Annotated in this window: 42 protein-coding genes and 1 tRNA gene (1 of these 43 running past the window's edge); 18 read left to right on the forward strand and 25 right to left on the reverse strand. The window is 53.5% G+C overall.

Going from position 1 to position 57,671, the window contains the following annotated elements:
• The 8 genes from PKY88_07780 to PKY88_07815 all read right to left on the reverse strand — a co-directional run.
• The coding region (locus PKY88_07780; GenBank protein ID HOQ05095.1) for an alpha-L-rhamnosidase N-terminal domain-containing protein at positions 1–1,094 on the reverse strand (1,094 nt) is incomplete at its 3' end.
• The gene (locus tag PKY88_07785) at positions 1,091–2,005 is read right to left on the reverse strand and encodes an alpha/beta hydrolase (GenBank protein ID HOQ05096.1); all 915 of its coding nucleotides are present in this window, start codon (positions 2,003–2,005) and stop codon (positions 1,091–1,093) included. The genes PKY88_07780 and PKY88_07785, both read right to left, overlap by 4 nt.
• Positions 2,006–2,192: 187 nt before the next feature.
• Positions 2,193–2,280, reverse strand: a tRNA-Ser gene (locus PKY88_07790).
• Between the two features lie 56 nt (positions 2,281–2,336).
• Entirely contained in the window at positions 2,337–2,816 is a 480-nt protein-coding gene (gene tadA, locus PKY88_07795) for a tRNA adenosine(34) deaminase TadA (GenBank protein ID HOQ05097.1), read from the reverse strand.
• Between the two features lie 13 nt (positions 2,817–2,829).
• The gene (locus PKY88_07800) at positions 2,830–6,141 is read right to left on the reverse strand and encodes a hypothetical protein (GenBank protein HOQ05098.1); all 3,312 of its coding nucleotides are present in this window, start codon (positions 6,139–6,141) and stop codon (positions 2,830–2,832) included.
• Between the two features lie 37 nt (positions 6,142–6,178).
• On the reverse strand, positions 6,179–7,753 hold the full coding sequence (locus PKY88_07805; protein ID HOQ05099.1) for a DUF5060 domain-containing protein: 1,575 nt from the start codon (positions 7,751–7,753) through the stop codon (positions 6,179–6,181).
• Positions 7,754–7,762: 9 nt separating this feature from the next.
• Positions 7,763–10,894, reverse strand: coding sequence for a DUF6298 domain-containing protein (locus PKY88_07810; GenBank protein ID HOQ05100.1), 3,132 nt, complete (start codon positions 10,892–10,894; stop codon positions 7,763–7,765).
• A gap of 192 nt (positions 10,895–11,086) precedes the next feature.
• Positions 11,087–11,506: a hypothetical protein gene (locus tag PKY88_07815; protein ID HOQ05101.1), complete on the reverse strand. Its 420-nt coding sequence runs from the start codon at positions 11,504–11,506 to the stop codon at positions 11,087–11,089.
• Between the two features lie 108 nt (positions 11,507–11,614).
• On the opposite strand from PKY88_07815, the gene PKY88_07820 reads away from it, so the two are divergent.
• Entirely contained in the window at positions 11,615–11,893 is a 279-nt protein-coding gene (locus PKY88_07820) for a hypothetical protein (GenBank protein ID HOQ05102.1), read from the forward strand.
• A 275-nt stretch (positions 11,894–12,168) separates the two neighbouring features.
• A complete protein-coding gene (locus PKY88_07825; protein HOQ05103.1) occupies positions 12,169–12,495 on the forward strand; it encodes a hypothetical protein in 327 nt (108 codons plus the stop codon).
• A 450-nt stretch (positions 12,496–12,945) separates the two neighbouring features.
• Here the strand turns inward: PKY88_07825 and PKY88_07830 are convergent, their stop codons facing one another.
• The 6 genes from PKY88_07830 to PKY88_07855 form a co-directional block, all read right to left on the reverse strand.
• On the reverse strand, positions 12,946–13,572 hold the full coding sequence (locus PKY88_07830; GenBank protein HOQ05104.1) for an IS5 family transposase: 627 nt from the start codon (positions 13,570–13,572) through the stop codon (positions 12,946–12,948).
• Positions 13,573–14,022: 450 nt separating this feature from the next.
• Positions 14,023–16,215: a putative Ig domain-containing protein gene (locus PKY88_07835; GenBank protein ID HOQ05105.1), complete on the reverse strand. Its 2,193-nt coding sequence runs from the start codon at positions 16,213–16,215 to the stop codon at positions 14,023–14,025.
• A 17-nt stretch (positions 16,216–16,232) separates the two neighbouring features.
• The gene (locus PKY88_07840; protein HOQ05106.1) at positions 16,233–17,393 is read right to left on the reverse strand and encodes a MotA/TolQ/ExbB proton channel family protein; all 1,161 of its coding nucleotides are present in this window, start codon (positions 17,391–17,393) and stop codon (positions 16,233–16,235) included.
• A gap of 15 nt (positions 17,394–17,408) precedes the next feature.
• On the reverse strand, positions 17,409–19,937 hold the full coding sequence (locus tag PKY88_07845) for a bifunctional serine/threonine-protein kinase/formylglycine-generating enzyme family protein (GenBank protein HOQ05107.1): 2,529 nt from the start codon (positions 19,935–19,937) through the stop codon (positions 17,409–17,411).
• A 98-nt stretch (positions 19,938–20,035) separates the two neighbouring features.
• A complete protein-coding gene (locus PKY88_07850) occupies positions 20,036–20,221 on the reverse strand; it encodes a hypothetical protein (GenBank protein ID HOQ05108.1) in 186 nt (61 codons plus the stop codon).
• Positions 20,222–20,255: 34 nt separating this feature from the next.
• The gene (locus PKY88_07855) at positions 20,256–20,993 is read right to left on the reverse strand and encodes a sigma factor (protein HOQ05109.1); all 738 of its coding nucleotides are present in this window, start codon (positions 20,991–20,993) and stop codon (positions 20,256–20,258) included.
• Positions 20,994–21,398: 405 nt separating this feature from the next.
• Here PKY88_07855 and PKY88_07860 point away from each other — a divergent pair, with 405 nt between their 5' ends.
• The 10 genes from PKY88_07860 to PKY88_07905 all read left to right on the forward strand — a co-directional run bounded on the left by PKY88_07860 (position 21,399) and on the right by PKY88_07905 (position 34,593).
• Complete coding sequence (locus tag PKY88_07860; GenBank protein HOQ05110.1) at positions 21,399–21,758, forward strand: hypothetical protein; 360 nt, start codon at positions 21,399–21,401, stop codon at positions 21,756–21,758.
• Positions 21,751–23,487 (forward strand): hypothetical protein, encoded by a 1,737-nt coding sequence (locus PKY88_07865; GenBank protein HOQ05111.1) that lies wholly within the window; start codon positions 21,751–21,753, stop codon positions 23,485–23,487. Before PKY88_07860 ends, PKY88_07865 begins: the two co-directional genes overlap by 8 nt.
• A 147-nt stretch (positions 23,488–23,634) precedes the next feature.
• Positions 23,635–24,432, forward strand: coding sequence for a hypothetical protein (locus PKY88_07870; protein HOQ05112.1), 798 nt, complete (start codon positions 23,635–23,637; stop codon positions 24,430–24,432).
• A 27-nt stretch (positions 24,433–24,459) separates the two neighbouring features.
• The gene (locus PKY88_07875; GenBank protein ID HOQ05113.1) at positions 24,460–24,957 is read left to right on the forward strand and encodes a hypothetical protein; all 498 of its coding nucleotides are present in this window, start codon (positions 24,460–24,462) and stop codon (positions 24,955–24,957) included.
• Between the two features lie 34 nt (positions 24,958–24,991).
• Entirely contained in the window at positions 24,992–27,610 is a 2,619-nt protein-coding gene (locus tag PKY88_07880) for an Hsp70 family protein (GenBank protein HOQ05114.1), read from the forward strand.
• Between the two features lie 9 nt (positions 27,611–27,619).
• Entirely contained in the window at positions 27,620–28,498 is an 879-nt protein-coding gene (locus PKY88_07885) for a tetratricopeptide repeat protein (GenBank protein ID HOQ05115.1), read from the forward strand.
• A complete protein-coding gene (locus PKY88_07890) occupies positions 28,495–29,529 on the forward strand; it encodes a hypothetical protein (protein HOQ05116.1) in 1,035 nt (344 codons plus the stop codon). Before PKY88_07885 ends, PKY88_07890 begins: the two co-directional genes overlap by 4 nt.
• Positions 29,530–29,544: 15 nt before the next feature.
• Complete coding sequence (locus PKY88_07895) at positions 29,545–33,045, forward strand: AAA family ATPase (GenBank protein ID HOQ05117.1); 3,501 nt, start codon at positions 29,545–29,547, stop codon at positions 33,043–33,045.
• A gap of 12 nt (positions 33,046–33,057) precedes the next feature.
• Positions 33,058–34,113, forward strand: a complete 1,056-nt coding sequence (locus tag PKY88_07900) for a hypothetical protein (protein HOQ05118.1) — start codon at positions 33,058–33,060, stop codon at positions 34,111–34,113.
• A 60-nt stretch (positions 34,114–34,173) separates the two neighbouring features.
• The gene (locus PKY88_07905) at positions 34,174–34,593 is read left to right on the forward strand and encodes a hypothetical protein (protein HOQ05119.1); all 420 of its coding nucleotides are present in this window, start codon (positions 34,174–34,176) and stop codon (positions 34,591–34,593) included.
• On the opposite strand, the gene gatB is transcribed toward PKY88_07905, so the two are convergent.
• The 8 genes from gatB to dprA form a co-directional block, all read right to left on the reverse strand.
• Positions 34,590–36,071 carry an Asp-tRNA(Asn)/Glu-tRNA(Gln) amidotransferase subunit GatB gene (gene gatB / locus PKY88_07910; protein ID HOQ05120.1) on the reverse strand — a complete coding sequence of 494 codons (1,482 nt, stop codon included), beginning with the start codon at positions 36,069–36,071 and terminating at the stop codon, positions 34,590–34,592. The genes PKY88_07905 and gatB overlap by 4 nt on opposite strands.
• A gap of 16 nt (positions 36,072–36,087) precedes the next feature.
• Positions 36,088–36,468: a GxxExxY protein gene (locus PKY88_07915; GenBank protein HOQ05121.1), complete on the reverse strand. Its 381-nt coding sequence runs from the start codon at positions 36,466–36,468 to the stop codon at positions 36,088–36,090.
• A 17-nt stretch (positions 36,469–36,485) separates the two neighbouring features.
• Complete coding sequence (gatA, locus tag PKY88_07920) at positions 36,486–37,952, reverse strand: Asp-tRNA(Asn)/Glu-tRNA(Gln) amidotransferase subunit GatA (protein HOQ05122.1); 1,467 nt, start codon at positions 37,950–37,952, stop codon at positions 36,486–36,488.
• A gap of 2 nt (positions 37,953–37,954) precedes the next feature.
• The gene (locus PKY88_07925; GenBank protein HOQ05123.1) at positions 37,955–38,698 is read right to left on the reverse strand and encodes a prolyl oligopeptidase family serine peptidase; all 744 of its coding nucleotides are present in this window, start codon (positions 38,696–38,698) and stop codon (positions 37,955–37,957) included.
• Between the two features lie 20 nt (positions 38,699–38,718).
• Positions 38,719–39,027, reverse strand: a complete 309-nt coding sequence (gene gatC / locus PKY88_07930; protein HOQ05124.1) for an Asp-tRNA(Asn)/Glu-tRNA(Gln) amidotransferase subunit GatC — start codon at positions 39,025–39,027, stop codon at positions 38,719–38,721.
• A gap of 97 nt (positions 39,028–39,124) precedes the next feature.
• On the reverse strand, positions 39,125–41,368 hold the full coding sequence (locus PKY88_07935) for a xyloglucanase (GenBank protein ID HOQ05125.1): 2,244 nt from the start codon (positions 41,366–41,368) through the stop codon (positions 39,125–39,127).
• Positions 41,369–41,388: 20 nt separating this feature from the next.
• Positions 41,389–43,821 carry a glycoside hydrolase family 31 protein gene (locus PKY88_07940; GenBank protein HOQ05126.1) on the reverse strand — a complete coding sequence of 811 codons (2,433 nt, stop codon included), beginning with the start codon at positions 43,819–43,821 and terminating at the stop codon, positions 41,389–41,391.
• A 102-nt stretch (positions 43,822–43,923) separates the two neighbouring features.
• Positions 43,924–45,090, reverse strand: a complete 1,167-nt coding sequence (gene dprA / locus PKY88_07945) for a DNA-processing protein DprA (GenBank protein ID HOQ05127.1) — start codon at positions 45,088–45,090, stop codon at positions 43,924–43,926.
• A gap of 231 nt (positions 45,091–45,321) precedes the next feature.
• Between dprA and PKY88_07950 the strand changes: the two genes are divergently transcribed.
• The 5 genes from PKY88_07950 to PKY88_07970 all read left to right on the forward strand — a co-directional run bounded on the left by PKY88_07950 (position 45,322) and on the right by PKY88_07970 (position 52,574).
• On the forward strand, positions 45,322–46,692 hold the full coding sequence (locus tag PKY88_07950; GenBank protein ID HOQ05128.1) for an efflux RND transporter periplasmic adaptor subunit: 1,371 nt from the start codon (positions 45,322–45,324) through the stop codon (positions 46,690–46,692).
• Positions 46,682–47,437 (forward strand): ABC transporter ATP-binding protein, encoded by a 756-nt coding sequence (locus tag PKY88_07955; GenBank protein ID HOQ05129.1) that lies wholly within the window; start codon positions 46,682–46,684, stop codon positions 47,435–47,437. The genes PKY88_07950 and PKY88_07955 overlap by 11 nt, the downstream gene beginning before the upstream one ends.
• The gene (locus PKY88_07960; GenBank protein HOQ05130.1) at positions 47,434–48,693 is read left to right on the forward strand and encodes an ABC transporter permease; all 1,260 of its coding nucleotides are present in this window, start codon (positions 47,434–47,436) and stop codon (positions 48,691–48,693) included. Before PKY88_07955 ends, PKY88_07960 begins: the two co-directional genes overlap by 4 nt.
• Positions 48,686–50,302 carry a TolC family protein gene (locus PKY88_07965; GenBank protein HOQ05131.1) on the forward strand — a complete coding sequence of 539 codons (1,617 nt, stop codon included), beginning with the start codon at positions 48,686–48,688 and terminating at the stop codon, positions 50,300–50,302. The genes PKY88_07960 and PKY88_07965 overlap by 8 nt, the downstream gene beginning before the upstream one ends.
• 262 nt (positions 50,303–50,564) lie before the next feature.
• On the forward strand, positions 50,565–52,574 hold the full coding sequence (locus PKY88_07970; GenBank protein HOQ05132.1) for a TonB-dependent receptor: 2,010 nt from the start codon (positions 50,565–50,567) through the stop codon (positions 52,572–52,574).
• A gap of 16 nt (positions 52,575–52,590) precedes the next feature.
• Here PKY88_07970 and PKY88_07975 read toward each other — a convergent pair whose 3' ends face one another.
• The 3 genes from PKY88_07975 to PKY88_07985 are packed head-to-tail and all read right to left on the reverse strand — an operon-like array spanning position 52,591 to position 56,068.
• Positions 52,591–53,571 carry an ABC transporter permease gene (locus tag PKY88_07975; protein HOQ05133.1) on the reverse strand — a complete coding sequence of 327 codons (981 nt, stop codon included), beginning with the start codon at positions 53,569–53,571 and terminating at the stop codon, positions 52,591–52,593.
• Positions 53,568–55,067, reverse strand: coding sequence for a sugar ABC transporter ATP-binding protein (locus PKY88_07980; GenBank protein HOQ05134.1), 1,500 nt, complete (start codon positions 55,065–55,067; stop codon positions 53,568–53,570). The genes PKY88_07975 and PKY88_07980 overlap by 4 nt, the downstream gene beginning before the upstream one ends.
• Positions 55,068–55,078: 11 nt before the next feature.
• Positions 55,079–56,068, reverse strand: coding sequence for a substrate-binding domain-containing protein (locus PKY88_07985; protein ID HOQ05135.1), 990 nt, complete (start codon positions 56,066–56,068; stop codon positions 55,079–55,081).
• 176 nt (positions 56,069–56,244) lie between these two features.
• Here PKY88_07985 and PKY88_07990 point away from each other — a divergent pair, with 176 nt between their 5' ends.
• A protein-coding gene (locus PKY88_07990; GenBank protein HOQ05136.1) for a sialate O-acetylesterase crosses the window boundary here: on the forward strand, positions 56,245–57,671 show its 5' portion. It continues 529 nt past the right edge of the window; 1,427 of the gene's 1,956 nt are visible here — the first part of the coding sequence; it begins with the start codon at positions 56,245–56,247; its stop codon lies off the right edge, out of view.

The following is a 57,671-nucleotide window of genomic DNA, read 5'->3' on the forward strand; positions in this document are numbered from 1 at the left end:
CCCGGCTCCGGCTCCTCAATCCTGACTGATTTGAAGACCCGTACGGTCTTCATCGGTGAAAACATGGAAGCGGATAATCGTCCGCCCGGACCTGCAGTCCGTACAGCCAAAGACCACCGGGAATCATCAAATCCCGGTTCCGCCCAGCCGGCCGGAAGCCGTCGGGCATCATAGCTGCTGCCGCCGAGAATCGCATTATGAAGATAAGGGCCGTATGTCCATTTCCAGGAATCATCCGTACAGACAATCTGTTCCGAACCGTCTTTGTAAACAATCCGAGCCTGCAGAATCAGCTTCAGGGGGCGGTCGGCCTTGACAAAATGAATGCGCCGGTCTCCCTTTGTATTGTAAAACCCCTTTCCCAGCATCACGCCGAAGGTATTCGGCCCCTCCCGAAGGGCATCCGTAATATCAAAGGTATCGTAATAAACTGTCTTTTCATAGACGGACCAGGCGGGGGCCAGAAAATGGTCGCCGACCTTGCCGCCGTTCAGATACAGCTCATAATGTCCCAGTCCGCTCACAAAGACAAAGGCCTTTTGAACGCCGGCTTTTACGGCAAAGGTTTTTCGGAAAATCGGCAACGGATAAAGAGAGGATTGAGGCTGTGAGGCCTGAATCCATTCGGCCTTCCAATCCTGGTCATTCAAAAGTCCCGTCGTCCAGCGAGCCGGACGGCTCCAGGCCCAGCGGCGGCCCTGCCGGTCCCAGACCTTCACCTTCCAAAAATAAAAAGATGCCGACTTGAGCAGCGGGCCTGCATACTCCACATTCACAGACTGGCCGGAAAGAACTTTTCCGCTGTCCCAGATATCTGCTTGACCCTCCGCCAGCTTTTGTTCGGACGAAGCAACCAGAATCTGATAAGCGGACTGGAACACCCCCTGCCGCGCCGAGTGAATCACCCAGCTTAGACGAGGTCTGGGGGTGTCGATTCCCAGCGGGTCGGTCAGATACTCGCATCGCAGAGAATCAACCGCAAAACCGGTCTGACCAGAAGGGCCCAAAAACAATTGACAGCCCCCGAAAAAGAGACCTTCAAAACCGGCAAGCCAGATGCAAAAAAACTTCCATTTTGTGAATGTGGCTGTCATTTCGGCTTCTCAGAGGCGGCGGATTTTCCCTTCAGGTGCTTTTCGAGGAATTCCCGGGTCAGCCGCGGGACATTCGGGTCGCGAAACATACCATGTCCGCCCCCTTTGACGGTATAGAAAATCACCGGCACCCCCGCCTGACGAAGGGCCTCATCCAGCAAAATGCTCTGATGATAAGGCACAACCGGGTCCTGATCGCCGTGAACAACCAGGAACGGAGGATCCTTCGAGGACACGTAGGTAATTGGATTGGCTTTTTGAACTTTGTCCTTATTTTCCTGAATCGGCCCTCCGATGAGCAGCGAGGCCGGCGAATCGGGGGAATTGTGAACCATCCCGCCCGGCAGACGGTGATCATCCATCTGCAGGAAATCCGTCGGCCCGAAATAATCGACAACGGCCTGCACCGCACTGGAAAACTCAAGATGCTCCCCCTTGTCGAACTCTTTCGTATCGCCGGTTACCCCCAGCATAGCCGCCAGATACCCTCCAGCCGAAGGCCCCCAGGCGGCGATATGATTGGGGTCAATCCGGTAGTCCCCTGCATGGCATCGAAGCCAGCGGACCGCCGCCTTGCAGTCTTCAACCTGAGCCGGAAATTTGGCGTGCTGGCTGAGTCGATAATTGATAGACGCAACGGCATAGCCGTCCCTGACATACTCCAGCGGAACCCCCTGTTCCTTGCTGCCCGCCAGAAAGGCCCCGCCGTGAATATAGACAATCAGGGGAAAATTCTCTCCTTCGGCGGGCAGATACAAATCCAGCTTGTGCCGTTCGTGCCCGCCGGCCGCGTAAGCCAAATCCCGATAAACCGGCCCGGCCTTTTTCTCAGAAAGGTCAGAAGCAGAGCCGGCCATTCCGAGGGAAAAAATCAGCCATGGAGTGAGAAGGACAAAATAACGGAAAGACATAATCAGACCCCTTTCTAAAAAACAAAACCGGAGAGGGCGGGATTCGCTTCGCGGCTCCTTCGGTGTCGAACCCGCTTGATGACGCATCTGCGTCCTGCGGGTTCTCATCCCGCCCGGGGAAAAACTAAGGACAATTCCGCTGTCGAGAACACAGCCCCTTTTCCCCTATGTTAACCACCCGGCAAACCGGAGAGGGCGGGATTCGAACCCGCGGTAGAGACAAGCCCTACACAGCCTTTCCAAGGCTGCTCGATCAGCCACTCCGACACCTCTCCATACAGTCGGCTATCTTACCGGCAAAAAGGACAGGATGCAACCGGAAAAATCAGGTTTATCGTTCGATGTTTTCGCTTCGCCGACGATGAAAGAAGGCCTGCAGCTGCGCCCGGCAGTCGTCGGCCAAAATTCCGGCGGTCACTTCGAGGCGGTGATTCAGACGCGGGTCCTGAACAATATTGTACAGACTGCGGACGGCACCGGTCTTCGGGTCATCCGTTCCGTAAACCAGCCGGTCCAGACGGGCCAGCACCAAAGCGCCGGCACACATCGGACAGGGCTCGAGCGTGACGTAAATGGTACAGCCGTTCAGCCGCCAGTTGCCGATATATTCGGCAGCCTGGGTCAATACAATGATTTCCGCATGAGCCGTCGGGTCGTTGAGCTGCTCCCGCTGATTATACGCCCGCGCAATCACACGGTCCTCATACACAATCACACAGCCGATCGGCACATCGCCGTTTTCCTCGGCGATATAGGCCTGGTCAATGGCCATGCGCATATATTGTTCATCTTTGGACAAGGGACCTTCCATTCTCCGCCTTTCGTCAGTTCAGCCGAATTGTCAGGGGTTCCAGATTTTCCGAGGCGGCGATTTTACAGCCGTCCGCATAGACTGACAAGCCCTTTCCCCGTCCATACCGCAGGCCCGTTCGGTCCCACAGAATCGTCAGGTTCCGCCCGCGGTACGGCACATTGTCCAGGCAGAACCAATCCCAGCGTTCCTTCGGAACCAGCGGGTCAATCAAAATATCCTCTCCTTCCGAAGGCACCAGCCCCGCCAGACCGGTAATCACCAGGTCGCAGAAGGTCGAATGGTTGTAAAAACGGCTTCGATTGGAATCCGGCGTCAGCCATGCACCTGTCTTTTCGTCGAGATATTCCCCGATATAGGGCTTGGCGTCCCGGCGGTGGCTGCGCGCGTAGGTGAGCATGGCATCAAAAAAGTCCTCGCGGCTCACATACGGCTGCGAATACTGTCGAAGCAGATGGGCCAGAGCCGTTAAGGTCTGGCTGGTCGCAAAGGGCCAGACGGCCCCGTCCCATTCGCAGGTGCCGACGCCGTGACTGCGAAAAGCCGGATGCCGCCGCTCCGCCGTGGTAAGCCCCATCGGAGCCCAGAAGCCCTCCGGGTCCGTCAGCTGCCGCCAGGCCTCTTCATACCCTGCATCCGGCAAATTAAAATACCACGGAATAAAGCCGATGGCCTCGCGGACATCCACGGGCGTCATATCGGGACGCAGAACCTTAAAAAATTTCGCCTGCGGGTCCCACAGGTGCTCCTGAATCAGATGTTTGAGCTTTGCGGCCTGCTCGGCATACTGACGGGCCAGCGAATCACGCCCGGCCATTTGAGCAATCTTCGAAACCGCCAGCATATTCGCATACAAATAGCAGTTCAGCGGCGGACGAATGTTTTTCTCTTTTCGCGAACCGCTGATGGATTCCTCCATCCCGTCACGCACATCAAACTGCCAGAACAGACCGTTTTCCAGCCCCTTTTCCGCCCGCCAGCGCTCCAGGTCCTCGACAAATGCATCCAGCAGGCCAATCAGAAAATCCTTGTCCCGATGAACCCAATACCGCCGATACAGCGCCCACGTCGCCCAGTTGCTGTATTTGTGAAAATGGGGCTGAAGGGAGCCGTTGTGTCCGGTGTACCAAAAGCGGGCGTAATCATCGATGAGCTGCTGGTCCCGCAGCCAGGTGCCTTCATAGATGTGATGGCCGACGGCACAGCTGATGGTGTTGTAAGGGCCGCTGTGGCTGACCTTGTCGAGAAACTCTGTGAGCACAAAACCGCTCGGCGTCTGTTTGATATGCTTGCGAAAGGTCCACCAGCGGAAATAATAAATCTCCTCCAGTTCCCTGTCGGGACATTCGAAAAAAGGGATGTTCCGCTTTATCCAGTCCCATGCCTGAGCATTCGGAACCGCATTGACAATCGGTTCCTCATCCATTTGATTGAAGGCATCGACATAGCGGCGAAAGGAGTCCGGATTCAGGACGGACTCGGTGATGTCTTCAGCCCGGAAATCCTGGAGATAAAAGACCGCCGGTGCAACCGGCTCATCCGCCCCCGGTTCATCCCAGCCGGGAATGAATTCGCTGCCGCTCTTGTACTTCTGGACATCGTCCGTCAGCCGATACCGTCCGGTGCGGAACTCGATGCGATGAGGAGTCCCTTCCGGCATTCCGAACGCGGCTTTTTGCAGAAGAGGTTTCTCATCCAAAAACAAATCGAAAGAGCGGTTTTTCGAATCGATTTGAAACCGGAATGTGTGCCATTGCCCTTGAACCAATTTGGCAAAAGAACGGTATTCTCCGGATTGCGGATTGAAAAGAAGGCCGTTCCGCTGCGTATCGATTCGCAGCGGGATCAGCCGGTCCCCTTTTTCTGAAAGGATTTCGATATCCAGCACCTCCCGCGGAGACTGGACATACAAACGGAAGGAGATGGAAAGGCGGGGGCTTTTCTGAAAGACCCGGACCGCCTTGGCATAATCATAGGGGTCTGTGTCCTTGAGCATCAGGCTTTTTTCCGTCCGGCTGGGAAACTCTGCGATTTCCACCGGACACCATTGCGGCGAATAAATATTCCAGTCCGGGACATATCCGCCGGTTTCCATTCGGCTGAAATCATCCGCAACCGGCCCCTGCACCTGGCCTTTTACGGGAATGGGAATGCGGGCAATCCAGATGTCTTCTTTGCTGACCGAATATACAACCCAGAGGTCATCCCCGGGCGGGTTGCCGTTGCCTTCGACGATGCCGCGGACGTACTGCGGGCCGGGCCGCTTTTCCCGCCCCCAATACCGCTTGGGCGGCACTTCCCCATGCACGACAAGGAGATTGTCAAAATGAATTCCATCCTCGCCTGTTGCAACACAGAGCGGATGACGTGCCTCGCTGCCCGTCGGATTATAAACCAGCGCATACCGTCCGTCATCGGTTCGCTGGCCCCAGATTTTGGCCCCGCCGTACGTGAGCGTTTCGCAGCGAACCGGATAGGACCACGTCTCGCCCTGGTCGCGGCTGATGGTCACCCAGCGGTCTTTGAAAAAGCCAACAATGACTCCATCAGGACGGGTATAAAAGCAGAAGGCCTTGCCGGGCTTGCTGCGTCCCTGAGGCGGCGGCCAGGTCACCCGATAAAAATCATCGCGGTCCTGTGCAAACTGGTCTTCCTCCCACCACTGGATCCGCCGAACCTTATCCTCCAGAAACGCATTGCACGCAAAAACGAAACCGACATCATTTGATTCCGTATAAAGCGGATACAGCAGCGGCCCTGTCCAGTTGTCATTGACCCGAATGAAGTAAATCGGGCCCAGTGAATCATCCGGACGGATTTCCCGCACCACCCTGCCGATGCCGTCACTGTACGGCGAGCCGTAAAAGCCCATCGTCAGGAAGCGTCCGTTGGGAGCGATGTAAAACCCCATCCTCTGGTGCATATAGGGATAGGTGATTTGGGCCTTTTCATCCGCCAACGGATAGATGGGAAACAAAACCTGCGGGCGGCTCCAGTGCCTGCCGTCTTTGGAACGGGTCAGCATTGTGGCACCGGGCGGAATATGCTCTCCAAAAGGGTTGGTCAAATAATGACAATAAAACTGCCCGTTCGCATAGGCCAGCATCGGCGCATGGTTGTACGTCCAGCCCAGCCCGTCCGACCATTCCGGATGGCTTCGGTTGGCCCGCAGAATCTGGTAGTTATGAACCCCGACGGCGGGAGGCAGCTGTCCATCGTGGTAGCCGGTTTTGTAGTCGCTGTTGGAGGTTTTTACGGCTCCGACAAACCGAACGGGCTCTTGTTCATCCCCCGCAGACCGGAGGAGACCGGATAGACAAAACATCAAACCAACCGACAAGCGAACAATTCTCGAGTGATTTTTAGTCCACACACTGCAGCCGAAGGGCCATATACGGCCTGCCGGGCATCTGAATAGTCCGCCGTTTAACATCTGCATAGACATACTGATCCAGTTTCTCCACTTCAAATGTATCTTCCACCGATTCAATAGTCATATTCCAAGTATCAATCCGTTCTGCGCGAAACCGCATTCCGTTTTCCAGGCCCTTCTTCGGCAGCCGAAAGGTCCATTTTCGAATGGGCTCTTTCCCGAAGTAAATCAGATAATATCGACCCGGCCGGCCGGCGATATTGGTTTCATAATACTGGTCTATCGGTTCCAGACCCTCCGGCGGACCGGACTCCACAATTTTTCGGAGAAAGCTGATCCGCGGCGGACTCTGTCCTCGAAGTGTCCCCCCTGCAGATGTCCACGGAACATCCGATATCGAAATTTTCAGGGCTTCCCCATGGGTGGCATACGCCCCGCCGATATAGGCGGACCAAAACCGAAAGGCCATCTCCTCTCCCGACAGCTGTCCCCATCGGCGGTCAATGTTGCCCTCATAATTAATTTCATCGAGAACTATCGGCTTTTTGTAGATATCCCGCAGCATCGGCGCTATCCCCAGATAGCGGGCCGCCATATAGTATTGAAGACTTACGTGAGTGACCCAGGTTTTGGTATAATCATAAATCCGGTCCGCATTGTGCATGGAGCGAAGGTGCTGATACGGGTCTTTTTCCTGCACCAGACAAAAGAGAGCATCCCAATCCTCATCCGTCAGGTTCTGAATAAAGCTGTTTTCATTCGCCAGGGACCACCAGATATTCCGAAAGGCCGCCAGACGGGCAATCACATATCGGAGATAAAATCGACGGTCTTCCATGGACATTCGATCGAACCCCCACTCGCCTCGGTCGTACGGATGAAAAAGAATTACGTCGGCCTCAACCCCCAATTCAGACAGCTGAGCAATCCCCCGTTCTATCTTACGAAAGTACTCCGGATTAAACTGCGTAAAATCCCATCCATTCATCCCTTTCTGCTGAAAAGGAAAACAGGTTAAGGCATTGGGGTCGGTGTTGGAACGAAGATTCCCCGGAGGCAGCAGAAGAAAACGTACCTTGTTAAACGGCGAGTTTCGGAGAGTCTGAAGGGTTTGCTGCTGCACGGCATCGGGCTGAAAAAACCACTTGTAAATCGTCGTGCCGAATGGGAAAAACGGCGTCCCGTCGGCATAAGCAAAATGATATTGCTCTCTCACTCGAACCGGACCGTGATTGCCCGAGGCCGCAGGAGTGCACACAAACGCTCCCTGCCTTCCATTCAGGTCCGGCAGGCTGCTTTGGACTTCATAAGACCATCTCCCTTCGGATTCCGGCATAAAACGAATTTTATAAACGCCGTTGCCGTCATAAAACCCCTCTGCGGAAACCTTTCGCTCTCCCTGTGTAAAAACAGCACTCAGATGAACATCCGCAAACGGATTGCCCTGGCTCGGTCCCTTGAAAGAAAGTTCGAAGATTCCCCATCGCTGAACGGATGCAGGTTCTTCGGCCCTGCCTTCCGGCAGAGAAATCAAAACCGCCAGAGCAAAAACCCACCCTTTCATTCGAAATCCCTAATTTCTCACAATCCAATAGAAAGCAGGTGCTTCCGCAAGCCACTCCTGCTGAACCAGTTTTTGAACAGATGAAATCTGACCGGTTTCCAAATCGACTCGGCGGATTTCAAACGTTTCTTCGTCTTTTTGAACGGGCAAAGGCAGTTTCTTTCCTTCCGCCGCATAAACCAGATATTGTTTCGGCACGTCAGCCAGAGCAAAACAGTGGGCCGAATCCCCGGGCCAATCGAACGGCTTCATTTTCACAACCGCCTCCAGAAGCGAAGGTTCGGTCTTCGGCGGCAGCGGAGGCAGCGAACCGCCCCCCAGCAGCACGGCCCATCCAAAACGGCCGTCCGCCGAATAAATGACCGCCTTGTCCGGATACCGTTCTCGGTATTCCCGTACAGCCCGAACCACCTGTTCAAAGGAGGCCGGTTTGGGATTGAGCAGGCGGGCATGCTGACGCGGTGCCAAATGTTTGCCCCCCTGCGGAGCGTACAGTGCCCCGTTTTGCTGATACCACCAATACCGAATATCAATCACAGAAACGAGTTCTCGATACTTCGGCTCGGACAAAATTACATCCTGCACGTCTTTTGTGCAGCTGAGAGCAATCAGCGGATTTCTTTGCTTTTCCTGTTTCCACTGCCGGATTGTATCCAGCCAAAAACGGACAAACTCCGCCGGCCCGGTATATTCCGCCGATGTCATCTGAATGACATTTGTATTGTCCGCAAACGCATCCAGACACTGGCGGATATAGGCCTGATGCAGGGCACGTCGGCCGGGGTGACTGACATCATAAAACAAATGGTCCAGAAAAATCCGTTTATCGCTGGCATAGGGCGGCGGCTCCGGAAAACCTGTGTCGTTGATGTTATTGGCAGGCCGCCACGGAAAATCCGCCCAATGGGCCCCGGCCTCCAGCACGTTGTGCTGAAAGTAGTTCTGGTGCAGCAGAACCAGCCCTTTGCGTTCGCACAAATCCGCGAACTCCTTCAGCCGGGCCCAATACCAGGCGTTATAGCGGGTCAAATCATACCGGCTCAGCCCGTCCCAGGCCGTTCCGATACCGCTGCGGTCAAAGGGCTGCTCGTAAAACGGCGGCCGAACATCCCCGTTCATCCGGCGGACACGCTGATGGTCATCCCTCCGGCGCTCATACCAGAGGCCGTAATTGTAATCCAGCACCGCCCTGCCGGACGCCGCCATTTCAGACGTTAATTCCTCCAAATCATCCGTAAACCCCCGTCCGATTCGCCCCGGAACAAACCGGGTAATCCCGATCCCAAAAGACGGAGCCTCATCGGGACGTGTCGTCCCCCTCCACCAGGCAACCCCCGTGCTCGCACCGGCAAGCAGCCTCCCCTGACAGACAAGGAGTCCGTTCACAAGGGAAATCTGCTTTTCCGGCGGATTGGCGGAAACCGTTCGGTTCTTTGTTTCATCCCAAACCTTCTCGAGCGGCTGAGCCGCGGACGTATCGGAGACAATCGGATATTCCTCCGTCAATTTCCCAATAAACTCCGCGAGGGTCGGCATTGGTTTTGAGGAGGCGGCCGCCAATGCCGCCGCTAATTCATAAGAGGGGTTTGTCGTACCGGAAGTATCAACTTTCCACAGACGAATCCGACCTGCCGCCTCTTTGCCAAGCCGCTGGGCCAGCTGGGCCTGATAAAGACTGTCAGGCTTGACAAAATTGTTGGACTGCTCCCACCAGCCGTCGCCTTCGAATTCCGCCCAGCATCCGAACGCCCAGTTCCAGGCGGTCGGGGGTTTGGCGCATTCGATAATCGCCGCATCACACTGCCAGAGAACACAATTGGCGCCGGTCCATCCAATCCCTTCGCCTCGGCTGCCGCGATGGCCTACCCGCAGGGCATTTCCGTCAATTCGCACATTGTCATAAAGAACGCCGCAGGCCCAGCTTTCCAGCGGTCCGCTGTCCTCCAGCGGCTCCCTGGCCCAGCACTGCACGAATGCATTCGGCCCCGGTGCACAGTAGCCGACGGAAAAATCATGCCGCCCCCGCTCAGACCAACACCGAAGAAAAAGGGTCATCTGCCCCATTGTAAAAAAGGAATTTCTTCGCCAGCCGCCTTCCTCAGATACGGGCTCCAGAGACAGGCAATCCTCCACCGTAACCCATTTGGCGGTTTCCCACACCGCCGCCAGCGAACCGGCAAAATGAACGGCCGTCAAGCGGCGAACCCAGACATTTTCGGCATTTTCAATCGTAACGGCCATCCAGGAATGATTCTCATCCTTCGGGTTGGCCGGATTGAATTGCGACACACAGCGGAGATTTTCCACCCCGATATGATGAATCCGTCCGGGCCATTGGTATTTTTGTACGGTGCCGCCGCCCCACCGCTGCTCGAGAGCCGCCGTCAGCGGGGCATCCAGAATGACCCGCCCGCCGTCAACGGCACGAATCACCCGATCCCATCGGATATCGCGAGAGCCAGCCTTCCAGTCAAACTGACCTTTGAGCCCGCCGCCGAACCGATTCATTCCGATATGCTCTATCCATTCCCGGGTGCTGGGCCGGGTAATCACCACCGTATCCCCGACGGAAAAGCCCTCCGTATTCTCCAGACGAAGGGAATAGGAGCCGACCGGAACCATTTCATCCTGAATCTGAACCGCCTGCCCCACTCCGGAACGGTCATTCTTTCCGGCAATACGAATGAGGGTTCTGCGGTCCGTGCCGGCGGCAATCAGGACCGTGCCATCCTCATCCATTCCCTCGCCGCGCAAAACCACCCCGGATGAACGCAGAATCAAGCCGCCCTGCAGGATATATCGCCCCCGACGCAGCAGAACAGCTCCCCGAAAGCCGTCATTATTCAAGGGAAGCGAAGACACATACTCGACAGCCGCCTGAATCCGGGCGGTATTATCGCCCTCAATCGGCTCGACAATAACCCGTACAGGCACATTGGGGATCGGCTTGTCCTGCCCTTCATAGCCGCAGTGAGAAAAATCCGGAATTCGATTGCCCTGCGAATCGGTACCGTACTGAAGGGTTTCATTCGAATCAATTTGGAGGAAAAAGTCAGGTTTACGCTCCTCCGCGCCCGCCCCTGACAAAAAAGAAATCAGAAACAGCACACCGATGCATCCGCACGAACGTGTTTTCATCATTCTCCCTTGCCGCCTCTAACAGACAATTTATTTCGCTGCGTTGAAACCAATCCGCGCCCAACTCCTGACGGGAAAAGAACCGCAAAAAAACAATTATACATTCGGTCTGAAGCTTACACAAACCTTTCTGATTCTTCCGGATACATTTTCCCAACAATTCACGCTGCAAATAACGTTCCGAACGAAAAATTGTCAGGCATCTGAAAGGAATGAACAAGGCAATCTTGCGCCCCAAAAAAGAACATTTCGCGCAAAACACCCCCGCTTTTCAATTTTTTCTCCGCCCAAGTAAACCAAACTGTTTCTCTCAACCCCGCCGCCGGAGCACAGTCCGGCATCCAACGGCCTAAACGGCGTACAGCCGTAACTATGGACGATGTTCAATAGAGAGGAATTTTTGTGATAAGCCAAGACCTGCCGGATACTGCCAAGCCAGTCGTGGACATGCCAGTAGGTCTTATGGACGTTAGCCGGGTTCTCGTAATCCTTCTGCATCAGAATCCGCCCGTCGGCATAGAGATATGATTTTTTCAAAGAACCGTCGGCAGTATCGATTTCACATAGTATTGTAGGCAAATTACCCGAAATGTCTACAATATATTTCCTTCCCACGCGATTACCCGTTTTAGAGAGAGAGGGGGGTACGGGAAAACCCTCCTTGTGTTTGCAAAATACGCTTTTCCAAGAACCTAACTTCCACAAACACAAGGAGGTAGAAAAATGGTACGACATGATTTTATCTTAAGCAAGACCCGAAATTTACTTTCTGTCTTTTTGTCTCCTCTGATGGGCCAAACCGACCGACCCCGGCAGCGTTTTCTTCGTCAAGCCATTGGGGCAATCTTGATAGCCGGCACCCTGGTCGTCACCGACCTGGCTCGCTGGATTCACGATGACTGTTCGGATATCTTCTACCGCCTTAAGCGTCTCCTGAACCATCTGATCAGCCGGGAGGGCGGCTCCATGGCAACCGGCTGGCCCAACGACTGTTTGGTTTGACCAGTCGATTCCAAAAAAAGCCCCGTTTGTTTATTACCGTCTGCTCGACGGCCTGCAACTCTGGGCACGTTTAGACCGTCTCAAGACTACCCTATTACTTCAAATGACTTCATAAAACGGGTAATCGCGTGGGGGTTTTCGGTTAGCCCACATCGCTTAATGGAAATTTTCTGCTTTTCCCCGGAATCCATCTGCTTTCCCCGTATCTATTATCGGAAAGAACCTGATTGGCAGGTTTGAAAAAAAGGAAAACAAGAAAATGAAAGGGTACAAAAATGAAAAAGGCAATGGTATTAATCACGATGGTTGGGTTGCTGAGTATCGGCTTAAGCGTTACTTTTGCAAAATTGGCTTCAGATAAAACTGAAGCAGAGAAGGAATCAAGTTACACCATCAGTGATTCAAATGATGCTGACGAAAATGTGGTCATTCAGAAATTAAGCTTCCAGGAAGCAAAACGGATTCTTGAAAAAATGGGTTATGCTTCGGTAACAATCAACACTGAAGAAGGGGTTCTGACATTTACGGACAAGAGAGGTATAAAGTACGCTCTTACGATTTATAAGGATGGGGATCTAGTACTTTTTTTTGGGATTAAATAAAATATCTCTCTTGAAGATGTAAATAAATGGAATCGCAGAAAACGTCTTTCAAGAGGATATCTTAATAGCGAAGGCGATTCATGTTTGGAATCTGATCTGATAGGTGATGGAGGTGTAACAAAGAGACAAGTAGAGAATTTTATAAGAGTCTTTACTGACATTTCTGTCCCTGGTTTTCTGGTCTATATCAGCAATCTTGATTAGACCGGCTGCATTGCACGAGCCGCCAAAGTTATTCATTTAACCTTGGCGGCTTAATTTTTCAAGGAGACACCCTCCCTTCAAATAATTTTATTTACTCCCAAAGATACATCCTTCTTTCCCGCATCAAACAGTGGAAAGAACCTGACTGACAGGATTGAAAAGATCAGCTAAAGGAAGACCATCATGGAACCCTTAAAAAAGAAACCGCAGAACGATTCCTCAAGGTTATCTAGATTCGAAGCCATTTCATAACCTCCTGAGCGTTATAATTAAACAAGCTATATGAAAGAATGCACGATAAATTGTAATATTCCGATCGTATCGTACGACAAGTCTGCGGCAGTTGCCCAGCCAAGCAAAGGTGCGTTCGACCTTGTATCGACGCCTGTAACGACGAAATTTTCTTCCATCCTGTATCGGTTTCTTTCTGCAACGGGTACGATGCGGACAAATCAATTCTATGCCGCGTCGTGCAAGCTGCTTTCGCAAAGAATCCGAATCGTAGCCGCGATCGGCAATAAGACGCTCAGGTTTTTGTTTTGGCGCCCCCGGACCCTGCCGGGGTACCGCTATCGTTTTGAGGGTCCTTTCGACAAGTTTGACCTCCGCCGGGGACGCAGAGTCCAGGTGGTTTCCCAAAGGAATACCTCGGCCGTCGACCACCACCATCCATTTCGTTCCCTTGCCGCGTTTGGTCTTTCCGACACATTCGCCCCTTTTTGGCAGGTGCAAAACTGCCATCGATAAAGCATTCACTCCAGTCCAGCCGGCCTCGCTCATCGAGTTGGGCCAGAAAGGCTCGTCACGCACCCAGCCAAATATCCTGTTCTTCCCAGTCTCGCAATCGCCGCCAGCAGGTCGAAACGCTTCCATATTTTTGGGGAACCTCCTCCCATGGAGCTCCGGTTCGCAACACCCAGAGGATGCCTTCAAAAACTCTGCGGTTATCAATCCACGGTCTGCCGCCGCGTTTTGACCTTTTAGGTTTTGGCAGGAATGGTTCAATTTTTGCCCACTGCTTATCCGTAAGCTTCCAACGTTGTTTAGTCATCCTTGACTCTTTAAAAAAACCGTTTTGGAGCCAAATGTACATAAGTTCTTGCGTGGCGAAAGCTTAAAAATAAAAAAAGATTCTGGGTTATGAAATGGCTTGTAGGAAAAAACACCATTCCGGCAATTTGAATCATACCAAAAAACCAAACCAGATTGTCGGACAGACACCGATTTTGTTAGGTCCACTGGAGTCCGGATTATCTCAGGAAAAAAATATGTCCTCATGGGATCAAGCTGCCATGTCTGCCCATATCTCCTTTTGGACAGCCATCATAGTTTTTGGCAAGCGGTCTGGCCGCGGGAGTCTTTTACTTCCACAGTAAAATTTATTTCTTTTGTATCGTTGACGTGAATCGTTGCAAAGGGTCTGCCATAGAGTTGCCCTTCCGGAGAAAGCGTCATTCCCGGAGGCAAGGTACCCTCCGCGACTTTCCAACGGTACGGTCCCACACCGCCTATACACGCCAGCTGAACTGAATAATCACAAGAAGCACGTGCATTCGGAATCGATTTTGTTAAAATCCTTAACGGTTCTACCGTCACGGGCTTGCGGGAGGCAAAGGAGCGCAGGAGACGAAGAATCGTCATCAGAGCCGCCGCCAAAAGCAAAGCAAGGATTACCGGCAGCCAGAGAGGGACCATCCTTCGAACCGTCAATTCAAACTCTCGCCGAACCTGGTGTCCGCCGGCATCGGTCACTTGAACCCAGATACGGCTGCAGCCCGCTTTGTTCGGAATTCCGCTCAAACGCCCTTCTTCATCCAAAATCAAGCCCTCCGGGAGCCGGCTGCCCTGCCAACGACAAGGTTCCCGCCCCCCCACACAGGCAAAAACTATATCCGACGATCGCCCGGTCAGCAGAACAGGAATCGAACGAGTCGTAATTTCAAGAGGAGTCGTATTTTCCTCGGTGAGAATTCCTCCTTTAAGCACAAGAGGTTCCGCAGAAGCATTCTCCTCGGCATCCCGAACAGCCAGTTTCACTTCAAATGGTCCCGCCTGCTGAGGCACTCCTTTCAGGAGACCTTTTTGGCTGTCTATCTCAAGCCCGGCAGGAAGCTGCCCGCCTGTAAGGGCCCAGTGATAAGGCGGATACCCGCCCGTAGCCGACAGCGCAATCTCATAAGGACTTCCCACGCGACCTAGTCCGGCTTGGTGAGTAAGGATTTCAACGGGCTTCAGCGGCGGGTGCACCGTAAATTCGTAGGCGACCGACGTCCGTCGCGATTCGGCATCCGTCAGAGCAATCGAAACAAGAAACACCCCCTTTCGGGAGGGAGTGCCTTCAAAGAGCCCCTCTTTAGCTGAGAAGGTCATACCCGGACAAAAGTTACGAGGTTCAATTGTCCAGCGATATGGCGGCGCCCCCCCCTCAACCGCCACAGCCAGATGATAAGGTTGACCCACACGGGCATCCGGCAGCATTTTGGTTTTGATTTCCGGCGGCGGCGGGGTCTGCCCCGGCGGTGCCAGCACCGTTAATTGCAGCGGACCACTTGACGCCTGAAAGCCGTTTTTATCCGTGACTTTCCAGCGAATCTCCCTCGTTCCGATATCGGACAGAGCCGGCGTTCCGAGAAAGGCCGTTGAAGAATCGTTCAGCCGAAGCCAGCCGGGCCCTGCTCCTTCCAAAGACCATCGGTACGGCGGCTGCCCGCCTTCCGCGGCGGCATAAATCATATAAGCTTCCTTAGCAACAGCAGCGGGGATTTTCTCTGTAACAACCTTCAAAGGGGGAGGAGGCGGATATTTTTCATAAACGGCCAGATGAAAAGACCTGCTTTCCTGCTGTCCCCGCGGCGTTCTGACTGTGACTTCAAAAACATAGTCGCCGGTGCGGTTAGGGCGTCCTTCCAAACGGCCTTCCGGCGTCAGGGTCAGTCCGGGCGGCAGATGCTCTGACGGAGTCGACCAGGAATAAGGCAGCTGTCCCCCTTCCGCGGCAAACTGAAACGGATAAGACTGTCCCTGATAGGCATCAGGCAGAGGACTGGTTGTCAGAATCGAAAGCGGGACGGTAGGGACCGGCATCTTCCGATAGACATCAAGCTTGAATTTCCGGGCCACTTCCTTGATATTCTCCGGATTATCCGGCGAAACGGCTTTGCAAATCACCTCAAATACATAATCCTGTTTTTCTTCAATCTCCGCCGGCAGTTGGAGACGTCCAGACAACTTGCCTGTTTTGGCATCCAAAATCAATCCGTTCGGCCGCTGCCCCTTCCCGAATTCCCACCGGAATTTCCCCATTCCTTCTCGTGCCCCGAGCCAAACAGAATATTCCGCTCCATGATAGCCGTCCGGCAATTGTTCCGTCATAATCTCCGGCGGTACAAAAACCAAATCGCCGACCAGCAACACCGCCAGCACCAGCAAAAAAGCCAGTCCTCCGATGGTATTCGCCAGCACATCGAGAAACGAAGTCCCGAAAAAGGTAAGCGTTTCTGAACGTTTGCGAGCCATAAACCACGCACCTGTTCTTATACCGAATCAGGAATGGATGGAGAGGGATTCTTGTTCGCGGACCGCTGGAGAAGGTCGCGAATTTCTTTGAGCAGATTTTCTATCGGACGGATATGTTCCTGAGTCAGGACAGGACCGCCGGAAGAATCTTTGCTGAGTTTCGAAAGGAACTGGCTGCTTTGATTTTGCAGTTTCAGACTATCCGCCAGCAGTCCTTCCAGAGTTGTTAAATGGCTGACCATCCCCTGCAGAATCGGAGCGGCAATTAGCGGCGGTATCTTATGCTGCATAACATTTTCAATATCCGCTCGATTGCCGTTCATAGCGGTTCGCAGCTGTTCAAAACCCTTTTTCATTGCTTCGACAATCTCCATCGAGGCCCGATCGTGCTCTTCAAAAAGAGCACAGACTTCGTCAAAGCAGAGCATATCGATTTTTTCCAGCATGTGCTCCTGACGTTTAAGCATCCAGGACATATAAAAAACCGCCGCTACGCTAAGCACCAACGCCAGCAGGGTTGTATCGAAGGCCGTGGCAAAATTGGCCGTAACCTTCGGCAGCGAGGCCTTCACCTGCTGAAAGCCTTCCGCTTTCTGAATAATGGCGGCAAAACCCGCCAGCCCCACACCGATTCCCAGCACCGTTCCGATAAAGCCGAGCGTGGGTATCAGCCATAAAAGATACCGCACATTGGTATAGCCGGTTTCCAGTTCATCCTGATTAACGGCACTTCGGGAGCGAAAGTAATCATCAAGTTCGGAAGGACTCTGACATTTCCGAAGCCGATCCATTCCGTGCAAAATCATTTCAAAAATCTGACTGTTGTGGAAGGGTTTGTACTTATCCTGCAGAAAATGCCGGCGAACCGTGTCCGCCTCCTGCCAAGTCATTACGATTTCGAATGCTTCATTGCTCAGAATTTCACGGGCCGCATCAAAGGCCTTCTGCTCATGCTTGAAACGAATATGCTTCAGGCCGATACAAACCACCGTCAGCCAGAAACAAAAGGTCGTTAGATATTGGATAAACGTCCTTTCGAGAAACAGTGTCCTGATATAGCTGCCCGGCGGAAGGGCAAAGCGGACGGTCAGAAAAGTCAGAGCTGTTGCCGCGGCCGCTGCTAACAGGACAAAACGGACCCCCCTTTTCTCTAATCCTTGTATCCATTCCCATGTCATATTTCCGACCCTTCTTTAACGAAATGCTACACGAAATCCAACCGTCGGCAGTTCCAGGTCCGGATCGGCCTCTATCCTCAGATACGTAAGACCAGATAAAGCTCCGGTATCTTCATAAGAACCTCCGCGCAGAAAATACGCCCCTTCCGATGAGGAATCCTTCATTGTCCATTCAAGAACATTGCCCGTCATGTCCTCGCATCCGAAACAACTAACTCCTGCACTAAACTGGCCTGCCGCGGATGTACGGGCCAGACCTGACTCCGCCATATTGCACCGGGTCCTATCGAAGGTGTCCCCCCATGGATAGCGGTGCCCATCAGTTCCTCTGGCCGCCGCTTCCCACTGGTCATTGGTCGGAAGCGTCCCTCCGCACCAGGAGCAAAAAGCCACTGCATCCTTATAAGAAATCCCCGTCACCGGATGATACCTGTATTTTTCAAGAAACGGCCGGTCCGACCATTCGAGCAAATGCAGGTTCCAATGTTTCGGCTGGCTCGGATAACCGGTTTGAACAACAAACTGGTAGTATTCTTCATTGGTCACGGGAAACTTTCGAAGACGAAAACTTTGCAAAGGAACAATCCGTTCGGGATTCCTTTTGAGTACATTCAAGTCGTTTTCAGAAAGCCCGAACTGGCGGCGAGCCCAGAGAATCTCTTCCTGACTTGTCCCCAGAAGATATCGCCCGGAAGGGATAAGAGCCGTCTGCGCCAGTTCTTCGGAAGACCACCGGACCGGTTTTTCCTGAAGGTCTTTTCCATATCGGAATCCAACATCGTCCTGCAGCAGCGAGGCATCCGTCGGCATCCGAAACCAGTTCAGCGAGTACAACTCACCTGCATACCTCCAGGAACCGCCGCGTGTATGCTTGAGTCTTCCTTCTCCGCCGTCAACCCATTCCCACACATTACCAGCTGGATTCAGCAACCCCTCAGACGCAGCTCCATCGGGCAGGGCCTCCACGCTCACCAATTCCTCCCGAGTCTTACGATGCCTCTCCAGAGTCTGGGCATAGGGAGTATCTTCCGGCCATCGGTTGCCCCAGGGATAGACGTGGCCGTCCGGTCCGCGGGCGGCACGCTCCCACTCATCATTGGTCGGCAGACGGCAGCCTTTCCACTGACAAAAGGCCTCTGCATCCTGAAAATCCACATGCGTAACCGGCTGTTCTCCCATTGATGAAGGAAAATCCGCCGGAGCTCCTTTGGGCCAGTGAGGCGGGCGGCGCCAACCGGTCCGCTCAACAAACTGACCGTACTCAAAATTAGACACCGCCAGTCTGGCAATTGAAAAAGACGGCAGCTGAACCGTATGCTCCGGCGGCATCAGAAACTGCTCTAATCGGGCTCCCTGCAAATCATAGACCCCTTGAAGAGCTGTAACGACTTCCACTTTGGCTCCGATGAGAGCCGGTCCGGCAGAAATAGTGATCAGATGATTCGTCGGATAGGACGGTTTCCGGTAGGATTTTTCTTCTTTCCTGTAGGCCGTCCAAACAAACGGTTTATATTCCCACGGTGTCCATTCCGCTGTGCTTTCACAAACCGGACAGGTGGCCTGCTCTTCCAATCCGATAAATGAACATTCAGAACATTGAACACAGGAAACAGACTCCATCCCGGCCGGGCTTTGGTCAATTTCCAGCAGACGCTCCTGAACAGCAGAAAAATCCTGAGGACGACGGTCTTCTTCAACCTGTAAACAATCCATGACCAAACGAGCCAGTTTCCTATCCGAACAAAGTTTGCGGATGCAAGGGTGAATAGACTGCTCCTGCCAGTCCCGCAGCAACCTCTTAACAACCTCTTCTGAGGAAGTGCGGATTAAGTCGCTCTGCTCCGGATTCGGAGGACGGCCGGTCAGCATCTGACACAGAAGGCCCCCAAAATAATATATATCTCCGGCCACCCGATAACCAGACGCACGCCGCGGCGGAAACTGTTCCGGAGGCATCCAAGTGGCTTTCCCCACCAGATACTCCTGAATGGTAGCTGTTGGAATCGGCGATTCCGGTTCTGACAAATCTTTGGCTAAACCCCAGTCATTGATTTTGACGTTCCCGTCCCGACTAATCAGAATATTCGTGGAGTCCAGATCACGGTGAACAATTCCTCCGCCTTCCTGGATGGACTTTCGAGCCGCATAAGCCATTGCATCCGCAATCTGCCAAGCCCAATTTAATGTCTGCGGACAGGACAAACGCCCCGTTTTGGTCCGCCGAATTACATCCGCCAATTGAGGCCCGTCGATAAATTCAACAAAAAAATAATTCACCCCGTCTGTATCGATCCGCCACGGATTCACCAGCCGAACAATATTAGGGTGTCCGGTAATCCGCTGCCAAATCTGCACTTCCCGTGCAAACCAATCCAGCACGGCCTGATAGCCGGTATGTTCCGGACGCACCCGCTTGACAATGTATTTTTGCTCCGGATGGCTGCGGTGGAAAACCTTATAAACAATTGCTGAACTTTCCCAGCATTCTTCAATCACATATTCGCCGAAAATTACATCCCCCACCCCTTTGGGAGCCGCACTCATAAAACCTCTCCTCTGTCCGTTACCCGCGCCGTTCGGATTCAACCTGAGACTTCACCTAAATAAATTTTCTGTCGGGGCAATCAATAGTTTCAGGGGAATTAGGATTCATCCGGTGGAGAAATTTGCAGGGTCCGAGGACCTGGATCATCGGAAGGCAATCCGGCCCGGCGGTCTGTCGGTTTCTCCGTCGGCGCCGTGTCCTTACCCTCCAGCCCGAGCATCAGCAGGCGACAAATTTCCTCATCTGCAAGTTTTGAAACGTTTGTCTTGGGGTCTTTCTTCATTTTTAAATTCCTGAACCGCAAAGCGTGAGATGCATCAAAAGCTTAATAACTCCCTCAATTCCTCATCAACCTCCTCCTCACTCTTGGCCTTGGTATAAACTCGGATTTCCCCACGAATCGCTTTGATGAACTGCTGCTTGACCCACTCCGCCTTGTGGGATGCCTCCTTCCAGCTGTTTAGATGATATTTGGCGGCAACTTGGTCCCATGTGGGACGGTCCTGTTCATTCTGCAAATAATAGTCCGTAAAAACCTCAAAACAAACCTGCCGATCTTTTTCCCGGCATCGCTCTTGGACGGCCTGAACTGCCCAATTAAGAAGTTCTCTCCGCCAGACACTCTGATACACCTGCTCCGGCGTTTCCTCATCGGAAGGTTCTATGGCCGGTCCCGTCTGACTCCGGATTTGCTCCCATCGAAGCAGCTTACGGAGACGGCCTCGTTCGCGGGCAGAACCACGGCGATACTCATCAATCAGATAATTACGGGCACAGGTCAGCAGAAAAGTTCGGAACCGCCCTCTTTGACAATCCGCGGAATCGATTTTTTGTTTTTCGAAAAAATCGGCCAAAAAACCTTGGGTAAGGTCTTCGGCCTTTTCAAACGAATACCCCTGAGAGCGGTAAAAAGCATAAATCGGCTTCCAATAAAGAGCTGCAAATTGTTCGATGGCCTCCCGACCCTCCGGAGACTCCCGATTCTTTGCCTGTTCAATCATGGTCCAGATGGTCACAGGAAAGGGAGCATAAGTTGGGGGCTGCTTATTTGCCATCGTTTGAGTCCTAACATCTCTTTCCTTAAAAAGGGGAAAGTTTATTTTATCAAAATAGATATTACCACAAGAAAATTCAATTTTCAAGAGCGAAAAAATCCTTGCAAACCCACCTTTCTTTAAGGTAAAGTTATGAGTAAAGGAGTTTTAGAAGGAGAAACCGCAATAGAAACAAGTGTTGCACGAAAAGGCATTAAAAAAGCAAAAAAATAGGAAGAGGAGTATCTTACGAGAATAAACATCCTGTTTTTCCTTCCCCAAGCTCTTTTGTAGAAAGCTTTTATGTTTTTTTAAAAAAGGAGGAAGTTTTTGTTTTCATTGTCGGAACTTTTGCTGTCTTTCCGTATGGAAGAAGGAGAACAACCCAATCAAAAATAGTGAACTGACAGAGACAAGGGAAGCAAAATGAAAATTGAACCCAATTTAGCCATCGAAATGCGTCAGGAAGTCGTTCTGTGCGAGGGTACACAAGTCATCCTCCTGGACGGCACAAAGATACCCAAAGAGCAGCTGGGAGGAATCAGATGCGGCTTCGTTCGCTTTCTAAAAACCCTGGACCCCAATAAATCATTTATTCTGGGTCTGGTGGATATTGAAAATGCCCAAGCCAAAGTCGTCTTTTTCACCGCCCGTCAGATCGCCCGCCAAAACGGCATCCACATGCAGGGAGATGTTTCTCCGTACAGTGAGCAGCTGGCTCTTTGGGAGCAATACAAGCAGATGCAATCCTTCAGAAGTATAAAAAAGGAGACTGGTCATGAGTAAGGATTTCGCCAAGTCGGAACCGAGTTTTATATTACACGGGCAAATCGACCTGCCGCGTCTGATGAAAAAGCCCCTTGGCATCAAAATTGCGGGGATAGAACCCCGTGCGGACTTATATGCCTATAATGGCTTTCGATTTCTATCAATTCCGGCCTCCAGCGATGACAGGACGCTTGAATTGGCCTCTCAGAAATTTCGCAATCTGGAACGGCTGAACCGCCGGGCCGTTCATCAAATGACGATTCAGATCGGATATGATTCCCATTTGGCAGCGGAAAATCCAGGGGAGTCGGTCCGACGTCTCAGGGACCCGCATTATCGCATGCTGGACGGTTTTTTCTGGCCTCATTTAAACCTGAATGATTTTGACGTTGTTGTTCGTCATCACTCGCTCGTTAATGAAGCCGTGTGTGAGCATTTTTTGAAAATCGCCGGCTGCCAAGACTCCCGCCGGCAACTGCTGGCCCGGCACGCCCTGGCTATCACCTATCACAACCTGGCTTTGCAGGAAGAAATTAACATTCTTCAGAACAACGGGACAGAACCCGGCCGAATGTGGGAAAAAGCCCTCCAGCAGTGGGCAGTCATTCTGCAATCGAAAGAATTTTGGAATTACCTGAATGAATGGGCGCAGCAGTGGGCGGACTGGCGATTGGGAACCGGCCGTCTCGACGGTGAATTCAAAATGCAAATTGCCCAGCTGATTCTTTCTTTTCCGGCCTTTTTCATCCGCTCGTATGCAAGACTGGGCAGGCGGACCCTTTGCCTAAAACATCTGGAGCTGATTCAACGCTCCGAATTTCCGCAAGAAGCCAAGCAGGCAACACTGATTCAACTGGCCAAATCTTTAGCCCTCGAATGGCTTAAGCCCTTGCTTGCTCGACTGTCAAATCCGGAAGGAGAAGACTATCTCGTCAGAAAATCAGGTGTTCCGACAAGCAAATGTCCGAAATGCGGTTTCGGTTACGGATGGGACGACCTTGAGGGTTCATGCAGCCATTGCGGAGTCAAATTGCCGAAATCTCCGAATTCAAAACAACTTCATTCGGCCAAAAATTCAAAATCCACCGAACGAAAAACATTTCCTGCCAAAGGATTGGTTTCCTGGTTGGTCTTTTCAGATTTTTATGAACCCTTGTTTGAGGATGCTTTATCCACACGGGCTTTTCTGAAAGACGAACTGGGATTGCCGGAAGAGGCGGTTGAACAGGCCGAGTTTGATGCCTTCGGTGAAAGTCTTCTCGATGCAATGGAAAAACGAATTGATTTAGGCCAGGAAAGGGAACGAGCGATTTTATATACGCTGATTTTATACAAAAAACTGCTGCAGCTTCCCTTGTCGAACGCAACCCGACAGCGGATTCGGGAATTAAAGAGGGCCCGAACTCAACTGCTTTACGGCGATCTGGAAGTGCCCAAGGACCTTGACCCGACTGAATGCTGGTTTCTGCCTGGGCAGACCGCCGATCCATGTGATTCGATTGTTCTACCATTTTACAAAATCATCTACGAGGACATTATCGAATATCAATGGAACACCAAACGAATTCTTGTTCCCCGCTGTTCGCTGGCCGCCAAGCACCATAACGGAAAAATCAGAGCGGAAGAGCTTCGAGACGACCCCGCCTTAATCCAGCTCAAAGAACAAAAAGAACGCATTGAAGAGAAGGCCCATCAGCAGCAGAAAGCCCTCCAGGAACAGCTGGAAAAAATCCTGTCAGATATTTGAGCCGAACAGGAACGTCGTCTGAACGAATTGTCCACCAGCACTTCCGAGCAGGAAAAAAAGGACCACGCTCTCCTCAAGCAACTTGAGAAAGCCATTACAGAAAAACAATGGCTCCTGGAGGGACGACTAAACCAAAAAAAAGCCGAGTTGGAAAAACAGTATTCTTCTCAGATTGAAGCCGGCCGACATCAAAAGGAGAAAGCCGAGCACCTTTACAACGGCTGGTCGGCTGTTTTTCAGCACGATGGACTGCTGGCTGCAGGGGGCGCACTGGCTTTTGCGGCTATCGGGACTCTCTTTTCAGGAATGACCCTGTTGGACGCCGGTCTTTGCGGGCTGATTTTGGGTCTGTCTGGCGCCGCAGGCGGCCTTCTGGCCGGACGCCGTCTTCGCCGAATGAAGATTGTTCAGGCCGCCGAACCGCTCCTCACAGCAGAATCTCAAATCAAACAGCAGACAGAAGCATTGAAAAACGAACTGGAAGAAGAAATAGAAGATCTGCGCAGACAAGCCAAAATGGTCAGAACTCGACTGGGCAAGATTGAGCAACAGCTGGCTGAAATCGAGACATGGAGCACTCGGAGCATCCAGACGGCCAAAGAAACCACGGAAAAGAAAATTGCGGAGTTATGGGCCCAGGCGGAAAAGGAAGTCGCCGGGATGGTGCAAAACCTGCTCGGATCCATCAAAAGTCTTTCCGCAGAAAGCAGTTATCCGATGCTCAAAATAGTCAAAGCCGCCGGCTACAAATCCGGGGAAAGGCCTCCTTCCGATTACGGCGATGAAAAACTCAGACGATTTATCCAGAGTTTGCCTTTTGAGCAGCAGCAGCGACTGGCTCTTTTGGCCAGAATTCTTTCCAATGAGCAATTCAACCAACTTCTGAAGATAATTTACAAAATGTCTTCTTATGAACGGGGACAATTTTTATCTCAATTGATATAGACAAATCAACCGGATTGGAGATTCACAATGAACCATTGCAGCGGACCTCTTTTGAAACTGAACCAGTGGGCATTTCCGGGACCGTTTCGGATTCAGCCGTCCTCTTCCTCCTCAGCAGATGAAGTGGTCGCCCGGCTGCTGAGCGAAACAGCAGAAGGTCGAACCGCCCCTGCGGAAGGAATTTGCCTCTCCGAAGAAACTGCTGTATCCCTGTGCAACGCCCTCTTTCGAATTGAACGCCAGAATCGGCCGCAAAGCGGTGTACAGTCCGCACCAACCCAAGAACAATTGTGCATTCAGGATGCCGTCAGCCACATCAAAACTCTTCTTAAAAGAATGCAAATTGAATATTCAGACCCGACCGGGCAGGCATTTACCGAAGGTAGGCTGGATTTTGAACTCATCGGTGCCGCCGAAGTGCGGCCCGGACTCCGATACAAAACCATCATCAGCTGTGAACGTCCCGTTGTGATGATAAGGGGAAAACTCAAACAGCAAGCCAAGGGATTTGTAGCCCGACCCTGAATAAGAATGTCCAAAAAAAGGAAAGGAGAAAGAAATGCCTGTTTTTGTTTCTGTAGGAATGGACATCGGCACCTCTAATTCGAGTGCGGCCGTAATGACATCAAGCGGTCCTAAGGTCATTCTGATTGACGGCCAGTCCGTCATGCCTTCAGTCATTTATAAAAATATTCAGGGAAAAATGCTGGTCGGAAAAGCGGCTTACGATGCCGTTTTGACCCGTCCTCCGAATGACGGACTCGGCCATACCGGTTTTAAAATCCGTATGGGTCACGATGACCGTTACCCATTTCCCAGCGGGGAACCCTTCAGCCCCTCACAGCTGACCGCCCAAGTCATCCGACGCTTATGGCAGGGATATCTGGAAGCAGGACACCCCAATCACCGTTCCTGTGTCATTACTGTGCCGGCGATTTTCCGCGACCCGGCCTGCAAAGCCACTCTCGAAGCCGGTCAACTGGCCGGATTGGAGTTTGTGACACTCCTGATGGAACCGGTTGCTGCAGCTACGGCCTACGGTTTCACAGCAGATGACAAACACGCCAAGTGGCTCATTTTCGACATCGGCGGCGGCACCCTCGACATCTCGCTGGTAACCGTTCGGAACGGACGACTGGCCATCCCGAATGACGGCACAGCCGGCAACGACCTGCTGGGAGGACGCAAGTTCGACATGGAATTGATGAATTATGTCCTGGGCCCTCGAAAATCCGACCCGGATTATAAAGAAAAAATAAAACGATATCGGGAAATGGATCCGGACTATCATCCCCTTCGAGAGCGGTATGATTTAGAAGACTTTTCTCCGCAGACAAATTGTCAGCAATGGGGAATGCTGATGGCAGCAATTGAACAGGCCAAAATCCGCCTTTCTGACATCGAAGAAACGATTGTCGAGACGGCTCATCCTCTTCGAGACGGCAAAAAGAAAGAGTTTAAACCGGATTTTCCCCTGTCTCGTCCGACCTACGAACGGCTGATTCGTCCGGATGTGGAAAACGCCGCTCTGATTTGCAGACAGATGCTGAACCGAAACAAATTGAGACCCTCGGACATTCAATGTCTGGTGCTCGTCGGAGGCCCCAGCAAAACCCCCTTTATTCAGCGTGTGCTGTCCGAACGGCTTGAAATCCCTCTGGAATCTTCGATCGACCCCATGACAGTTGTAGCGGAGGGAGCCGCTTTGTATGCAGCCACTGTGGAAGTACCGGAACATCTGATTCCCGAATCCCCCAAAAAGGTCGCAAACTCCGCCGGCATTCAAGTGAAACTAACTTATGAAGGCAATTCTTCAGAACCCGTTGCCATTGTCAGCGGAATCGTCACATCCGCGTCTGTACCCCTGAAGAATCTGTCGCTCCGAATCAACAGGACAGACGGTCTTTGGAGCAGCGGCCCTCTTTCTGTAGATTCGAGCGGTTTTTTCACAACGGAGGTTCTTCTCATAGAAGCCGAAAAAGTTCGGTCGGATTATGAAACTCAAATCCTTGATCAAAACAGTCAAGTTCTTCTAACCCTTGATGAGCCCAAGATACTCTTTATGAACGTAATCCAACCCACCCTGCCGAGTCATTTGATGGTCGGAGTAGTCGGCAATATGACCAGTGTCCTTCTTGATAAGGGCACCGACCTGCCTGCTGAAAAAACAGACGAATTTGAAACCGCCGAACGCCTGTCCAAAGGCGATTCCAAATGCGCCGTGGTGATTCCGGTTTATGAAAGCGTGGAACATTTTCTCGGTGAAGTGGACCTGCACCAGGACTGCAATCTTAAAATCGGGGAACTTCGAATCTTCGCCAGCAATATTCCTCATGATTTGCCGGCCGGTGCACGAATTGACGTAACGCTCCGTCGCGACACAAACCGACAGATTTGTGTCAAGGCGTATGTTCATCTGCTCGGCCAGGAATTTAAAGCGGTTTTCGATTCGAAATCCGTTGACTGGCCGCTCGAAGAAATGGAAGAACGTCTGAAAGCCCTCCAATCTCGCCTACAACGAATCGAACGGCTCCAGAAATCCCAACCCCTGCCGGCTGTAGCGGAAGGGCTGGCTGCCCTATCCAGAATTCAAGCCCTTGAACAAATCTGCAGCAAACTGCAGGGTGCCAAAGACGGAGACAAAGATTCTCAGTCGCGATGCCATGGAGACCTTGTGCGGCTGACCGGTGCCCTCAACCATCTCGAATCTCTTCAGACCGAAGCGAGAATTCGTCATCGGCTGTTCCTGCTTAAGCCCAAAGTCACCGGAAAGGCCGCCGAACAACTTCAATCCATCAAGAGCGATTTTGAAGAGGCCCTTCGAACAGGCAACAAAATCCTGATGGCTCATCTGGATATGGAATTGCTGAAACTTTTTTATCAGGTTTACCTAAAGCATCATACAGATTTATGGCTGACCCTCCTTCGCTTTCCTGACCGTTTCCAGGGATCCCGGGAACAAATTGATGCGTATGAGCAGGCCGTTCAAGTCTATAAGGAAATTGACCAGAAAGTGGACAACGGCGAAGACATCTCTGAGGAAAACCTCCTCCGCTGCAAACAAGCCAACGAGAAACTCTGGAATCTATGGATGACAGAACTAAACCAATGGCCGATACCAGATCCTTTTGCAAGCAACGGCGTTGAATTGGAAAAACCCAAAGGACGAAAGGCTTAGGAGAAGATAATGACTCCGGTAAAGACTGAAGACCTTCTGGAGGCCGCCGCCCAACAGGCCGCCGCCGGAAATTATCAGACAGCAACCGCTTTGCTTGATCGGATTCAGCAGACCCCGCCGCCGCTGGAAGCCCTTTTGCTGAGAGGCAAAATCGCCGCCCAGCAGAAACAATACAAAGAAGCTATCAGCTTCTGGCAGCAGGCCCTTCGGCAGGACCCGAACTGTCGAACTGCCCGAGAAAGCATTGCCTTGGCGGGTGGGCTTTCAGCCCATGCGCTTGCAGGCCGGCTGCGGCATATCAGTTTTGCTGCTTTGCTGACGATTCTGCTGGCTGTTTTGCTGGCTTTCCCGTTCGGGCTGGGGATATATCTGGCTGTCCGCTTAAATACTTTTCCTCTCCTGAACCAGCTGGAAACCCTTCAGACAGATTGGGCTGCCCTGCAGACCGCCGCCGAGAACATCGAGCAAAAACTCATTGAAACCCAAGGCCGGCTGGCCTCTCTCCAACAAACAAACGGGGAATCTCGACAAACGCTCGAACAGCAAAACGAACACCTCATCCTTCTGGTGAAGCATCTTCAAGACGAACTCGTCCTCCAAAGTACCGGACAAGAGCGCATCCAACAGTTGCTGGAACAGACTCAGACCCAATTCCTTGCCTATCAGACAGCCTTTCAGCAATCGATGAATCATATTCTTCTTTTGTCCGTCGAAATTGAACAGACAGCTGACTATTATCGACAGATTGAAAAAAGATGGTTTGGACCGTCTCCCGCCCAGCATCAAAAGATGCGAGAGCACTTGGAAAAAATAAAGGAACAAATCAACTATCTCCGGAGTATTTGTTCAGAATCCGAAGCATCAGAAGGAAAAGGCAGCAAAGAATGAAGATTTCCATCTCAATGAAGTTAATCTGGCAGTTCGCAAGTGAGGAGACTATCCAGGCGGAGCTTTCCGAAGTGGGTCCAAACCAGTTTTTTGCCGCTCTTCTCAAATTCGCCGAAATTCAAGACGAAGAAATCCCACAGATAAGCAGTGACCCAAACGTAATCGGTCAGCTGGCCTGCGATATCCATGCTGTTCGAGGTTTTCTTGAGGGTCACTCCATCCCGCCGTCAGCAATTCGCCGGCAAATTAGAGAATTATCCGGCGGAGGCAACTGCCGATACGCTGTCAGGGCGCCGAGCTGCTCTCAGGAAGCACAAGCCGTTCTTGACTTATCAGACCGAATTGCCCATGAAAACGGAAGTGCAATGGTCACACCTCTTCATCTCCTGCAAGCCCTCCTAAGCCGTCCTACATTGGAAATTCAGAAAGTGATCAATCAGGTATTGAGGCAGACTTCTTCTCCCGCCCCGGAGCGCACCGCCCTGCTGGAGGCCTTTGGAAAAGATTTGCGAAAAACAACAGCCAGCCGTCAGATTTCGTCCGCTTCCTCTCAGGCAAAAGCTATTGTCCTCTTTCTCGCCGCTGAATCCAAAAAAGGGCTTTTACTCCTCAGTAACAATGAAATAGACACCTATGAGGCCCTTCTGGATGCCGCCCGGCTTTTAGAGTCCCCATCCTGCCCCCTCGGTCTGGGCAACTGCGAATTGATCGATTTGACCGGCTTCCGTCAATACTACCACGGCCCAAACTGGTTAGAACCGATGGAAAAGATGATTAAAGAAGCTGCATCCAGCCGCAGAAAACTCTGGCTGGTCCTGCCTTCGATTCTGCCGGCATGGAAAGATGATCGGCACGAGGCATGGCTGTCCCTTTTGAAAACCACTCTGAGTGAACGGCGGGTTCGCTGTATTTGCCAAACCAGCCCGGCTGTTTATTCGGAATCTATGAAAGAAAAACCGGAATGGAGACCTCTGATTCACCCGATGTGGCTGTCTCAACCTGAAGAAGGGGAGATCCCGCCGGAACTTTAAGAGGAAAGGAAACAGATGTTCACAGAAAAAGCCCAAGCTGTTATCGATACCGCCAAAGACACGGCTTTTGCTGACGGCAAGACTGAATTGGAAATGGCGGCTCTTTTATCCGCCATGGTCAGTCAGCCGCAGGCATGTCTTTTACTGGCGGATTGTCTGAAAATGGAACCGGACAATCTCAAAGCATGCCTTCTTCTGAACGTCAAGCCCGCTTCGTGTCCGCAGAAACTTCCGCTCTCTACCCATGTTCGCTCTGTCCTGAAGACAGCCTCTTCGATGGCACAGGAAATTCCTGACCCTCATCGGCCGGGTTTGATTGACATTCGGCACATAGCCGCAGCTCTGGCCGCGTCACCATCTGCCTGTGAAATGATTCATCAGACCCCTATTTCACAGGAAGACGGCCTAAAAAAAATAGCCGAGTGGCTTCAGCAGGACAGCCAAAATCCGGCTCTCAGTGAACTGCTGGACCGAATTCGAAAGATGAGGGGGCTTCTGCTCGAGCGTCTATTCGGGCAGGACCATGCCGTGCAGGCCTTTGTGGAAGGAGTTTTCAATGCCGAAGTAACCGCAGCGGCAGACAGCCAGCGTCGATGTCCTCGAGCCGTTTTTGTATTCGCCGGTCCTCCAGGTGTCGGCAAAACATTCCTTGCGGAATTGGGGGCTGCCTGTCTGGACCGTCCATTTAAGCGGTTTGACATGAGCGCCTACTCCGGCCATCAGCAGAATGAGGCACTGGTGGGCATTGCCCGCAGCTTTCAGGGAGCCCATCCCGGCCTTTTGACCGAATTTGTGGAAAAGAATCCGGAAGCCGTCCTGCTTTTTGATGAGATTGAAAAGGCGCATCAGAACACAATTTTCCTATTCCTGCAGATACTCGACGCCGGGTCCCTGGAAGATAAATACCACGAGCGTCCTGTCAGTTTTCGCGATACAACTATTATTTTTACAACCAATGCAGGCAAAACACTGTATAACCGTCCGAATCAAAGCGGCGTTCATACCGCCAACGCCGCCTTTCACCGCCAGACGATTCTGGATGCCCTAAAAACAGAAAAAGACCCGCAGACAGGTCTGCCGTTCTTTCCGGAAGCCATCTGTTCTCGAATGGGAACCGGTTATCCGATTCTTTTCAATCATCTGGGCATTAACGAACTGGAACAGGTTGTCCGTAATGAATTTCGGCGGGTCTGCCGGCTTCTCGAACGCCAATATTACAAAAATATGCAGGTGGATGAGCTGGTGCCGATCTGCCTGGTTCTGCGAGAAGGTGCCAGGGCCGATGCCCGCACGCTTCGCTCCGGTGCGGAACGATTTGTGAAGACGGAAATCTTCAATTTCTGCCGGCTTTTCAAGACGGAACGCTTGGAGGATATTTTTGAACAGGTTGATTCCGTCCAGTTCGCTTTGGAAAGCTCCCCGGATTTTCTCGAGCCGGAGGTTCGACGCCTCTTTCTGCCCGAACAGAAACCCTGTATCCTTCTGGCAGCCGATGCAAAAACCTGCCAGCTTTTTCAAAAACACTTGACGCAGATAGACTGGCAGACTGCCGAAAACGCCCAGGAGGCCCTTCAAATTCTGGCCGAAAAAGATGTCGACCTGGTTATATTGGATATTTGGATGGGTGAATCAGCAAGTCCGCTTTCTCCCAGTTTAAAAGATTTTGACCATGTTCCCGCCGCTGCACGCCGGCTGGACAAAGGCCAGGAGCTGCTTCGAAAAATCCGCGAACGGCTACCGAATATTCCGATTTATTTGCTGTCTCTTGTTCCATCCGACCAGCAGTCAGAACCCGTCCAAACGACCGATGAAGAATTGCTGTTTGCCTGTGTCCGGGGAGGCGGAGCGAGAGGAATGATTGCCTGCGGCTTTTTGGATGAAAAATCCGACGGATGGGAGCAGCAGCAAAAACTCTTCGAGTCATCCCTTCTGGATACCGCCCGGCGGCTTCATCGTGAAAAGCAGGCCGCCTTAATGGCACGAGAACATAAAGTCCTGGCCTTTGATACCGTCCCTCGAATGAATCATCAAACTCGCACTATTACGATCGTTTTGAGAAATCTGCGGATTCGACACGCGATAGCGGCCGCTGACGCCGGAGAAATTCTGGATGAGGTGCAACGTCCCCGAACTCGTTTCGAAGAGGTCATCGGGGCTCAGACAGCCAAAGAAGAACTTTTGTTCTTTATTGATTACTTAAAAAATCCGCGGCGTTTTGCAGCTATGGGACTAAAAGCCCCGAAGGGAGTTCTGCTTTACGGTCCGCCCGGCACCGGCAAAACCATGCTGGCCCGTGCGATGGCCGGTGAATCGAATGCAGCGTTTCTGCCTGTTTCGGCAACCAACTTTGTGACCATTTGGCAGGGAAGCGGACCTCAAAATATTCGGGATTTATTTGCTCGGGCCAGACGGTATGCTCCAGCCATCATTTTTATCGACGAAATCGATGCTATCGGCAAAGTCCGACTCGGAGGTCCCGGGGGTCGGGCCGAGGAAAACACCCTCAACGCCTTATTAACAGAAATGGACGGCTTTACCAGTGAATCCCCCGAGCAGCCGGTCTTTGTTCTGGCAGCTACCAATTTTTCTATAGACGGCGGGGCCGAAAACGCCGGACGAACACTGGACCCGGCTTTGGTTCGGCGGTTTTCCCGGACGATTCTTGTGGATTTGCCGGAACGAGCAGCCCGACTCGAATACCTTCGTCTACGGGTTCAAACCTGTCGAAATTGCCGAATTTCCACGAAAATTCTCGACAGTATTGCCGAGCGCTCATCAGGTCTAAGTATTGCCCATTTGGAAACGATTCTCGAAACGGCCTCCCGAACCGCCCTCAAAGCGGGCCGGCCTCTTACGGATGCAATTCTCGAAGAGACCTTTGAATCCGTTCGATTCGGCCAGGCCCGACCACGCAGTGCCGATGAAGTCCGTCGGACGGCTTATCACGAGGCAGGCCATGCAATTCTTTACTGGCAAAGCGGCCAATGGCCCGCCTATTTATCAGTGGTTTCTCGCGGTAAACACGGAGGGTATATGGACCGCAGTTCCGAAGACATCGAATCGACTCGTTCCCAGAGCCGCCCGGAACTGATGGCCGAAATCCGGGCCGCTCTCGGGGGACGCGCGGCAGAAATCCTTCTGTTCGGACCGGAATCAGGGCTTTCTACAGGAGCGTCGGCAGACCTCGAAGCGGCAACCCGACTGGCTCGGGCAGCTGTCTGCTGCTACGGAATGACGGATGAATTCGGTCTGCTGGCGGCACCCGAATTGCTCAAATACGAAGCAGCCCTCGGCAGTCCGCTGTATCAGAAGGTCAATGAAATCGTTCAGACCCTTCTGGCTCGCCAAATGCAGATGACCTTCGAGATTCTGAAAAACCATCGCGGCCACCTCGATTCGCTGGCACAGGCCCTCATCAGTCGGGAACGGCTTTCCAGAGACGAGGTCAGGCAGATTCTTCCTGAACCGCCGATTTCGGCATCGGATGCCATTCATTCCAATTCATCTTCCACGTAGGGAAAAATGGTTATGGAAAAAAAACAGGAACAAAAATCTGACGGTACGGTCCGTCTGGCACCTTCGGCAATCCGGAAAGTGTTGGCTGTTTATTTCGGAACGGCCCTGCTGCTGGGAACAGGGATTCTGGCTGCTGCCAACAGGGTTGCTTACCACAAGCAATTGTCCCGTGCTTCTCTGCTCCTGCAGCTGGCCTCGGACGCCGCCCAGGTAGAACAATACGAACGTTGTTTTGAACTGGCTGCTGAGCTCACAGCAAAATATCCGGACTATGAACCCGCTCGAAAAATGCTGGCTCTCCGGCCGCAGTGGGAAAAAGACTATCAACTGCTGAAAGAATGGCGCGGGATTCTCAATATAGCCCAGACAGGACAAACGGAAAAAGCCGCTCTGGCCGCAAAAGTATTCTTAACACAAAATCCGAACAGCCGTCTGCAATCTCAAGTCAGCAGTCAACTGAAAATATGGGAAGAGCGTATCCGGGCTGACAAAATCAAAACCTTGCTGTCGGAGTTTCTGGAGGCACTCAAGAAGAATGATCTTGAAAAGGCGCAAGCCCAGATTGTTCTGATTGGAACACTGGAGCCGAACTATCCCCAGATGGATGGACTCCGCCGGCAAGTGGAAGAAAAAAAAGAAGCCCTTCGTATCGCCCGAGAACAGGAAGCCAAAAAAGCTGAATTTGACCGGCTCTTAAAAGAAGCCGCCGAGTTGGAAATCAAAAACCTTTGGAAAAAAGCCCTGATTCGATATGAACAGGCAGCCCGGGTTACTTTCAATCCGCCTGATTCCGGACGGGCGGAAATACTCCGGAAAAAATTGGACGGCTGCCGAAAGACTCTGGAAGAGCGCCAGGCGGCTGGGGAAGTATTGGTCCAAAAGGCCCGGCAGGCCCAGATCGCCGGCAACCTTCAGCAAGCCGTCGATTTTTATCGACAGGCCGCTGCCTTTACAGAGCAAACCTACGAATCAGAAATTACAGCTCTGCAAAAGCAAATTGCGGCACAATCCCCACCCTCAGAAACCAACGAGGTCAACGGAAATGTCGTTAAAAATTCGAATCCCTAACGGGCACCTTTGCCGCCGGCAGAGGCCCTGCTTGCAAATGTTCTGACAAGGAGAAATCAAATGAGCTGGTTTGAGAGTCGAAGCACAAAAGAAAAAAAGTCAGCCCTGAAAAATGCGGTAGCTGTGATGATGTCAGACGGGGAAATCTCTGACAGTGAACTGGCCATGCTGGCCGTCATCTGCCGGCGTCTTGGGCTGAATCTCAGAGTACTCAAAGAAATCCTCAAGAATCCGGAGAAAATACATTTTGTTGTACCCCGGGACAATCAGGAAAAAATCTTCCAGCTGATAGATATTGTCTTTATGATGATGGCGGATGGAAAGGTGGATGATAAAGAGATGAATCTATGCAAAGCTATTGCCTCCGGATTCAGTTTCAACCCCGCCATCATTGACCGGCTCCTGACTGCGATTACGGAATCCATCCAGAAAGGCAATGATCGTTCCCAGACGGCTGAAGCCGTTCTTTCCATACTTTAGGATTTTTTTTTCAGGGCGTCCAGTTTGGCCTGGAGGATTTGGGAAACGATTTTGGGATTGGCCTGTCCGCCGGATTTCTGGATGACCTGGCCCATCAGGAAACCGAGGGCCTTTTTGGCCTTTTTGCTTTCCTGCACCACATCCTGCACGGCCTGCGGCTGCTCGGCAATCACGGCATCCACCAACGCTTCAATCTGACCGCTGTCACTGCTTTGAATCAGATTCCTTTCTTTGGCAATCACTTCCGGGTCGCCGCCTTCTCGGGCAATCTGCTCAAAAATCTGGTTGGCGCTGGTGGCGCTGACCAGCCCTTCCTCCGTCATTTTGGCCAGTTTGGCCAGCGATTCCGGCGTAATCCGAAGCTGGTCAACCCGGACAGATAATTCTTTGGCAATCTTGAGCCCGATCTGCGTCAACAGATTGCAGACCCGCTTGGGTTCCGCTCCGAGCCGCACGGTCCGGTCAAAAAACTCCGCCGTTGCGCGTTCGGCCGTCAGCACCCCGGCATCGTAGGCACTCAGACCGTATTGATTTTCAAAGCGCTTCTGCATCTGAAGCGGCAGCTCGCCCAGGCGGCTCTCCAATTCCTTCAGCCAGTCAGGCGTCAGCTGTACCGGCACCAAATCCGGCTCCGGAAAATACCGATAGTCGTGGGCCTCCTCTTTTTCCCGCTGCAGGACCGTCACTTCCTGCACATCATCCCAGCCGAAGGTCTTTTTGTTGCCCATCTGAAGCGTTTGACCGGTCTCCAGAAACTCCTCATACTGCCGGTGGGCTTCATAAGCAATGCTCTTTTCCAGCGCCCGGAAACTGTTGAGATTCTTGACCTCCGTAATCGGTGTTTTGAAGACCTGACCGTTCCGCCGGATATGCAGATTCACATTCGGTTCAAACCGCATATGTCCCTTCTGCATATCCCCTTCCGAAACCCCCAGAAAACGGACAATCCGCCGCAGCTCTTCGGCCATCGCCCGCACTTCCGCCGGGCTGTTCATATCCGGCTCCGTAACAATCTCCAAAAGCGGGGCCCCGGCCCGATTCAGATCCACCGCCGTATAGCCGCCCAAATCGTGAATATTCTTGCCGGCATCCTCCTCCAGATGCACCCGGCGGATGCGGATTTTTTTCGTCCCGCCGCCTTCCTCGGGAATCTCAATATACCCATCCTTCCCAATCGGCAGGTCGTACTGACTGATTTGATAATTCTTGGGCAAATCCGGATAGTAATAGCTCTTACGGTCCCACTTGGTAAAGGAAGCAATCTGACAATGCAGGGCCATCGCCGTCAGCACGGCATACTCAAACGCCGTTCTGTTCATCACCGGCAGCACCCCGGGCATTCCGATGCAGACCGGACAGACCCGCGTATTCGGCGGCTGCCCGTACGACAGTTCACACCCGCAGAACATCTTGCTGCGGGTCGCCAGATGAACATGAATCTCCAGTCCAACGACTATGGTATATTCTTTTTCAGCCACGGATATCCACCGAATTCTATCTTATAATTCTTTTATACTCTAATCCATTCGGGCCGAAGTTAATCAAGAAACCCAATCTTAACTTCGTCGCCTTTAAGTAATTTAAAACCTGTGCAAAATGGGCTTTTGAAAAACTTTCCGCTGTTTTGATTTCTATGACAATTTTATTTTCAACAAGAATATCCGCAAAATATTCTCCGATTATTTTCTCCTTAAAATAAACGGGAACAGTCTTTTGCTGCTCCGCAAGGGCTCCGTTTTCACGCAAGGCCAACAAAAGAGCATTTTCATAGACTTTTTCGAGAAATCCATATCCCAAATCGTTATAAACCTCAAAGGCGCTTTTCAGGATTTTGTCCGTTATATCTTTATATAATAGTTCCCTCTGAGGATTCATTTTATATTTAATCCGTGTTAATCCGCGGCCAATACCGGCATTCGCGTATGCCAGTCGGTCTGCAACTCAAACATCCGGGCGATTCGCAGCAGCATCGACTCTGTAAACGGAGCCGTGACAATCTGAAGTCCGATTGGAAGACCCTGTCCGTCCAGGCCGCAGGGAATACTGACAGCCGGCACGCCCGCCAGATTGACGGCAATCGTGTAAATATCCGCCAGATACATCTGAAGCGGGTCGGCCGTTTTCTCGCCGAAGCGGAATGCCGTCGTGGGGCTGACCGGCATCATCAGACAGTCCGCCTGTTCAAACGCCCGCGTGAAATCATTCCGAATCAGATTCCGCACCTTCAGGGCCTTCAGATAATACGCATCATAGTAGCCGCTGGAGAGGGCAAAGGTGCCCAGCATAATCCTCCGCTTGACCTCCGCCCCGAAGGCCTCGTCGCGGGATTTGGAATAGACCTCGATGTAATCACCGGCCCGCGGGCTTCGATAGCCGTAATGCACGCCGTCATAGCGGGCCAGATTGCTGGAGGCCTCCGCCGTCGCAATCACATAATAGGCGCTGACTGCATACTCAAAATGGGGCATCTGAATCGGCACCAGCCGGGCACCCCGTTTCTGATAAAGCCGCAGGGCCTCCTCGATCGCCTGCTGTACCTCCGTCTGAATTCCCTCCAGGAACGACTCGACAATTGCAATGCGAAGCCCTTCCAAAGGCGTTTCCAGCCCGGCTGTATAATCCGGGACCGGCGCGGTCTGCTCGGAAACACAGGTGCTGTCGCGGGAGTCATGTCCGGCAATCACATTCATCAGCACGGCCGCATCCTCTACCGTCTGGGTAATCGGGCCAATCTGGTCCAGACTGGAGCCGTAGGCCACCAGACCATACCGGGAAACCCGGCCGTACGTCGGCTTGAGCCCCACCACACCGCAGAAACCCGCCGGCTGCCGGATGGAGCCGCCGGTATCAGACCCGAGGGCCGCTGCACACATCCGAGCCGCCACCGCCGCCGCCGAACCGCCGCTGCTGCCCCCCGGCACACGCGAGATATCCCATGGATTGCAGGTCTTCTTCAGCCCGGAATTCTCCGTGCTGGAGCCCATGGCAAACTCATCCATATTCGTCTTGCCGACAATCACGGCATCCGCCGCCAGCAGTTTCTCAATCACGTGAGCGTTGTACGGGCTGGTAAAATGCTCCAGCATCCTGGAAGCGCAGGTAGTCGGGCCGAACGTGGTGCAAAGATTGTCTTTGACGGCTACAGGAACGCCCGCCAAAGGCCCCAGCGGCCGTCCGGAAGCAATTTTCTCATCCACCTTTGCGGCCTGTTCCAGGGCCGTGTCTTTTAAAAGCGTCAGAAAGGCCCCGACCTGCGGCTCAATTTTCTCAATCCGTAAAAAGAACTGCTCCACCGCCTCCCGGCTTTGCAGTTTTCCGGAGGCAATCCGCTCACGTATGGAACAAACTGTCCACTCCATCTTTACTCCTGCACCCTTCGATGCGACAGAAGCCACTGATACAATTCGGGGTTGTCATAGGTTTGAGTCCAGGAATCATGTTCGGCCTCCGGATAAACCGTCAAGACTGCCTTGCCGCCGGCCTGATTAACCGCTTCAACCATCTGCAGGGATTCGCTGAGCGGCACGACAGGGTCTTTGGCTCCATGAAAGGCCCAAACAGGCACCTTTTTGAGGTTGGCCGCCGGTAAAGGCCGCCCCCCGCCGCAGACAGGTGCAATGGCCGCGAAACGCTGCGGCCAGGCGGAGGCAATCGCCCAGGTGCCGTATCCGCCCATGCTCAAGCCGGTCAAATACACCCGGTCCGGGTCGATTTTGTATCGCTCCAGCATCTCGTCAACCAAAGCCATCACCTCCCGTCCTAAAACCGGCCACCACTGCCCCTCCGGACACTGGGGACTGACAATCACAAACGGAAAATCTTTGCCCTGCTCGGCAAGTTTGGCGGGGCCGTGGGCCTTCACGCGGTTCAGATCGCTGCCCCGCTCTCCGGCTCCGTGAAGAAAAACCAGCAGCGGCCAGGAATCCTTCTGTTCATAGTCCGGCGGCAGATACAGCAGATAATCGAGCGTGAGGGTGACCTTCCGTTCCAGATGCCGGGCTTTTTGACGTTCCTGTTTTTTCTGCGAGTTCATTGCCTGCTCCTCTGCTGCGGTCAGCAAACCAACGGTCAATGCCGTCAAAACAAAAAAGAGTCTGAATTGCATCTTTTTTTCTCCTATTCCGCTTATGCACCGGAATTATCTTCAAAGATTTTGGGGACTTTGAAATATCCGTCGCCGGCATCCGGGGCATTTGCCAGGGCCTGTTCATTGCTCAGCGACGGCTGCACCGTGTCTTCACGGAACACATTGCAGATCGGCAGGCAATGCGCCAGCGGCTCTACATGCTCCGTGTCCAGTTCATTCAGTTTTTCGATGTACTCTACGATGGCCGAAAGCTGCACGCTGAATTGAGCAATTTCCGCCTCGCTCAATTCCAGCCGAGCCAGCTGGGCCACCCGCCGGACCTGTGCCGGGTCAATTTTGGCTGCCATAATCCCTATCTCCAATAGAAGAGGGAATTTATAGCAGAAACCGCCCCGGAAGGCAACCAAAAACTTCCCTGTCAAAAATGAAAGTAAAGCCGACAGGTCAGTTCTTCGGGTCCCCGTAAAGAACTCCCCGCCCGTGCGTACCCACATACACTCGGCCGTACTGTTTGGGGTCGCCGGTGATTTGCAAAATAAGCCCCCACTGATGCCGGTCGTCATTGATTCTCACCCAGGATTGAGCTGTATCAATCGAGCGGAAAATACCGTACTGCCCCTTTACAATCCCAACCAAATAAAGGACCGGGTACTCCCGCCCCGGGGCCGCCTTACCGAAACCGAAGGCACAGATTCGCTCAACCGACTTTATCTTTTGAAAGGTTTCCCCTCTGTCCGCTGAATGAAAAAGTCCGTCATAGGCGGCCAGCCATAAATCCCCTTCTCGCCCGGGTACCGCATACAGCCGGTCCTGACCGCCCCGCCAATCGCCTCGCCAGGTGCCCCGCTTCGGCAGTCCGCCCGGCAGATTGAGCGGTTTCTCAGCAAATGACGTCCCCCCATCCATACTGACAAACAGTCTGCCTTCAAACAAATCCATCGCATAAAAGACTTTGGGGTCGCTTCCGTCTGCAGTGATGCGGCTGCCGGCAGGCAACCCCTCACACTTGAACCAGGTTTTTCCCAAATCGACGCTTCGAAAAGCGGCGCTGCGTTCCGGGGTCCAAATCCAGACGGAACCATCTGCACAAACGGCAATCGAGCCTCCGCGGCTGTCCGGCTCCGGTTTCCCGGCGGGCTGCCAGGTTCGCCCTCCACCCAACGAATAGCCAATGCTGCTGTTTTGCTCGCCGGCACCGTTGCCGACTCTGACAATCATCTCCGGCCGCCTCAGCGCACAGGCAAGCCCGGTACAGTTGCCAAAGCGGGGATGATTGAAATTTCCCTCCGGTGCCGGTCTGTCCAAATCCCAGTGAACAAACCCGGCATAATCGCCGATGGCCGTAATCAGCGGTGCTCCGGCAGGCGGACTGAGCAAATCCAGGGCAACCGTCTGTTCAATCCCCCGGCTCATGACAGACCAATGAACGGGCTTACCGGCATCCGCATTACTCAGGTTGAAGGTTTCATACCCGCCGTAGCCGGTGGTAAACAGCGCATGATTGGGATTTGTCGGGTCAATTTCCACATCAAACATCCAGTGAATCACACTGCTTTGCACATAAGGTGCATTCGAATAATCAAACGTTGAATTTCGCAGAAGCATCGTCCAGGTCCTGCCGCCGTCCGTGCTGCGGAAGATTTCTTCACCGCTGTCAAACCGGCAGTAAGAGCTGACCATCAGCACTTGCGGATTAGAGGCATCCACACTTACGGCTGCATATCCGAAACGTCTTTGCTCGGTCGGCTTATCCGGCGTAATCTCAGCCCATTCGCCGGTCTTGGCGTTCCACTTCCAAACCGCTCCGCCGCTCATCCGGCTGGGGCCCGGCGAAGAACCATAGGTGATGTAGAGAGTGCCATCGGAAGCCAAAGCTGCATGTGTCGGGCGGTATTGTGTCGGCTGTCCGTCAATCGGCCGCCAGGTCTGCCCGCCGTCATCCGTACGAAACAGGTTCTTCTGCCCCATTCTCGATACACCGACATAAATCGCGGAACACCCCTTCCCGACAGAGCCGCTGGTCGGGTCAAACAGGACAAAAATGATTCCGGGATTCTGCGGACGTCCGCCGCGGCGTCCTTCTCCAGTCCCCAATGAACGGTCTTCCGGAATCTCCGGAAACGTTTCGACTTTCTTCCAGGTCCGGCCGAAATCTTCACTTTTCCATAGGCCGTCGTACCGGCTTCCCAAAAATAAAATACGCCCGTCGGAAGGGTCAACGGCTATTCGTTCACCGCTGCCCCGTCCGTCTTCATTAGCCCCCAGTTTGAAGGGCAAATCCGTTCGTTCGAATGTCTGTCCTTTGTCTTTGGAGCACAGAACAGATCCGTTCGGATTGGTCGGTGACGTATAGGTCCCGCAGGCCAGATACAGCCGATTCGGGTCAGAAGGGTCGACGGCAAGCCCGTCCACCCCCATCAGGTTGACGTCGTCCAGAGATACCCAATCCAGGAGCGGCTGCCATTTCTTTTCCGGCGGACTCCAGCGGTACGCACCGCCCATATCCGTCCGGGCATAACACAGCCCCGGCACCGTCGGATGAAAAACAAAGCCCGTCACAAAGCCGCCGCCGACAATCTGCACCGGCTTCCAGTCATACGGTTCAGACGGCAGGACTTCCTGAGCCCCCAAACATACGACTGAACATATCCAAACAGCAATCCCGCCTGTTTTGACAAGAGGTCTCATTATTCGGCTCCCGGATTGTTTTATTTTTCCTCAATCTTTGCCTGCCGAATGGTCCACTGGACCTTGCCGGCCGTCGGGTCGGAGGCCAACTCAAACCGTCCCTGTTTTGAAGCCAGCGAAAGCCGATGAAGTTTCTGGTCATCCGGCAGACAAATCAGCCCTTCCGCCTCCGTTTTCTCCTTCGCAAAAACCACCAGTTCCAGTTTGGACCAGTCCAGAAAGGCCGTCGATTGGGCCAATTTGATATGCGGAATCGCTGCTCCCTCGCGCACAAGAAGAACAATCGGCACCGGCCAGGCCTGGATGCGATGCCATCCGCCCGAATAAACCCGGCCTGTCTGATAGTCAATCCATACGCCCGGCGGCAGATAAACATTCCGTTCGCCCCCGGCCTCCAGCAGCGGCGCCGCCAGCATATCCGAGCCGAACAGATACTCATCATCAATCCGCCAGGAGCCGGGGTCATCCGGATACTCTACAAACAGTGCCCGCAGCATCGGAAGTCCCCGCTGCGTGCAGTCTTTGGCCTGTGCATAGATATACGGCATCAGGCGGTAGCGCATCTCGGCGGCCTGTCGGAACACCTTCGTAAACTCTTCGCCGTATTCCCACGGCTCGGTCGGCGGAATTCCGTGGCTTCGGCTGTGGGAGGAAAACATCCCAAACGCCGCCCATCGCCGGTACAGCTCCTCCGGGCAGGCCTTCACAAATCCGCCCATATCGTGAGACCAGAAGGAAAACCCGCACAGCCCCAGCGACAGGCCCCCGCGCAGCGTGGCGGTCATCGCCGTATCCGTATTAGCCGGGTCGCCTCCCCAATGAAGCGGATACCGCTGGCTGCCGGCCCAGGCACTGCGGGCCCAGATAATCGTCTCACCGGTGATTTCTTTGGTAATCTCCGCCACCGCCTTGTTGTACCGAAGCGGATAGAGATTGTGTTCATAAAAACCCGTCCGTCCCGATGCATAAATCCCTTCCAGCGGCGCCGCCTCGCCGAAATCAACCTTGATGACGCTGACGCCCTGGCGAAGCAGGCCCGCAATCTTGTCCTGATACCACCGCACCGTTTCCGGGTTGGAAAAATCCAGCACAGCGTCTTCATACGGCAGATTGCCTTTGCGGTCGCGAACAAAAAGTCCTTTTTCGATAATCTCCGGAAACAGGGTGTTTTTCGGTACAAAGTACGGCAGCTGCCACAGGCAAACCCGAAACCCCATCTTCTTCAAATCCGCAATCATCTTGACCGGGTCTTCGAACCGGGACTTGGAAAACTGATAATCGCACCGCCAGTCCGTCTCAAACCAGCCGGTATCAAAATGAATCACATCAGAGGGAATTTGATGTTCGCGGAGTTTGGCCGCCACGGTCCGCCCGTCTTTTTCGGAAAAATACGTAATCCGGCTCATCCAGAAGCCGAACGACCACAGGGGCGGCATTGCCGCCTTTCCTGTCAGATTGGTGTATTCATCCAGAATCTCTTTGGGCCGGCCCAAAAAGAAAAACAAATCCAGCTGATCATCCCCAATCATCATCGTGTTGGCCCCGCTGTAGTATTTGCCGAAATCGCAGGTTATCGGAGAAGACGTGTGCAGAAACACCCCATACCCGCGGCTGCTCAGATAAAATGGAATCGGCTTGTACATCGTTTCATTCTGCACACCGTTGCCGTCGTCGGTGTAAAGAACGACTTTCTGGCCGCGTTTGTTAAACTCCGTATAGGATTCGCCGCACCCGAAGATGCCCTCGTTGGGAGAAAGACGAAAGACTGCCGCAAAACTCGTCGAGTAATCCGAGGCCCGCCGAACAAACGAAAACGGCAGCAGCGGCGTATAAGTCTCGCTCGTATCCTCCATATGGTACGTTTGGGTAAGGACCCTGCCCTGTGCATCCTCAATCGTAATCCGCCAGGGTTTTTCCGTGATAACAACGGCGCCGTAGGCGCTTTTGTAGCGATGACCGCCCGCAATTTTTTCATACGTCCAGCCGGTGCGGTCCTGCCGGACGGTGCCGTTGACCAGCATCAAAGAGGGCTGCTCCGGCTGAACCTGAAAGCGGGACGAAGCTCGAATCCGGATGGTGCGGGGACTGACAAACTCCAGCGCAAACGGCAGTTCCGGCGATTCGGCATACTCAATTGTCGGAAACTCATTGGCAGGCACCGGCTTGAGGGCCCCTAACATATTGTTAAAGGCAAAACGCGTAAAGTACTCGTATCGCAGATACTTAAGCGTACCTTTCCCGGTTTCGGGGTCGAAATCAGTCAGACGGTCGGCACAATAATACGTGTTTGTAAAACTGCGAAAATCGCCGCTGATATCCACGACGTCATTCAAAAGCCGCTGGGAAAGGTCGGGCGAATGAAAAGGAATCCCACCGAAAGCAGCAGAGGAAAACAGACAAATTAAAAGGCAAGACAACTTCTTATCTATAGAGCACTTGTGATTTCGTTCCATCTTTTGTCTCCTTTTGTTCTCACAATACCTTCTTACAGATATGGCACCTAAACAGAAGGTTTCTGTGGTTTTTTTTAAGTTTTTTGAGGAAAAAAGCGGCAATTAACTCCCTCTTTTGACAAATACGCTGCCGGGCAGCTGCTTGACGATGCCCTTGAGCTGAAGACTGATAAGGGCGGCGTGCACCTGGCCTGCGGGAACCTCGACAGAGGCAATGATTTCTTCGATATGAATTGGGGTTTTGTCAAGAACGGCAAAAACGGCCTGCTCAGAATCGGACAGATTGAGTTGAGAAATGTCAAAAAGGGTCGTCTGCACTTTTTGGGCGGCCTGCTCCGCCTTTTTCTGCACGTGCTCTTTCAACCCCTGCCCCACAATCCCCAGCGTATCCATAATTTCTTCTACGCTGTCCACAAGCCGAGCTCCCTGCTTAATCAGTTCATGCGGGCCTTTGCTGGTGGGGCTGTCTATCCGGCCGGGCACGGCCATCACCTCCCGGTTGTATTCCAGAGCGGCCTTGGCGGTAATCAGAGCCCCGCTGCGGGGGGCGGCCTCCACAACGATAACCCCCATCGACAAACCCGCAATAATGCGGTTGCGTCCGGGGAAGTTTTCGGAAAGCGGCTCGTAGGTCATCGGCAGTTCGCTGAGCACCGCCCCGTTTTCAGCAATTTTGTCAAACAGGTTTTTGTTCTCCGGCGGAAAGCAGTGTGCCAGTCCGCATCCCTGCACGGCAATTGTGCGGCCCGATGCACTCAAAGCGCCGCGGTGCGCTGCACTGTCGATGCCGCGGGCCAGCCCGCTGACAATGGTCAACCCTGCGGAGGCCAGCAGGTGCGCAAACCGTTCGGCCTGCTCAATGCCGTAATGGGTGCCGTGGCGGCTGCCGACGATTGCTGCGGCCAGACTGTCGCTTCGCTGGAGCGTGCCCTTGACATAGAGCACCGGCGGCGGGTCATCGACGGCCTTCAGGGCAGGCGGATAGACCGGGTCGTCCCAATGGAGAATGCGGACACCGTGTGCCTCGGCGGTCTGCATTTCTTTTTGGGCATCGAAGAGGCGCCGCGTGCGGGCGATTCGCTCGGCCGTGTGCGGACCAATCCCTTCAACCTGACAGAGCGAATGCACCGAAGCACTGAAGATGCGGTCAAATGTGCCGAAATGCTTCAAAAGACGCCCGAACAAAATCGGCCCGACTCCTTCGGTATGACGAAGCCGAAGCCAGTTTTCAATCCCTTCGGAATGGGTTGTCGGCCGCTCTTCCTTCATCGCCCCTTCCTTCTGTTTTTGCCCCCCAACTCTACCCTCGCCGCCCAAAAACGCAAGCAAAAAACGTTCATATCACGTTGGAAAATTAGAGAAGACAATTTGATGAAAAGACAATTCGTTGCAAAATTCAATATTTTCTGTAACAATGGTAAGGATTGACCGTCTAAAGAGCGGGAATCTTGTTATCTGCGGTGCAAGCCGGCAACTTGAATCCAAAAAGGACTCTCAAACGTGAAAAAGAAACAGAAAGTCATCCTGTTTGTCGGGATTGGCCTGGTTCTTCTGATTTCCTGCTGCGGCCTACTTTCGCATCAGATGAAAAAGAAGGCCCTGGCCAAAACGACGCTGAAGGTACGCACGGAAATTGTGAAACGGGGCGAACTGGTGGAAACAGTGAACGCCCCCGGCGAGATTGAACCGCGAACGAAGGTCGATATCAGCGCCAAGGTGTCGGCCCGCATCACGGAACTGCCCTACAAAGAAGGCGAAACCGTCACGGCAGGCAACCCAAACGCCAACCCGCCGATTCCGCCGTCTGTGCTGGTGCGGCTGGATGACCGGGATATGGTCAGCCGACTGAACAGTGCTGAAGCAACCTATGAAGCTCAAAAGGCCCAGATTGAGGTCGAAAAGGCCCGGATTTTCAGCCAGCAGGCCTCACTGGCAGGGCAAAAGAGCCGTCTGGAGCAGGCCCGTCAGGACTTCGAACGCCAGAAGAAACTCTTCGAAAGTCAGGACATCAGTCAATCCGCCTATGACCAGGCCAAAACAACCTTTGAGGAATTGCAGGCCCAGGTCGAGGCCGCCGAGAAGAACCTTCAGGCCGCTCAGCTGAATCTGGTTGTAATGGAACACAATCTGCGGGCGGCCCAGGCCCGTGTGGAAGAGGCCCGCGAAGCCCTCAGTTATACTACGATTACCGCTCCAATGGACGGCGTAATCACCCGCCTGAATGCCGAGGTCGGCGAAGTCGTAATGACCGGCACAATGAACAATCCCGGCACGGTGATTCTGACAGTGGCGGACCTGTCGCAGATGATTCTGAATGCGCAGGTCGATGAAAGCAACATCGGACGGGTCCAGGTCGGCCAACCCGCCAAAGTCCACGTCCAGGCCTTCTGGGAGGAGGAGTTCAAAGGCACCGTACACTCCATCGCCCTGACCAGCAGCCGCTCCACCACCACCGGCGCCAAATATTATGAAACAAAGATTCTGCTGGAAGGGGACGTGGGCAAACTGTACACAGGTCTGACGGCCGATGTGAACATCGAAGTCGCCCGCTATCAGGGTGTTCTGCTGGTGCCCAGCCAGGCGGTGCTCGAACGCCGAATCGATGATTTGCCGGAGGAGGTCCGCAAAAACAACCCATTGGTGGACCCCAAAAAATCGTTCCTGACGGTGGTATTTCGTCTGGCAGACGGCAGAACAAAAATTACACCGGTGCGCGTCGGCCCCAGCGATTTGCTCAATACTATCGTTGAAGCGGGACTGACCGAAGGCGACAAGGTCATCACCGGGCCATATAAAATCCTCGAAACCCTTCAGAACGATATGCCTGCAGAAGAAATCGCCGAATCGCAAGAGCCGCCCCATGAGTCCTAATGACGTTCTGATCTCTCTGAAAAACATTCATCGCCGCTACCGCGTCGGAAGCGAGACGGTACACGCCCTGCGCGGTGTCAATCTGCAGGTGCGGCGCAACGAATATGTGGCGATCATGGGCCACAGCGGCTCCGGCAAAAGCACCCTGATGAATATCATCGGCTGTCTGGACCGGGCGGACGAAGGCACCTATGAGCTCAACGGCATCCTCACCACGGAAATGAGCGGCGCCCAGCTGGCCCAGATACGAAATGAACAGATCGGATTTGTGTTTCAATCGTATGAGCTGCTCCCGCGTCTGAATGCCCTGAAAAATGTGGAGCTGCCTTTGCTGTATTCAAAGGTCGGTTTTTTGGCCCGCCGGCGTCTGGCGGAGGAGGCACTCGAACGGGTGGGACTGGCCGAACGGATGCACCATCGGCCCAACCAGCTCAGCGGCGGCGAAAAACAGCGCGTGGCCGTTGCCCGTGCGCTGGTCGCCCGCCCCAGTCTGCTCCTGGCCGACGAGCCCACCGGTAACCTCGACACCCTAACCAGCCAAAGCATCATGGCCCTGTTTGAAACGCTTTATCAGCAGGGACAGACCATTATTCTCGTTACACACGAGGCGGATATCGCCTGCCATGCCAGACGCATCGTTCGAATGCGGGACGGGCAAATCATCAGCGACCTGCCGGTCGAACAGGACCCGGCCTGGATTCTGCTGCACCCCACAGGGGCTGCACCGAAAAAGGAGGACCGATGAAAACGCTGCTGCTGCCCCCGCTGCTGTTCCTGCGTCTGCTGCTCCAGAGCATCCTGCTGGCCTTAGGACAAATCTGGGTCAACAAAACCCGCGGCCTTCTGACAACGTTGGGTATTATCATCGGTGTGGCCTCTGTGACGGCCGTTGTGGCCGGCATGAACGGGATGAATGCCATGATTATGGAGAACTTTGAGTTCTTCGGCACAAAAAAAATCTTTCTCTGGCCCCAGCGGCCTCGAACGGGTCCTCAGAAAAACGCCGACTGGTGGGAAATCCGCTTCCGTCCCGAACAGTTTGAAGGAATCCTCGAGCATTGTCCTTCGGTGGAATACCTGACGCTGATGAGCCGAGTGGGCAGTATGACCGCGCGCTACAAAGACCATACGGCGGAAAACGTCCAGGTCACGGGCGTCGAGGAAAGCTGGTTTAAAATTGAAAACCGCTCCATCAGCCGCGGCCGTCCCTTTTCCTATCTCGACCAGCGTCAGGCACGCCGAGTCTGCGTCATTCCCCAGAAACTCCAGGAAAAACTGTATCTGGACCGCGACTGCATCGGGCAAACCATTCAGCTGGATTACCATACGTTTCTAATCATCGGAATCGTCGAAGAACGGCCCCGGGCTTTTTTTGAAGGACAGGGAGACCGCATCGAAGTCTTTATCCCCTTCCAGACGGCCCAGTCGATACGGGAATCCTGGATTGAAGCGATGGCCGCCTGCAAAAGTACGGATTTAGCCGAAGAGGCCAAGGCGGAACTGACCTTCTTTCTGCGGAAAATGCGAAAAGTCCCGCCGGGTGAACCCGACAACTTCGGCGTTTTCTTTATGGAAAGCGAAGTGGCCAAGGTGCGTTCCATGATGACCATGCTGCGACTGGTTGCGATAGCCATCGTAAGCATTTCGCTTGTCGTCGGCGGAATCGGGATTATGAATATTATGCTCGTATCCGTCTCGGAGCGGACCAGGGAAATCGGTCTGCGCAAGGCCGTCGGAGCCAAGGCATCCGCCATTCTGATGCAGTTTCTGGTTGAAGCCGTTGTACTCTGTCTGATTGGCGGACTGATTGGGCTGGGTCTGGGGCATCTGCTGGCCAAGATTATCTCGCAGACCGCCGGCTTTCTGGCCAAAGCCCAGGTCCCCGGCTGGGCGACCCTTCTGGCCGTGGGCTTTTCTACCGCCGTCGGCATCTTTTTCGGAATGTTTCCGGCCGTCAAAGCGGCTCGTCTGAATCCCATTGAGGCCCTGCGTCATGAATAAAAAGCCCTTTTTGCTCGGATGGATTGTCGGACTGCCTTTTGTCCTGCTCGGCTGTGATACTACCCCCGAACCGGTTTCGTTTTACGAAGCAAAGACCAAACCGGAAAAACTTCGACAAATTGAACCGCTGATTCTTCCGGCGGCTGAACCGAATGAACAGCCCCAGCCCGCGGCTCCGCTGCCGGAGGAAATCCGGCTGACCCTCGAACAGTGCCGGGCCTGGGCACTGGAGAACAATCTCGGGCTGAAGGCCGAACTGCTCAGTCCGACCATCGCCGCCGAAGCCCTCAGCGCTGAGGAAGCCAAATTTGAGGCATCGTTCTTCAGCCGCATTCAGTATTCCAAAACAGACCGGCCAGTCGGAACCGCCCTTTTTGTCCAGGGCTCCAGCACCGAATCAGGCACGGTAGATTTGGGCGTTCAGATGCCGCTGCAGACGGGCGGCACCCTGACGGTGGATTTGGTGGACAATCGAACCCTCACAAACCAGACTTCATTTTTCCTGAATCCTTCCTACACCAGCGCTTTGAGCTTCTCCATCAGTCAGCCGCTGCTGCGGAATGCCGGGCATCGGGCCTCTATGCATTCCATCCGGCTCCGCCGGTACGATCAGCAGATAGCCGAGGCCCGAACAAAACTGGAGGTCATCTCCGTTCTGGCGGCGGCGGATCGGGCGTATTGGCGTCTGGCGGCGGCCCGCAAGGAACTGGAGGTCCGGCTTCAGCAGTATGAACTGGCCAAGGCCCAACTGGAGCGGGCTCAGCGGATGGCGGCGGCAGGCCAGACAGCCGAAGTGGAAGTCCTTCGGGCTCAGGCCGGAATCGCCTCCCAGGCCGAGCAGATTATTCTGGCGGAAAACAACCTTCGGGCCCGTCAGCGTGAACTGAAAAGAATCATCAATCAGCTGAATCTGCCGGTACAATCAGCCGTGCGGCTGATTCCGGCCACCGAACCGGATTTGGTTCGATACGAACTGGATGCAAAAGATTTAGTCGCCAAAGCAATCGAAAACCGAATGGAGCTGCTGGAGATGGAACTCCAGATTGCCCGGCAGGTCAGCACCATTGACTATTTGAAAAATCAGGCCCTGCCGGTCGTCAACCTCGAATATACCTACAATATCAACGGATTAGGCCCCACCCGAAACGACTCCTATGACCTGCTGCAGGAAAACCGCTTTGCCGACCACCGACTGGGACTGACGATGCTGATTCCGCTGGGCAATGAAGCCGCCAAAAGCACCCTGCGAGCCGCCTTTTATCAGCGGATGCAGCTTCTGTCTACGCGGGAAAACCGCAAATCACTGATTGAGATGGAAGTGCTCAACGCCGTCGATCAGGCCCAGGCCGGCTGGCAGCGGATTCTGGCCGCCCGCCAAAATGTTCTGCTGGAGGCCCGGCTGGTCGAAGCGGAAATCCGCCAGTTCGAAAACGGTCTTCGAACCTCGACCGATGTCCTGGAAGCCCAGGCTCGTCTGGCCAATGCCCAAAGTGCCGAAATCCGCGCCGTCACGGAATATCAAATCTCCCTGGTAGATTTGGCCTATGCCACCGGCACCCTGATGGGAGCCGCCAAAGTGGATTGGGAGCCCGCCGCCCTTCGCCGATAGCCCCCCTTCCTCAGTTCCGATAATCAGAACAAGTCTTCGGCCCAGCCGCATACGCGTTTTTCATTTTTTCAAAACGACATCGGTTTTCAAAAAACCGGAAAATTATCGGCTCCCGGGGGCATTTTAAAAATTCTTCCAAAAACAGCTGTCCCGCTTAAGAGAGAAAAAACACAGACCGATACACATATCGTCTAAAAAAAGGAGCTAATAGGAAAACCTCCTCTTCTCGACTTCTTTGGGCTTTGAAAAGCAGGAGACAAAATTGAAGCGATGGAAAGGAATTTGCTGTTTTCTTCTGGGCACAGCGCTGGCCTGTGCAGCCGCTGAAACAAAGGAAACCCTTTCGACTCAGACGGACCTGTTCGAACTGCCGCTGGAAGCTCTGATGGAAATTGAAATCACCTCCTCCGCCCGCCGACCCCAGTCTATCAGCCGCGCCTCACGGGCCGTCTATATCCTCACCGCCGAGGATATCCGGCAGGCCGGCCCGACCCGCATTGACGACCTGTTCCGGATGGTTCCCGGAATGGATGTATTCCAAACCAAAGGCCTGGTTTCAGCCGTCGGCAGCCGCGGGTATGTCAAATGGAACAATGAACGAATGCAGATTCTCCTGGACGGACGGCCCTTGTATGACCCCTATCTGGGCGGAGCCCTTTTTTATCTGCACCCGATTTTCCTGGAGGAAATCGAACGCATTGAAGTCATTCGCGGGTCCGCCGGTGTGGCTTGGGGCGTCAATGCCATGAACGGCGTCATCAATATCATCACCAAAAAAGCCGCTGACACGCAGGGAGGACTCGCCTATGCCGCTGCCGGCAATAACGGTCTGATTCACAGTTTCCTCCGGTACGGCGGGACGGCAGACAATGTCTCCTGGCGGGCCATGCTCGGACACCTGGCCAACGACGGATTTGTTCGGGAAAACGGACGCCGAGTGCCCGATGACTACAGCGCCTTCCTGAGCACAGGCCGGGCGGAAGTTCGATTGTCCGAAGACTCGACCCTGACGTTGACAGGCGGACATCAGAACGCCTACTCCAACAACGAAACGCTGGATTATTTCAATATCCAGTGGGAGAAACGGCTGGAGGACGGAAGCGTCTGGCAGATACGCTGGACGGAAAGTTATATCTTCCGCTGGGACCAAACGAACTACTACTCCGGCTCGAACAACTGGCTTTACAACCGGGCGGATATCCGTTCCCGAGAAGAAATTCTCGAAATCCAGCATAATTACCAGACCGGCCGGCATAATATCGTCTGGGGAGCTGATTTCACGCGGGACATCTACCGCAGCCATCCGCTCAATGACCAGAAGAATACCATTCCGGAGGATTTCGATAACAATCAGGGCAGCGTCTTTTTTGAAGACGAAATCACGCTGGCTGATAATCTGTGGCTGACACTCGGCTGGCGAGGGCATTACAACCAGCTGACCCATTTTGACTGGGCGGCCAACAGCGCTCTGGTCTGGGAGTTTACCCCCAAACATTTCCTCCGCGGAGCCGTTGCCCGTTCGTTCCGCCGCCCGACCCTCTGGCAGATGTTCCGCTGCGGACCGCTGAAATATAAAGGCACAGATGGGTTCCCTGACGGAACCATCCTGATCGGCGAGGGAAATGACTCGCTGGATAACGAAACGATGATTTCCTATGAACTCGGTTATCGCGGTCAGTGGGCCGACAACCTGTCCGTTAATATCGAGGGGTATCTCAATCAGGACAAGGATATGATGGCCCTTGATAAAGCCCTCGTACAATATACCCCAACCTGGCCCCCCGACTGGTCAGATACCGATTGGTATGACCAGTGGAAAAACATATACGATGTTACGACATATGGTCTGGAAAGCAGCATCGAATGGGAGCCGACGAAATGGTGGCTCGTTCGGGGATTTCATACCTATCTCCATCAAACCAGACGCAATGAGCTGACCAACTGGCGAACCGGTGAAACCGGCATTATCTTAAGTCCCAAGCATCGTGTCGGTCTGACAAACCGCTTCAAACTGGATGAAGTCACCACGCTGAACACCCAGCTGTACTGGACCGACACCGCCACTCCATACCTCGAATACATTCCGGGCAAGCCCTTCTGGCGGCTGGATGTCCGCCTGGCCCGGCGGCTCTGGAACGACCGGGCGGAAATCGCCGTTGGAGGCATGAACCTGCTGGACCGCTCTCACCCCGAAGGCGGCTACGACTGGGGAACCGACCGGTATAACGAGGTGCCTCGACAATTGTACATCGAGTTTTCCTGCCGATTCTAACCTGACAGTCAACGACTTACGCCTGGCGTTTGGTTGCCAGCTGGTCGGCCGTCACAGCCAAGACGATAATCGCCCCGATGACCACCAGCTGAACATTCGTGGAAATATCCAGCAGCGTCAGACCGTTCCGCAGGAAACTGATCAGCAGGGTTCCAATAATGGTACCGGTCAGGGTGCCTTTCCCGCCGCTGGGCGAGCAGCCCCCGATAATCACGGCGGCAATCACATCCAGTTCAAGAGATATGCCCGCTGTGGGCTGGGCGGAGCTGGCCCGGCTGGTGGTAATCATCGCGGCCAGGCCGGTACAGGCCCCTGTCAGAGTATAAATGACCGTCAGAATGCGAGGCACGTTAATGCCGACATGAAACGCCGTTTCCGGATTGGAACCCACCGCATAAACATAGCGTCCAAAGGGGGTATAGTTCAAAAGGAAGGCCGCCGCCGCAAGCACCAGCACCAAAATCACAACTGATGCGGGGAACGGCCCGATTGTACCGATATCCAGAAAGGTATAATCCGACACGGCAAACGGCTTGCCGTCATTCATCAGATAGGTAATCCCCCGGAAAATGCTCATTGTGCCGAGCGTGACGATAAAAGGCGCCAGTTTCAGCCGCGTAATCAGCGTTCCGTTTATCCAGCCGCATAAAGCTCCAAAGAGCACGCCGACAACCGTTCCCCAGAACATCGCTGACGCCGTCAGAGGGACATAATTGCCCGCCGCAATCTGCTGCCAGGAAGCCCCGCTGAGAAACAGCATCGCCGCCGAGCCGACCATCCCGCACAGAGCCAGCATCGACCCGACCGACAGGTCGATTCCGGCGGCGATAATCACAAAGGTCATCCCCGCCGCCATAATACCGTTGATAGAAGAACGGCGGAGAACATTGCTGAAGTTTCGGAAAGACAGAAAGTTATCGGGCTCCAGAAAACTCCAAAGCGAAATGATAAAAATCAGCGAACAAAACGGCAGCAGCTGTTTGGCAAAACGATTCATCGTCTGGGCTCCTCCACGGCGGCATAATGCATCACTTCTTCCGGGGTGGTTTTTCGGGTTTCCAGGTCGGCGACAAGACGTCCGCGGCGCATCACCAAAATGCGGTCGCAAAGGCCGAACAGTTCCGGCAGCTCGGAGGAAATCATCAGAATGGCCTTGCCCTGCTCGGCCAGGTCCGCCAGCATCTGATACACGTCTCGTTTGGCCCCCACATCGATTCCTCGTGTGGGCTCATCGAAAATCAAAAACTGCGATTGAGCCATCAGCCAGCGGGCAATCAGCAGTTTCTGCTGATTGCCTCCGGACAAATCCGCCGCACGCACGCCGGGCGATGACCACCGAACGGATACTTTCCGCCCATATTCCTCGCAAACCGCCTGCTCTTTTCGCAGACGCAGAAGATACCGCATTCCGATGCGGGGATAGTTCGGCAGCGTCATATTCCAGCCGGCCGGCAGAATGGTGCACAGCCCGGTGCGTTTGCGGTCTTCGGTCAGATAGGCAATGCCCTGCCGAATGGCCTCGGCGGGCGATGAAATCACAAGCGGTTTGCCCTGCCAGCGGAATGTTCCCTGCAACAGCGGCTGAACCCCGAACACGGCGCGGGCCGTCTCCGTGCGTCCGGCCCCGACCAGCCCGGCCATTCCGACTATCTCGCCGGACCGCACCGCAAAAGAAACCCCTTCGATTCCCTCCGCCGTCTTCAGATTGTCCGCCTCAAAAAGCACTGCCCCCGGATTCGAGCGGCGGACCGGATAGTAGTCTTTCAGCTCCCGACCGACCATGTGCCGAACTACCGTCGGAATATCCATCTCGGATGCCGGAGCCGAAGCCGCCACGGCTCCATCCCGCAAAACGGTAATCTCATCGGCCAGACGAGCCACCTCTTCCATCCGATGAGAAATATAGATAATCGTCATCCCCAGCCCGCGAAGACGGCGGATAATCTCAAACAGCCGCTGTGCTTCGGCCTCCGTCAGCGAGGAAGTCGGTTCATCCATCACAAAAATCCGCGCGCTGCGCATCAGGGCTTTGAGCAGTTCGACAATCTGGCACTGTCCGGCCGTCAGGGTCCGAACGGGAGCCAGCGGATTCAGGTCAAACCCATAAAGCCGGCACTGCCGGACCGTTTGGTCTATCATCGCCTTTCGATTCAGAATGAACGGAATGCGTCCCCGGATTTCACGTCCCAAAAAAAGATTTTCCGTCACCGTGAGGTCTTCGGCCAGATCCAGTTCCTGATACAGCATCGAAATGCCGGCCTCCAGGGCATCCCGCGGGCCGCTGAAGGTTCGCTTTTGTCCATCCAGATAAATCTCTCCTGCATCGGGCTCAAACACGCCGGCCAGAATCTTCATCAGCGTGGATTTGCCGGCGCCGTTTTCCCCGCAGAGGGCGTGAACCGTACCCGGGCGAGCGGTAAAAGTAACTCCCTGCAGAGCCTTGACCGGGCCGAAGGTCTTGACGATATTCCGCATTTGCAGTTCGCCCGCCAAACGCCGCCTCCTTACAGTCCCAACGCCGCCGGAAATTTCTGCTTCATCTCTTCGAGATTCTCCCGCTCGACAATCATACTTTCAATCGGAACCTGTTTCGGAACCGATCGGCCCTCCACGGCCTCAATTAAAATCCGAACCCCTTCGTATCCAATCGCAAAGGGGTTCTGCACCACGAGGGCCTCAACCCCTCCCTTTTCAATCCCTTCCAGCACCACCGGGTCCGAATCGAAGCCGACCATTTTCACCTTGCCGAGCAGCTCCTGGTTCTGCAGGGCCTTATAGGCCCCGACCGTTGTCGGCTGATTAACGGCAAAAAGGCCGATGACATCCGCATTGCGCATCAGCATATCCACCGTCTTCTGGCGGGAATCTTCCACCGTGCCGAGTGTGTACTGTTCCGCGGCAATCTGCATCTGGGGAAATTCGCGGGCCAGAGTCTCCCGAAATCCCTGAGCACGGGCGTCGGTCGAGGCGGAGTTTTGAATAAACTTCGTCAAAATCACTTTGCCTCTGCCGCCGCAGGCCTGCGCCAGCCGACGAGCGGCCTTGGCTCCGCCCAGATAATTATCGGTAGCCACAAACGACACATAATCCGCCGGGTCGGCCTCTACCGCTGAGTCGATAATCACGCAGGGAATGCCGGCGGCTTTGATTTTCTGCACGGGACGAGCCAGGGCTTTGGCATCGTTGGGCCCCAGGACAATCCCGACAACATTCTTTACAACGGCGTCTTCAACCGCCTGGATTTGCTTTTCCCGGTCGCTTTCCTGTTCCGGACCTGTCCAGGAAATGAGATAGCCGCGTTCCTGAGCGGCTTTGGCGGCCCCCTGCCGCACAACCTCCCACCACATCGAAGCTGTTCCTTTGGGAATAACGGCAATCGTTTTGGAAATGGACGCCCTCTGACGCAGCAGATTGATTTTGCGAACCACACCGGAAATGAAAAATACAGCCGACAGGCCGAGAATCAAATAAACCGCTGTCTGACGCCATTTCATAAACCGCTTCCTTTCGCTCAAACAAGACCGGCGATACTTTACAGCAGCCGGCACGATTCTTCAAGAAGGAATCACACAATCGACTTATAAATATCTGCTTGATGTCCCTTTCCAAACAAAGTAGAATGACCGGTTGTCAAACAAAACTTTTTCCTGTTTTAACAAAGGAGCATTGTATGAAAACTTGGAAGAGGTTCGAAGGGATTTTGATTGCGGCCGTTCTGGCAAATTTCTGTTCAGCCGATGTCCGTCTGCCGGCAATTCTGTCCGACAACATGGTTCTTCAGCGCAACAGTGAAGTCGCCATTTGGGGCTGGGCTGACCCGGATGAGTCAATCACCGTCACCCACACCTGGAAGCCGGAAGTTCAGGTCAGCCAGACTGTAAAGGCCGGACCGGACGGGACCTGGAAAATTATCCTCAAAACCGGTGAAGCCGGCGGGCCTTATACCCTGACTATTCAGGGGAAAAACAAAATTACAATTCAAAATATCCTGCTCGGCGAAGTGTGGTTCTGCTCCGGTCAATCCAATATGGAATGGCCGACATCCAGAATAGAAAATGCCGCTCCGGAGATTCAGGCGGCGGCCAAGTATCCCCAAATCCGGCTCTTCCAGGTTGATAAAGCCGCGGCTCCTACCCCGCAGCCGGACTGCAGCGGCCAATGGAAAGTCTGCTCACCGGAAACCGTTTCGTCCTTTTCCGCCATCGGGTATTTGTTTTCCCGCATCCTCTGTGATGAACTCAAAGTACCTGTCGGAATGATCGGAACCTATTGGGGCGGAACCCCCGCCGAAGCGTGGACAAGCCGGGATGCCATTCAGTCTTTCCCGGAATTCGAACCGCAATTGAAAGAATTGGACCAAATTAAGCGTCCCATCCTGACCGGTGCTCAGATTCGCCAGCTCCAGCAGGACTGGAACAGCCAAATCATCCAAAAGGAACCCGGTCTGCCCGGACAATGGTATTCGGAATCGTACGACGACAGCGGCTGGAAAGCAATGCCTGTACCGGGTCTCTGGAATCAGGACGGTCTGGATAAACTGGACGGAATCGTCTGGAACCGATACACCTTCACGCTCCCGGCCGACTGGACGCAAAAGGAGCTGGTTCTTGAACTGGGACCGATTGACGACGTCGATATAACCTGGCTGAACGGCGTAAAAATCGGCCAGACCGATTTTTACAACATCCATCGCCGTTATGGCATTCAACCGGGCACAGCGCGGGCGGGCAAAAATCTGCTGGCCATTCGCATCTGGGACCATATGGGCGGCGGAGGTTTATACGGCCAGCCTGACCAAGTGCGGATTTACCCGAAGGATGAGCCGGACAAAGCCGTTTCGCTGGCCGGAGAATGGAAATACAAGCTCAGCATTTCCTACAACGACCTGCCCGGCTATATGGACCTGAGACCGCTGGACCAGAATCTGCCGACGGTACTGTACAATGCGATGATTGCCCCTTTGATTCCTTACGGAGTGCGCGGGGCCCTGTGGTATCAGGGCGAATCCAACTGCGGCCGGGGCGAACAGTATAAGCGGCTCCTGCCCGCTATGGTGCAGGACTGGCGAAAGAAATGGGGACGCGGTGATTTCCCCTT

The sequence above is a fragment of the Anaerohalosphaeraceae bacterium genome (genome assembly GCA_035378985.1).
In the GTDB taxonomy this organism is placed as follows: domain Bacteria; phylum Planctomycetota; class Phycisphaerae; order Sedimentisphaerales; family Anaerohalosphaeraceae; genus JAHDQI01.

Excerpts from the sequence above, each read along its gene's own strand:
- PKY88_07785 (HOQ05096.1), bottom strand. The coding sequence starts at position 2,005 with ATGTCTTTCCGTTATTTTGTCCTTCTCACTCCATGGCTGATTTTTTCC.
- tadA (HOQ05097.1), bottom strand. The coding sequence starts at position 2,816 with ATGGAAGGTCCCTTGTCCAAAGATGAACAATATATGCGCATGGCCATT.
- PKY88_07800 (HOQ05098.1), bottom strand. The coding sequence starts at position 6,141 with ATGTTTTGTCTATCCGGTCTCCTCCGGTCTGCGGGGGATGAACAAGAG.
- PKY88_07805 (HOQ05099.1), bottom strand. The coding sequence starts at position 7,753 with ATGAAAGGGTGGGTTTTTGCTCTGGCGGTTTTGATTTCTCTGCCGGAA.
- PKY88_07810 (HOQ05100.1), bottom strand. The coding sequence starts at position 10,894 with ATGATGAAAACACGTTCGTGCGGATGCATCGGTGTGCTGTTTCTGATT.
- PKY88_07820 (HOQ05102.1), top strand. The coding sequence starts at position 11,615 with ATGGTACGACATGATTTTATCTTAAGCAAGACCCGAAATTTACTTTCT.
- PKY88_07825 (HOQ05103.1), top strand. The coding sequence starts at position 12,169 with ATGAAAAAGGCAATGGTATTAATCACGATGGTTGGGTTGCTGAGTATC.
- PKY88_07830 (HOQ05104.1), bottom strand. The coding sequence starts at position 13,572 with ATGGAAGCGTTTCGACCTGCTGGCGGCGATTGCGAGACTGGGAAGAAC.
- PKY88_07835 (HOQ05105.1), bottom strand. The coding sequence starts at position 16,215 with ATGGCTCGCAAACGTTCAGAAACGCTTACCTTTTTCGGGACTTCGTTT.
- PKY88_07840 (HOQ05106.1), bottom strand. The coding sequence starts at position 17,393 with ATGACATGGGAATGGATACAAGGATTAGAGAAAAGGGGGGTCCGTTTT.
- PKY88_07845 (HOQ05107.1), bottom strand. The coding sequence starts at position 19,937 with ATGAGTGCGGCTCCCAAAGGGGTGGGGGATGTAATTTTCGGCGAATAT.
- PKY88_07850 (HOQ05108.1), bottom strand. The coding sequence starts at position 20,221 with ATGAAGAAAGACCCCAAGACAAACGTTTCAAAACTTGCAGATGAGGAA.
- PKY88_07855 (HOQ05109.1), bottom strand. The coding sequence starts at position 20,993 with ATGGCAAATAAGCAGCCCCCAACTTATGCTCCCTTTCCTGTGACCATC.
- PKY88_07860 (HOQ05110.1), top strand. The coding sequence starts at position 21,399 with ATGAAAATTGAACCCAATTTAGCCATCGAAATGCGTCAGGAAGTCGTT.
- PKY88_07865 (HOQ05111.1), top strand. The coding sequence starts at position 21,751 with ATGAGTAAGGATTTCGCCAAGTCGGAACCGAGTTTTATATTACACGGG.
- PKY88_07875 (HOQ05113.1), top strand. The coding sequence starts at position 24,460 with ATGAACCATTGCAGCGGACCTCTTTTGAAACTGAACCAGTGGGCATTT.
- PKY88_07880 (HOQ05114.1), top strand. The coding sequence starts at position 24,992 with ATGCCTGTTTTTGTTTCTGTAGGAATGGACATCGGCACCTCTAATTCG.
- PKY88_07885 (HOQ05115.1), top strand. The coding sequence starts at position 27,620 with ATGACTCCGGTAAAGACTGAAGACCTTCTGGAGGCCGCCGCCCAACAG.
- PKY88_07890 (HOQ05116.1), top strand. The coding sequence starts at position 28,495 with ATGAAGATTTCCATCTCAATGAAGTTAATCTGGCAGTTCGCAAGTGAG.
- PKY88_07895 (HOQ05117.1), top strand. The coding sequence starts at position 29,545 with ATGTTCACAGAAAAAGCCCAAGCTGTTATCGATACCGCCAAAGACACG.
- PKY88_07900 (HOQ05118.1), top strand. The coding sequence starts at position 33,058 with ATGGAAAAAAAACAGGAACAAAAATCTGACGGTACGGTCCGTCTGGCA.
- PKY88_07905 (HOQ05119.1), top strand. The coding sequence starts at position 34,174 with ATGAGCTGGTTTGAGAGTCGAAGCACAAAAGAAAAAAAGTCAGCCCTG.
- PKY88_07915 (HOQ05121.1), bottom strand. The coding sequence starts at position 36,468 with ATGAATCCTCAGAGGGAACTATTATATAAAGATATAACGGACAAAATC.
- gatA (HOQ05122.1), bottom strand. The coding sequence starts at position 37,952 with ATGGAGTGGACAGTTTGTTCCATACGTGAGCGGATTGCCTCCGGAAAA.
- PKY88_07925 (HOQ05123.1), bottom strand. The coding sequence starts at position 38,698 with ATGCAATTCAGACTCTTTTTTGTTTTGACGGCATTGACCGTTGGTTTG.
- gatC (HOQ05124.1), bottom strand. The coding sequence starts at position 39,027 with ATGGCAGCCAAAATTGACCCGGCACAGGTCCGGCGGGTGGCCCAGCTG.
- PKY88_07935 (HOQ05125.1), bottom strand. The coding sequence starts at position 41,368 with ATGAGACCTCTTGTCAAAACAGGCGGGATTGCTGTTTGGATATGTTCA.
- PKY88_07940 (HOQ05126.1), bottom strand. The coding sequence starts at position 43,821 with ATGGAACGAAATCACAAGTGCTCTATAGATAAGAAGTTGTCTTGCCTT.
- dprA (HOQ05127.1), bottom strand. The coding sequence starts at position 45,090 with ATGAAGGAAGAGCGGCCGACAACCCATTCCGAAGGGATTGAAAACTGG.
- PKY88_07955 (HOQ05129.1), top strand. The coding sequence starts at position 46,682 with ATGAGTCCTAATGACGTTCTGATCTCTCTGAAAAACATTCATCGCCGC.
- PKY88_07960 (HOQ05130.1), top strand. The coding sequence starts at position 47,434 with ATGAAAACGCTGCTGCTGCCCCCGCTGCTGTTCCTGCGTCTGCTGCTC.
- PKY88_07965 (HOQ05131.1), top strand. The coding sequence starts at position 48,686 with ATGAATAAAAAGCCCTTTTTGCTCGGATGGATTGTCGGACTGCCTTTT.
- PKY88_07975 (HOQ05133.1), bottom strand. The coding sequence starts at position 53,571 with ATGAATCGTTTTGCCAAACAGCTGCTGCCGTTTTGTTCGCTGATTTTT.
- PKY88_07985 (HOQ05135.1), bottom strand. The coding sequence starts at position 56,068 with ATGAAATGGCGTCAGACAGCGGTTTATTTGATTCTCGGCCTGTCGGCT.